This window comes from Hydrogenophaga palleronii, from assembly GCF_031457455.1.
Classification (GTDB): domain Bacteria; phylum Pseudomonadota; class Gammaproteobacteria; order Burkholderiales; family Burkholderiaceae_C; genus Hydrogenophaga; species Hydrogenophaga palleronii_A.
Map to the genome: position 1 here is coordinate 281,628 of NZ_JAVDWU010000003.1, position 56,361 is coordinate 337,988.

At 66.1% G+C, this 56,361-nt stretch carries 51 protein-coding genes and 1 pseudogene (2 of these 52 running past the window's edge); 29 read left to right on the top strand and 23 right to left on the bottom strand.

What is annotated here, in order from left to right; translation table 11 throughout:
- The 8 genes and pseudogenes from J2W49_RS08900 to J2W49_RS08935 form a co-directional block, all read right to left on the bottom strand.
- Positions 1-12 carry the start of an alpha/beta fold hydrolase gene (locus J2W49_RS08900; RefSeq protein ID WP_310314523.1) on the bottom strand. The gene continues 786 nt to the left of window position 1, outside the view, so the window shows 12 of its 798 coding nt (coding positions 1-12); it begins with the start codon at positions 10-12; the stop codon falls past the left edge of the window.
- Positions 13-23: 11 nt separating this feature from the next.
- Positions 24-1,787 carry a dihydrolipoyl dehydrogenase gene (lpdA, locus tag J2W49_RS08905; protein ID WP_310314524.1) on the bottom strand — a complete coding sequence of 588 codons (1,764 nt, stop codon included), beginning with the start codon at positions 1,785-1,787 and terminating at the stop codon, positions 24-26.
- Between the two features lie 16 nt (positions 1,788-1,803).
- Entirely contained in the window at positions 1,804-3,384 is a 1,581-nt protein-coding gene (locus tag J2W49_RS08910; protein WP_310314526.1) for a dihydrolipoyllysine-residue acetyltransferase, read from the bottom strand.
- A gap of 14 nt (positions 3,385-3,398) precedes the next feature.
- Positions 3,399-6,110, bottom strand: coding sequence for a pyruvate dehydrogenase (acetyl-transferring), homodimeric type (gene aceE, locus J2W49_RS08915; protein ID WP_405001004.1), 2,712 nt, complete (start codon positions 6,108-6,110; stop codon positions 3,399-3,401).
- Between the two features lie 55 nt (positions 6,111-6,165).
- Positions 6,166-7,791 carry an SLC13 family permease gene (locus tag J2W49_RS08920; RefSeq protein WP_310314530.1) on the bottom strand — a complete coding sequence of 542 codons (1,626 nt, stop codon included), beginning with the start codon at positions 7,789-7,791 and terminating at the stop codon, positions 6,166-6,168.
- Between the two features lie 734 nt (positions 7,792-8,525).
- The gene (locus tag J2W49_RS08925; RefSeq protein WP_310314532.1) at positions 8,526-9,068 is read right to left on the bottom strand and encodes a GNAT family N-acetyltransferase; all 543 of its coding nucleotides are present in this window, start codon (positions 9,066-9,068) and stop codon (positions 8,526-8,528) included.
- Between the two features lie 103 nt (positions 9,069-9,171).
- A pseudogene (locus J2W49_RS08930) lies at positions 9,172-9,282 on the bottom strand (ArsR family transcriptional regulator); the annotation flags it as partial.
- 31 nt (positions 9,283-9,313) lie between these two features.
- Positions 9,314-10,531, bottom strand: a complete 1,218-nt coding sequence (locus J2W49_RS08935) for a PQQ-dependent sugar dehydrogenase (protein ID WP_310314534.1) — start codon at positions 10,529-10,531, stop codon at positions 9,314-9,316.
- Positions 10,532-10,680: 149 nt separating this feature from the next.
- Between J2W49_RS08935 and J2W49_RS08940 the strand changes: the two genes are divergently transcribed.
- A complete protein-coding gene (locus J2W49_RS08940; protein WP_310314536.1) occupies positions 10,681-11,307 on the top strand; it encodes a class I SAM-dependent methyltransferase in 627 nt (208 codons plus the stop codon).
- Positions 11,308-11,448: 141 nt separating this feature from the next.
- Here the strand turns inward: J2W49_RS08940 and J2W49_RS08945 are convergent, their stop codons facing one another.
- Positions 11,449-11,916: an Lrp/AsnC family transcriptional regulator gene (locus J2W49_RS08945; RefSeq protein WP_310314539.1), complete on the bottom strand. Its 468-nt coding sequence runs from the start codon at positions 11,914-11,916 to the stop codon at positions 11,449-11,451.
- A gap of 103 nt (positions 11,917-12,019) precedes the next feature.
- On the opposite strand from J2W49_RS08945, the gene mdeB reads away from it, so the two are divergent.
- Positions 12,020-14,614: an alpha-ketoglutarate dehydrogenase gene (gene mdeB, locus J2W49_RS08950; RefSeq protein ID WP_310314542.1), complete on the top strand. Its 2,595-nt coding sequence runs from the start codon at positions 12,020-12,022 to the stop codon at positions 14,612-14,614.
- 108 nt (positions 14,615-14,722) lie between these two features.
- On the opposite strand, the gene J2W49_RS08955 is transcribed toward mdeB, so the two are convergent.
- A complete protein-coding gene (locus J2W49_RS08955; protein WP_310314545.1) occupies positions 14,723-16,543 on the bottom strand; it encodes a sigma 54-interacting transcriptional regulator in 1,821 nt (606 codons plus the stop codon).
- Between the two features lie 265 nt (positions 16,544-16,808).
- Between J2W49_RS08955 and J2W49_RS08960 the strand changes: the two genes are divergently transcribed.
- The 11 genes from J2W49_RS08960 (at position 16,809) to J2W49_RS09010 (ending at position 27,989) form a co-directional block, all read left to right on the top strand.
- Entirely contained in the window at positions 16,809-18,284 is a 1,476-nt protein-coding gene (locus tag J2W49_RS08960; RefSeq protein ID WP_310314548.1) for a benzaldehyde dehydrogenase, read from the top strand.
- Between the two features lie 45 nt (positions 18,285-18,329).
- Positions 18,330-19,628 carry an ABC transporter substrate-binding protein gene (locus tag J2W49_RS08965; RefSeq protein WP_310314551.1) on the top strand — a complete coding sequence of 433 codons (1,299 nt, stop codon included), beginning with the start codon at positions 18,330-18,332 and terminating at the stop codon, positions 19,626-19,628.
- Between the two features lie 203 nt (positions 19,629-19,831).
- Positions 19,832-20,554, top strand: a complete 723-nt coding sequence (locus J2W49_RS08970) for an ABC transporter ATP-binding protein (protein ID WP_310314556.1) — start codon at positions 19,832-19,834, stop codon at positions 20,552-20,554.
- A 17-nt stretch (positions 20,555-20,571) separates the two neighbouring features.
- Positions 20,572-21,333, top strand: a complete 762-nt coding sequence (locus J2W49_RS08975) for an ABC transporter ATP-binding protein (protein WP_310314559.1) — start codon at positions 20,572-20,574, stop codon at positions 21,331-21,333.
- Entirely contained in the window at positions 21,330-22,250 is a 921-nt protein-coding gene (locus tag J2W49_RS08980) for a branched-chain amino acid ABC transporter permease (protein ID WP_310314561.1), read from the top strand. Before J2W49_RS08975 ends, J2W49_RS08980 begins: the two co-directional genes overlap by 4 nt.
- A complete protein-coding gene (locus tag J2W49_RS08985) occupies positions 22,247-23,224 on the top strand; it encodes a branched-chain amino acid ABC transporter permease (protein WP_310314564.1) in 978 nt (325 codons plus the stop codon). Before J2W49_RS08980 ends, J2W49_RS08985 begins: the two co-directional genes overlap by 4 nt.
- Entirely contained in the window at positions 23,221-23,988 is a 768-nt protein-coding gene (locus J2W49_RS08990; RefSeq protein ID WP_310314568.1) for a coniferyl-alcohol dehydrogenase, read from the top strand. Before J2W49_RS08985 ends, J2W49_RS08990 begins: the two co-directional genes overlap by 4 nt.
- Before the next feature lie 9 nt (positions 23,989-23,997).
- Positions 23,998-25,185 (top strand): ABC transporter substrate-binding protein, encoded by a 1,188-nt coding sequence (locus J2W49_RS08995; RefSeq protein WP_310314569.1) that lies wholly within the window; start codon positions 23,998-24,000, stop codon positions 25,183-25,185.
- A gap of 38 nt (positions 25,186-25,223) precedes the next feature.
- A complete protein-coding gene (locus J2W49_RS09000; protein WP_310314572.1) occupies positions 25,224-26,114 on the top strand; it encodes a SphA family protein in 891 nt (296 codons plus the stop codon).
- A gap of 14 nt (positions 26,115-26,128) precedes the next feature.
- Positions 26,129-26,980 (top strand): alpha/beta fold hydrolase, encoded by an 852-nt coding sequence (locus tag J2W49_RS09005; RefSeq protein WP_310314574.1) that lies wholly within the window; start codon positions 26,129-26,131, stop codon positions 26,978-26,980.
- A 49-nt stretch (positions 26,981-27,029) separates the two neighbouring features.
- Positions 27,030-27,989, top strand: a complete 960-nt coding sequence (locus J2W49_RS09010) for an alpha/beta hydrolase (RefSeq protein WP_310314576.1) — start codon at positions 27,030-27,032, stop codon at positions 27,987-27,989.
- Positions 27,990-28,064: 75 nt separating this feature from the next.
- On the opposite strand, the gene J2W49_RS09015 is transcribed toward J2W49_RS09010, so the two are convergent.
- Complete coding sequence (locus tag J2W49_RS09015) at positions 28,065-28,460, bottom strand: DUF1304 domain-containing protein (RefSeq protein WP_310314578.1); 396 nt, start codon at positions 28,458-28,460, stop codon at positions 28,065-28,067.
- Positions 28,461-28,625: 165 nt separating this feature from the next.
- Here J2W49_RS09015 and J2W49_RS09020 point away from each other — a divergent pair, with 165 nt between their 5' ends.
- The gene (locus J2W49_RS09020) at positions 28,626-29,339 is read left to right on the top strand and encodes a Crp/Fnr family transcriptional regulator (protein ID WP_310314581.1); all 714 of its coding nucleotides are present in this window, start codon (positions 28,626-28,628) and stop codon (positions 29,337-29,339) included.
- Between the two features lie 3 nt (positions 29,340-29,342).
- Here J2W49_RS09020 and J2W49_RS09025 read toward each other — a convergent pair whose 3' ends face one another.
- The 4 genes from J2W49_RS09025 to fdxA all read right to left on the bottom strand — a co-directional run bounded on the left by J2W49_RS09025 (position 29,343) and on the right by fdxA (position 32,583).
- Positions 29,343-30,530 (bottom strand): amidohydrolase family protein, encoded by a 1,188-nt coding sequence (locus tag J2W49_RS09025; RefSeq protein WP_310314583.1) that lies wholly within the window; start codon positions 30,528-30,530, stop codon positions 29,343-29,345.
- 138 nt (positions 30,531-30,668) lie between these two features.
- Positions 30,669-31,349, bottom strand: a complete 681-nt coding sequence (locus tag J2W49_RS09030) for a TetR/AcrR family transcriptional regulator (RefSeq protein WP_310314586.1) — start codon at positions 31,347-31,349, stop codon at positions 30,669-30,671.
- Positions 31,350-31,403: 54 nt separating this feature from the next.
- Positions 31,404-32,177 (bottom strand): ferredoxin--NADP reductase, encoded by a 774-nt coding sequence (locus tag J2W49_RS09035; protein ID WP_310314589.1) that lies wholly within the window; start codon positions 32,175-32,177, stop codon positions 31,404-31,406.
- Positions 32,178-32,241: 64 nt separating this feature from the next.
- Positions 32,242-32,583: a ferredoxin FdxA gene (gene fdxA, locus J2W49_RS09040; RefSeq protein ID WP_310314590.1), complete on the bottom strand. Its 342-nt coding sequence runs from the start codon at positions 32,581-32,583 to the stop codon at positions 32,242-32,244.
- Between the two features lie 175 nt (positions 32,584-32,758).
- Between fdxA and J2W49_RS09045 the strand changes: the two genes are divergently transcribed.
- The 14 genes from J2W49_RS09045 to J2W49_RS09110 all read left to right on the top strand — a co-directional run bounded on the left by J2W49_RS09045 (position 32,759) and on the right by J2W49_RS09110 (position 51,050).
- Positions 32,759-34,345, top strand: coding sequence for a 6-hydroxynicotinate reductase (locus J2W49_RS09045; RefSeq protein WP_310314593.1), 1,587 nt, complete (start codon positions 32,759-32,761; stop codon positions 34,343-34,345).
- 12 nt (positions 34,346-34,357) lie between these two features.
- Entirely contained in the window at positions 34,358-35,272 is a 915-nt protein-coding gene (locus tag J2W49_RS09050) for a UPF0280 family protein (protein WP_310314596.1), read from the top strand.
- Positions 35,273-35,309: 37 nt separating this feature from the next.
- Positions 35,310-35,951: an amino acid synthesis family protein gene (locus J2W49_RS09055; RefSeq protein WP_310315206.1), complete on the top strand. Its 642-nt coding sequence runs from the start codon at positions 35,310-35,312 to the stop codon at positions 35,949-35,951.
- A gap of 41 nt (positions 35,952-35,992) precedes the next feature.
- A complete protein-coding gene (locus J2W49_RS09060; protein WP_310314599.1) occupies positions 35,993-36,577 on the top strand; it encodes an amino acid synthesis family protein in 585 nt (194 codons plus the stop codon).
- A 95-nt stretch (positions 36,578-36,672) separates the two neighbouring features.
- The gene (locus J2W49_RS09065; protein WP_310314602.1) at positions 36,673-37,878 is read left to right on the top strand and encodes an ABC transporter substrate-binding protein; all 1,206 of its coding nucleotides are present in this window, start codon (positions 36,673-36,675) and stop codon (positions 37,876-37,878) included.
- Positions 37,879-38,131: 253 nt separating this feature from the next.
- Complete coding sequence (locus tag J2W49_RS09070; RefSeq protein WP_310314604.1) at positions 38,132-40,030, top strand: ABC transporter permease; 1,899 nt, start codon at positions 38,132-38,134, stop codon at positions 40,028-40,030.
- A 61-nt stretch (positions 40,031-40,091) separates the two neighbouring features.
- Positions 40,092-40,883, top strand: coding sequence for an ABC transporter ATP-binding protein (locus tag J2W49_RS09075; protein WP_310314606.1), 792 nt, complete (start codon positions 40,092-40,094; stop codon positions 40,881-40,883).
- Positions 40,880-41,659, top strand: a complete 780-nt coding sequence (locus tag J2W49_RS09080) for an ABC transporter ATP-binding protein (protein ID WP_310314609.1) — start codon at positions 40,880-40,882, stop codon at positions 41,657-41,659. Before J2W49_RS09075 ends, J2W49_RS09080 begins: the two co-directional genes overlap by 4 nt.
- A 77-nt stretch (positions 41,660-41,736) precedes the next feature.
- Positions 41,737-42,465 carry a bifunctional nicotinamidase/pyrazinamidase gene (gene pncA / locus J2W49_RS09085; RefSeq protein ID WP_310314612.1) on the top strand — a complete coding sequence of 243 codons (729 nt, stop codon included), beginning with the start codon at positions 41,737-41,739 and terminating at the stop codon, positions 42,463-42,465.
- A 60-nt stretch (positions 42,466-42,525) separates the two neighbouring features.
- Positions 42,526-42,999, top strand: a complete 474-nt coding sequence (locus J2W49_RS09090) for a (2Fe-2S)-binding protein (RefSeq protein WP_310314614.1) — start codon at positions 42,526-42,528, stop codon at positions 42,997-42,999.
- Entirely contained in the window at positions 42,996-46,619 is a 3,624-nt protein-coding gene (locus J2W49_RS09095) for a molybdopterin cofactor-binding domain-containing protein (protein WP_310314617.1), read from the top strand. The genes J2W49_RS09090 and J2W49_RS09095 overlap by 4 nt, the downstream gene beginning before the upstream one ends.
- Positions 46,620-46,879: 260 nt before the next feature.
- On the top strand, positions 46,880-47,710 hold the full coding sequence (locus J2W49_RS09100; protein ID WP_310314620.1) for a carotenoid biosynthesis protein: 831 nt from the start codon (positions 46,880-46,882) through the stop codon (positions 47,708-47,710).
- 62 nt (positions 47,711-47,772) lie between these two features.
- A complete protein-coding gene (locus J2W49_RS09105; protein ID WP_310314623.1) occupies positions 47,773-49,188 on the top strand; it encodes an oxygenase MpaB family protein in 1,416 nt (471 codons plus the stop codon).
- Positions 49,189-49,238: 50 nt separating this feature from the next.
- Positions 49,239-51,050, top strand: coding sequence for a sensor domain-containing diguanylate cyclase (locus J2W49_RS09110; protein WP_310314626.1), 1,812 nt, complete (start codon positions 49,239-49,241; stop codon positions 51,048-51,050).
- A gap of 57 nt (positions 51,051-51,107) precedes the next feature.
- Here the strand turns inward: J2W49_RS09110 and J2W49_RS09115 are convergent, their stop codons facing one another.
- From J2W49_RS09115 to J2W49_RS09140, 6 genes are all read right to left on the bottom strand, one after another.
- Entirely contained in the window at positions 51,108-51,656 is a 549-nt protein-coding gene (locus tag J2W49_RS09115; RefSeq protein ID WP_310314631.1) for a YdeI/OmpD-associated family protein, read from the bottom strand.
- 20 nt (positions 51,657-51,676) lie between these two features.
- Positions 51,677-52,057 (bottom strand): DoxX family protein, encoded by a 381-nt coding sequence (locus J2W49_RS09120; protein WP_310314636.1) that lies wholly within the window; start codon positions 52,055-52,057, stop codon positions 51,677-51,679.
- Positions 52,054-52,479, bottom strand: coding sequence for an SRPBCC family protein (locus tag J2W49_RS09125; RefSeq protein WP_310314639.1), 426 nt, complete (start codon positions 52,477-52,479; stop codon positions 52,054-52,056). The genes J2W49_RS09120 and J2W49_RS09125 overlap by 4 nt, the downstream gene beginning before the upstream one ends.
- Positions 52,476-52,799 carry an ArsR/SmtB family transcription factor gene (locus J2W49_RS09130; RefSeq protein ID WP_310314642.1) on the bottom strand — a complete coding sequence of 108 codons (324 nt, stop codon included), beginning with the start codon at positions 52,797-52,799 and terminating at the stop codon, positions 52,476-52,478. The genes J2W49_RS09125 and J2W49_RS09130 overlap by 4 nt, the downstream gene beginning before the upstream one ends.
- Before the next feature lie 124 nt (positions 52,800-52,923).
- Complete coding sequence (locus J2W49_RS09135; protein ID WP_310314645.1) at positions 52,924-53,490, bottom strand: MOSC domain-containing protein; 567 nt, start codon at positions 53,488-53,490, stop codon at positions 52,924-52,926.
- Positions 53,491-53,511: 21 nt separating this feature from the next.
- Entirely contained in the window at positions 53,512-53,913 is a 402-nt protein-coding gene (locus J2W49_RS09140; RefSeq protein WP_310314648.1) for a VOC family protein, read from the bottom strand.
- A gap of 193 nt (positions 53,914-54,106) precedes the next feature.
- Here J2W49_RS09140 and J2W49_RS09145 point away from each other — a divergent pair, with 193 nt between their 5' ends.
- Positions 54,107-54,982: a plasmid replication/partition related protein gene (locus J2W49_RS09145; RefSeq protein ID WP_310314651.1), complete on the top strand. Its 876-nt coding sequence runs from the start codon at positions 54,107-54,109 to the stop codon at positions 54,980-54,982.
- Positions 54,983-54,992: 10 nt separating this feature from the next.
- Here the strand turns inward: J2W49_RS09145 and J2W49_RS09150 are convergent, their stop codons facing one another.
- A complete protein-coding gene (locus tag J2W49_RS09150; RefSeq protein WP_310314654.1) occupies positions 54,993-55,484 on the bottom strand; it encodes a GNAT family N-acetyltransferase in 492 nt (163 codons plus the stop codon).
- 132 nt (positions 55,485-55,616) lie between these two features.
- Positions 55,617-56,361: the 3' portion of a sulfate/molybdate ABC transporter ATP-binding protein gene (locus tag J2W49_RS09155; RefSeq protein ID WP_310314655.1), read on the bottom strand. Its footprint extends 338 nt past the window's final position; 745 of the gene's 1,083 nt are visible here — the last part of the coding sequence; its start codon lies off the right edge, out of view; the stop codon is at positions 55,617-55,619.

Consider the following 56,361-nt stretch of genomic DNA (forward strand, 5'->3'; position numbering starts at 1 on the left):
CTTGACGGTCATGGCGCAGCTCTTCACTTCTTCTTCTGCGGCGGCAGGTCGGTGCAATGGCCTTCGAAGACCTCGGCGGCCATGCCGATCGATTCGCCCAGAGTCGGGTGCGGGTGGATCGTCTTGCCGATGTCGGCGGGCTCGCAGCCCATCTCGATCGCCAGGCAGACCTCGCTGATCAGGTCACCGGCATGGGTGCCGACGATGCCGCCGCCGATCACGCGGTGCGTGGCTTCGTCGAACAGCAGCTTGGTGAAGCCTTCGTCGCGGCCGTTGGCGATGGCGCGGCCCGACGCGGCCCAGGGGAACACCGCCTTGCCGAACTTGATGCCCTCGGCCTTGCACTGCTCTTCGGTCTTGCCGGTCCAGGCGACCTCGGGGTCGGTGTAGGCCACCGACGGGATCTGCCGCGCATCGAAGAACGAGGCCTGGCCGTTCGCTGCTTCGGCCGCCACATGCGCTTCGTGCACCGCCTTGTGCGCCAGCATGGGCTGACCAACGATGTCGCCGATCGCGAAGATGTGCGGCACGTTGGTGCGCATCTGCTTGTCGACGTTGATGAACCCACGCTCCGTAACGGCGACGCCGGCCTTCTCGGCAGCGATCTTGTTGCCGTTCGGGCTGCGACCGACGGCCACCAGCACCAGGTCGTAGAGCTGGGCTTCCTGGGGTGCCTTCTCGCCTTCGAAGTTGACCTCGATGCCGGCCGGCGTGGCCTTCGCGCCCACCGTCCGCGTCTTCAGCATCACGTGGCCGAAGCGGTGCGTGTTCATCTTTTCCCACACCTTGACCAGATCACGGTCGGCACCTTGCATCAGGCCGTCGAGCATCTCGACCACGTCGACGCGTGTGCCCAGTGTGGAGTAGACGGTGGCCATCTCCAGGCCGATGATGCCGCCGCCAACGACCAGCATGCGCTTGGGGATGCTCCTGAGCAGCAACGCGCCCGTGGAGTCGACGATGCGCTCGTCGTCGGACATGAAGGGCAGCTTCACCGCCTGGCTGCCGGCGGCGATGACGGCGTGGGCGAACTTCACCACCTTCTTGCTGCCATCGGCGGCGACCACTTCGACGTGGTGTGGATCGAGGAAGCTGCCCACCCCGGTGAGCACCTCCACCTTGCGCGCCTTGGCCATGCCGGCCAGGCCACCGGTGAGCTTCTTGATCACGCCGTCCTTGAAGCCTCGCAGCGCGTCAAGGTCCACTTCGGGCGCCGCGTACTTGATGCCGTGGTGACCCAGTGCCTTGACCTCGTCCATCACCGCCGCGGTGTGCAGCAGCGCCTTCGACGGGATGCAGCCGACGTTCAGGCACACACCGCCCAGCGTGGCGTAGCGCTCGACCAGTAGGGTTTTCATGCCCAGGTCGGCGCTGCGGAACGCTGCCGAATAGCCGCCGGGGCCGGCGCCGAGCACGAGCATCTCGCACTCGGCATCGGCCTTGCCGGAGTAGCTGGCCGCGCCGGGCACCGGTGCCGCTGGTGCCGCTGCGGCGGGTGCTTGGGCGGGCGCAGGCGGTGCCGCGGCTGGAACCGCCGCCGAGGCCCCGGTCGCTTCGATGACCAGGATCACCGAGCCTTCGCTGACCTTATCACCGACCCTGACCTTGATCTCCTTGACGGTGCCGGCGTGCGTCGATGGAATTTCCATCGATGCCTTGTCCGACTCGACCATGATCAGCCCGGTTTCGACGGCGATCACCTCGCCGGGCTGGACCATCAGCTCGATGATCGCGACATCCTTGAAGTCGCCGATATCGGGAACCTTGACTTCCACGAGTTGTGCCATGGTGGTGGTTCCTCTCTCAGAACAGGATGCGCCGCATGTCGGCAAGCAGATGGGCGAAGTGCACGTTGAAGCGCGCGGCGGCGGCGCCGTCGATGACGCGGTGGTCCCACGACAGCGACAGCGGCAGGGTCAGGCGCCAGCTCGAACTCTTGCCGTCGCTGGAATGCTGCTTCCAGTAGCTCTTGCACACGCCCATGATCGCGACCTCGGGCGCATTGATGATGGGCGTGAAGTAGATGCCGCCGATGCCACCGAGCGAGCTGATGGTGAAGGTGCCGCCCGACATCTGGTCGGGCTTGAGCTTGCCGTCGCGCGCCAGCTTGGCCAGCTCGCCCATCTCCTTCGCGATCTCGGGAATGCTCTTCTTGTCGACGTCGCGGATCACCGGCACCACCAGCCCATTGGGCGTGTCGGCGGCGAAGCCGATGTGCCAGTAGTTCTTGAGGATCAGCGCGTCGCCGTCCAGGCTGGCGTTGAATTCCGGAAACTTCTTCAGCGTGGCCATCGCTGCCTTCATCATGAAGGGCAGCATGCTGACCTTGACGCCGGACTTCTCCAGTTCCTTGTTCATCTGCACGCGGAACGCTTCGAGCTCGGTGATGTCGGCCTCGTCGTGCGTGGTGACGTGCGGGATGACGACCCAGTTGCGGTGCAGGTTGGCGGCAGAGATCTTCTTGATGCGGCTTTGCTCCTTGCGCTCGATGGGCCCGAACTTCGCGAAGTCGACCTTCGGCCAGGGCAGCAGGTCGATGCCGCCCACGCCCCCGCCGGCTGGCGTCGCCGCCGCCTTGGCAGCCGGGGCTGCCGCGCCGCTGCCGCCCTTGGCGAAGGCCTCGACGTCCTCGCGCACGATACGGCCGTGGTCGCCACTGCCCTTGAGCTTGCCGAGATCGACGCCCAGTTCGCGAGCCAGCTTGCGCACCGCCGGGCCCGCATAGGCGAGGGCGAACGCTGCTTCGTCGACGCCACCCCCGCTCGGCGCCGCTACAGCAGACGCTGAAGCAGCGGTGACCGGTGCGGCAGCAGGCGGCGCGGCCGCAGCAGCACCGCTCCCGGTCGCCAGCGCCATGATGATGCTGCCCTCGCTGACCTTGTCGCCGACCGCGACGCGGATCTCCTTGACGATACCGCCCAGTGGCGCCGGCACGTCCATCGTGGCCTTGTCCGATTCGAGCGAGACCAGGGGGTCCTCAGCCTTCACCGTATCGCCGACCTTGACGAAGATCTCGATCACCGGCACATCCTTGAAGTCGCCGATGTCGGGGACGCGCACCTCGGCCAGACCGGTCGGCGCACTCACGGGCGCGGGCGCTGCGCTGACGCTGGGTTTGGCGGCTTCGGCCGGGGCGGCACTCGCGCCGGCCTCGGACTCGAAGCTCATGATCACGCTGCCTTCGCTGACCTTGTCGCCGACTTGCACGGCGATGGACTTCACCTTGCCGCCGCGCGGCGCCGGCACGTCCATCGTGGCCTTGTCCGACTCCAGCGAGACCAGCGGGTCCTCGGCCTTCACCGTGTCGCCAACCTTGACGAAAATTTCGATCACCGGCACGTCCTTGAAGTCGCCGATGTCGGGTACCTGGATTTGAATGCTCATGCTGTTGCCCCTGCTCAGACCGTCCACGGCGCGGCGCGCTCGGTATCCAGGCCGTACCTGGTGATCGCCTCGGCCACCACCGCTGGCTTGATGACACCGTCATCGGCCAGTGCCTTCAGTGCCGCCACGACGACGTAGTGGCGGTCGACTTCGAAGAAGCGGCGCAGCTTGGCGCGGTAGTCGCTGCGGCCGAAACCGTCGGTGCCCAGCACCACGTAGCGGCGTCCCGCGGCCTGAACGTATTCGCGCACCTGATCGGCGTAGTTGCGCATGTAGTCGGTGGAGGCGACCACCGGGCCCTCGTGGCCTTCCAGGCAGGTCTCGACCCAGCTCCTGCGTCGCGGCTCGGTGGGGTGCAGCAGGTTCCAGCGCTCGGCCGACATGCCGTCGCGGCGCAGTTCGTTGTAGCTGGTGGCGCTCCAGACATCGGCGGTGACGTTGAAGTCGGCCTTCAGCATCTCGGCGGCGGCGATCACCTCGCGCAGGATGGTGCCGCTGCCCATCAGCTGCACGCGCAGACCCTTCTTCGATGCCTTGCCACCATCCTTCAGCTTGTACAGGCCCTTCAGGATGCCCTGTTCTGCGCCTTCGCCGGCTTCGGCCAGACCGGGGTGCGGGTAGTTTTCGTTCATCAGGGTGACGTAGTAGTAGACGTCCTCCTGCTCCTCGTACATGCGGCGCATGCCGTCGCGGATGATCGTCACCACCTCGTAGGCGAAGGTCGGGTCGTAGCTGACACAGTTGGGGATCGTGGCGGCCAGGATGTGGCTGTGGCCGTCCTCGTGCTGCAGGCCTTCCCCATTGAGCGTCGTGCGGCCAGCGGTGCCGCCGAGCAGGAAGCCGCGTGCGCGCATGTCCCCGGCCAGCCAGGCCAGATCGCCCACGCGCTGCAGCCCGAACATCGAGTAGTAGATGTAGAAGGGGATCATCGGCACGTTGTTCGTGCTGTACGAGGTGGCTGCGACGATCCAGCTCGACATCGCGCCGCCTTCGTTGATGCCCTCCTGCAGCACCTGCCCGTCCTTGGACTCGCGGTAGTACATCAGCTGGTCGGCGTCCTGCGGCTTGTACAACTGGCCCACCGACGAATAGATGCCGAGCTGGCGGAACATGCCCTCCATGCCGAAGGTGCGCGATTCGTCGGGCACGATGGGCACGATGTGTTTGCCGATCTGCTTGTCGCGCACCAGCGTGCCCAGCATCTGCACGAAGGCCATGGTGGTGCTGATCTCGCGCTCGCCACTGTTCTCCAGCAGACGCTGGAACGTGGCCATTGGCGGGATCGTCAGCGAAGTGGACTTGCGCCGGCGCTGCGGCAGGTAGCCGCCGAGGGCGGCGCGTCGCTCGCGCAGGTACTTCATCTCCGGGCTGTCCTCGGGCAAGCGGATGAAGGGCACCTTCGCCAGATCGTCGTCGGACACCGGGATCTGGAAGCGGTCGCGGAAGCCGCGCAGGGCATCGGCCGTCATCTTTTTGGCCTGGTGGGAGATCATCTGTCCCTCACCCGACTCGCCCATGCCGTAGCCCTTGACCGTCTTGGGCAGGATCAGCGTCGGCTGCCCGGTGTGTCTGGCCGCAGCGGCATAGGCGGCATAGACCTTTTGCGGGTCGTGACCGCCTCGCGTGAGCTTCCAGATGTCGTCGTCGCTCATGTCCGCGACGAGTGCCTTGGTTTCCTCAAAGCGCCCGAAGAAATGCTCTCGCACGTAGGCGCCGCTCTTGCTCTTGAAGTCCTGGTATTCGCCGTCGACACACTCCTCCATGAGCTGCAGGAGCTTGCCGGTCTTGTCCTTTGCGAACAGGGCATCCCAGCCGCCGCCCCAGAGCACCTTGATGACGTTCCAGCCGGCGCCGCGGAACACGCTCTCCAGTTCCTGAACGATCTTGCCGTTGCCGCGCACCGGGCCATCGAGGCGTTGCAGGTTGCAGTTGATGACAAAGACCAGGTTGTCCAGACGCTCGCGGCCGGCCAGCGAGATCGCGCCCAGCGATTCGGGCTCGTCCATCTCGCCGTCGCCCATGAAGGCCCAGACCTTGCGCTCGGACGTGTCGGCCAGACCCCGGCCCTGCAGGTACTTCAGGAAGCGCGCCTGGTAGATGGCCATCAGCGGGCCCAGGCCCATCGAGACCGTGGGGAACTGCCAGAAGTCGGGCATCAGCCAGGGGTGCGGGTAGGACGACAGACCTTTGCCGCCCGTCTCCTGCCGATAGCCCAGCAGTTGTTCTTCGCTCAGGCGCCCTTCAAGAAAGGCGCGGGCATAGATGCCCGGCGAGCTGTGCCCCTGGATGAACAGCAGGTCGCCACCGTGGGTGTCGGTGGGCGCGTGCCAGAAGTGGCCAAAGCCGATGTCGTACAGCGTGGCCGCCGACTGGAAGCTGGCGATGTGGCCGCCCAGCTCCGACGAGTCCTTGTTGGCGCGCAGGATGATGGCCATTGCGTTCCATCGGATGATGGAGCGCAGCCGGTGTTCGATGGCGCGGTCACCCGGGTTGCGCTCTTCGCGTTCGGGCGGGATCGTGTTGCAGTAGGCTGTGTTCAGCGAGCGCGGCACATAGACGCCATCGCGGCGCCCCTGATCGACGAGCCGGTTGATGATGAAGTTGCTGCGCTCGCCGCCGCGGTGCAGTTGCACCGCGCGCAAGGCATCGGTCCATTCGCCGGTTTCGGTGGGATCGGGATCGCCCATCATGTCCATGCCTGTCTCCTGTGTCTTTGTGGGTGAAATGTTCGAGAAGCGCCGGGTCGCCGCGCGGTGCTTGCCAGCGCGGGTCCGGGGCCCCTCAGGGAATGACCAAACCGAGCGCCCAGGGGCCGAGCAGCACCGTGAAAATGGTGATCAGCACAGCGCCCAGCACGTTGAGCAGCAGCCCGCCGCGCGCCATCTCGTAGATGCTGACGCAGCCGGTGCCGAACACGATCGCGTTCGGCGGCGTGCCCACCGGCAGCATGAAGGCACAGGTCGCCGCCAGCGCCGCCGGGATCAGCAGCGTCATCGGGTCGATGCCGATGCCGATCGCCACCCCGCCAAGGATGGGGATGAAGGTGGCAGCGGTCGCCGTGTTGCTGGTGATCTCGGTCAGGAACAGCACGATCAGGGTGACGGCGCCGATCAAGGCGACGATCGGCAGCACCCCCAGGCCCGTCACCTGCAGGCCGAACCACTTGTCCAGGCCGCTGGCTGCCACCGACGCCGCCAGGGACAGACCGCCGCCGAACAGCAGCAGCACGCCCCAGGGCAGCCCCTCCTCGGCGTCCTTCCAGTCGAGCACGGCGCGCCTGGGTTTTCCGCTGGGCAGCAGGAACAACAGCAGGCCGGCCGACAGTGCGACCACCGTGTCGTTGAACAGGCGCAACCATGGCAGGGTGTTGCCCAGGTCGCCCATGGTGGACAGCAGGCTGGGCACGATCCAGCAGAACGCGGCCAGCAGGAACACGAGGCGCACGCTCTTTTCGCCGCGACTCATCGGGCCCAGTTCGGCGATCTCGTCCTCGATCATCTGTTTGCCGCCCGGCACCTCGTCGAGCTCGAACCGGAAAAGCACGCGCGTGATCAGCAGCCAGGCCAGCGCGAGGAAGATCACGACGATGGGTACACCGAGCATCATCCACTGCGCGAAGCCCACTTCCTTGCCCAGTTCTTTGCTGATGTAGCCGGCGACGATGGCGTTGGGCGGGCTGCCCAGCAAGGTGCCGAGGCCGCCGATCGATGCCGACCATGCAATCGCCAACACCAGTCCGACACCGAAAGTCCGTATGTCCTTGTCATGGATCAAGTCGCTGACCTTGTGTCCGGCGGCCAGACCGGCGCGCACGTCGACTGCTGCGCCCTTGGCGCGGTCGCTGTTCTCGGCCACCAGGGCCAGCACGCTCAGCGCGATGGGCAGCATCATCAAGGTGGTGGCGGTGTTGGACACCCACATCGACAGGAACGCCGTGGAGATCATCATCCCCAGGATGATCTGGCGTGGGTGCGTGCCGACGGCGCGCAGGGTCAGCAAGGCGATGCGCCGATGCAGGTTGACCTTCTGCATGGCGATCGCCAGCAGGAACCCGCCGAGGAACAGAAAGACGATCGGATTGGCGTACGGAGCGGTCGCCTGCGCCACCGTACGATCCGTCATCAGCGGGAACAGGATGATCGGCAGCAATGAGGTGACCGACAGCGGAATGGCCTCTGTCATCCACCAGATCGCCATCAGCGTACCGACCGCGGCCACCACGCGCGCATCGTTTGAAAGTTCTGAGTTGCCCAACAGGGCATACACCAGCAAGGCGGCGCCCAACCCAAGCGCACGCAACAACCAACTGCTCAGGTTCGAGCGCGGAGGTATTCGGTCGTGCGGCTGATTGTCGAACTCGCCCTGCTCGCGCACGATGGCGCCGGCTCCTGTGCTCGTCGATGTCATGGTTGTCTCCGTTGTGTCGTGAGGGGGCATCAGGTGATGCGTCCGCCCCTGTCTTGTGCAACCCTCGTGCCAGGCCTCACAACGCACTGCCGGTGCGCTAAGTCATTGATTTGAAATGGAGTGGTTCGCTGGCCCGGTTTGTCGGACCGCCGAATGTCCGGCGATCGCCGCTGTGCGATGTCCGGGACGCCGGACGGCCGGGTTTGCGTAAACCCTAACTTCAGCGAGAGTGGGTGGCTGCAGTGCCGTTATCAGGTGTACGGATGGGCACGCGGCCGGCACCACGATCTGTCTTGCCCTGATACAACCCATCGGATGCAGGCAACCGATGTGCTGCGGCGCGCGACGGGTGAAACAGCAGATACAGTTGCGGGTCGCTGATCACTGATGTACCCCCCGATTCCTCCCTCTCGGAGCATCCATGGCCCTCAGGTTTGTTCTGCTGCCAAAAAGGTAGGCCTCTATCCGTTTGAGTGGTGGCGAACGTCAAGTTTCAGGGGTAGAGCAGCCCTCCACTCCCACCGAACCCTGAGCGACCGGTCTGGTCACTCTGCAACATTCGACTGACAAATTCGAGTGGCCGCTACCAGCCTTGACCTGAAATTGTCCGCGTCAGTTCGCCGAGAAAGGGCTTCCCAGTGAGTGCTGTGAGCTGACCCGTTGCCGGCAGGTCCATACGCCCGAAGGCCAACTTCATGTAGGCTGAAGAATCAGTCGCTCAAAGGCCCACTACCTCACACCTTGTCACGCCAGACTTCATAGATGACCTCGCCCTGCTCGCCTCCTGCGAGGGGTTCTAGAAAGCTTGGGAAAACCGTCTCGACATAGCGAAAGCCCGCCTTCTCCATCACCCGGCGCGAACCGTGGTTGACCGTCATGGTCTGGGCTCGGACGCGATCAAATCCCAGATTTCCAAGGGCCTCGGCCACCAGAGCGCGGGCACCCTCGGCCCCATAGCCTTTGCCCCAAGCATCACGTCGCAGTCGATAGCCCAGCTCTGCCGTCTTGCACCCCCCGGCCAGGCCATCGCCGAACAGCGCGAACCATCCGACAAATTCGCCTGTCTCGCGTTCATGCGCCACCAAGACCTCGGGTTCCGTACCGCGCGGCGTCAGAAAATCGCCATCGGTGTAGCCTTCTAAGGGAACAGGGCGCCCACCGTTCAAAAAGCGCATGACCTCTGGGTCCGCCTCTAGCGCCACAAGGTCTGCACAGTCGGCAGGCGTGCTTGAGCGAATGACAAGGCGGGCAGTGATGAGGCGAAAGTCAGGTGGCATCTGTTCAGAACATAACAAATCCCACGCGAGCGGTCGTCGCCTACCACCTCGCTGGCCGCAGGCCCCACCCCAGCCCTCCCCTAGAGGGGGAGGGAGCAGCTACTCAAACCGCATGCAGCGGCAACGCCGTCTTGTACCGCACCTGCTTCATCGCAAAGCTGGACCGGATCTTCTCCACCTGCGCAATGGGTGAAATCTGTTCCAGGATGAAGCGAAAACTCTACCCGGCGAGCTGACTTGACGCCTCAGCCGCCGACCCGAAGGATCCCGCCGGAGGGAAGGGTGAGCACGTACAGATAGCCGTCGGTGCCCATGCGCACATCGACGATGCGCTCGTTGCGGTCAGCGAGCAGGCGTTCGCGGCCCACTTCGCGCTTGCCGTCGAACTGTATGCGCCAGAGGCCAGTGCCCTCGCGTGCGCCGACGAACAGGCTGCCTTGCCAGTGCGCCGGTTTGCTGCCGGTGAAGAATGCCATGCCGCTCGGTCCGATGGACGATTTCTGACCACTTGTCCAGGGGCTGCCGTCGCTGGTGTTCCAGACCGCCAGCGGTTGCTCCATGCCCCGCTTGCGGGTGCCCTCGCCAAACGGCGTGGTGGTGCCCGGCACCTGGCCGTGGCTGATCACCGGCCAGCCGTAGTTGCGTCCGGGCAGCGTGAGGTTGATTTCGTCGCCGCCCTGGGGCCCGGCTTCGTGCGTCCACAGTTCGCCGGTGTCCGGGTGGATGGCAGCGCCTTGCGGGTTGCGATGGCCCCAACTCCACAGGCCAGGGAGCCCGTCCGGAATGACTGGGTTGCCCGGCGCGGGTTCGCCTTCGGTGGTGATGCGCACCACCTTGCCATTGCCACTGGACACGTCCTGCGCGAGCTCACGCTGCTCCGGCGTCTCGCGGTCGCCCAGGGTCACGAAGAGATGGCCTTCACGGTCGAACGCCATGCGCCCGCCATAGTGAAAGCCCCCATCGGTCACCTTCGGCTGCCGGTAGATGACTTGGTAAGACGGCACGAGATCTCCGTCGGCTTCGTCGGTCAACTCAGCACGCGCCACCGCCGTGCCCCTGCCCTGAGGACCGTCCGAACCCTCGGCGAGGGTGAAATACACGCGTCGGTTGGTCTCGAACGCCGGGTCGACCGCCACATCGCGAATCCCAAGGTGCTCGTTTCCCACCACCATTCTGCTGAACGCCGCGTGGTTGAGGTAGGTGTAGCTCGATCCGTCGGCCTCATAGAGGCGCAAATAGCGGTCGCTCGTGACGACGATGAAGCGACCGTCGGGCAGAAAGGCCATGGCGGTCGCATTGGAGAAGCCGGCAGGTAGCTGCGTCACGGCAACCGGTTCGGTGGTGGGCGTGAACTTGTCGCGGTCGCCGCCTCCGCACGCGTTGAGCAGGCCCAACGTGATCGCGGATGCGAGCAACAGGCTGGGCAAGAGGCGCAGGGCGGGCATGCGCACGATGGTAGGCACGTGGGCTACAGCGTCTGTGCGGTATCGCGCATTGGCTCATCCGCGTCTGCCGCGCCGACCAAAGGTCGCCACCCACCGTGCGGCTACGCACAAGTTCTTGGGGTGTACGGTGCTCCGGATCAAGACGGTGCTGTATGAAATGATGCGGCATGCCATTGAGTTCCGAAGACCTGCAACAAATCGCCGCGCGCACCCTGGCGCACTACGAACAGCACGCCCAGAGCTACTGGGAAGGTACGCGTGACCACGACGTGAGCCAGAACATTGCGGCGCTGCTGAAGCACATACCCGGGCCACCGCCCTTTGACCTGCTGGATTTCGGCTGCGGGCCCGGGCGGGACCTGCACACCTTCAAGACCCTGGGCCACCGCGCGGTGGGCCTGGAGGGCGCGCCCAGCGTGGCGGCGCTGGCACGTGCGCACAGCGGCTGTGAGGTGCTGGAGCAGAGCTTCCTGCAACTCGACCTGCCCGCAGAGCGTTTCGACGGTGTGTTTGCCAACGCCGTACTGTTCCATGTGCCGCGCCAGGTGCTGCCGCAGGTGCTGAGACAACTGCATGCCTGCCTGCGGCCGGGCGGCGTGCTGTTCAGCTCAAACCCGCGCGGCGATGGCCAGGAGGGCTGGAGCGGTGAGCGCTACGGCGTGTTTCACGACTGGCCCAGCTGGCGCAGCCTGGTGACGGCCGCCGGCTTCGAGGAGCTGGAACACTTCTACCGGCCGTCGGGCTTGCCGATTGAGCAACAGCCCTGGCTGGCGAGTGTGTGGCGCAAGCGCTGAGCCCTGGGCACGATTGCTGTGCGGTTGGCAGTTTTTTGCAGATTTGGCGATTGCAGATAGTTTGCTGTACAGCAAATCAAGAGAAAAGACGACAGGCTCAGGACAGGCCAAGCCTCCCCCAGCGGGGGAGTGAGCCTTTGCTCAAGCCGCATGCAACGGCAACGCCGTCTTGTACCGCACCTGCTTGAGTGCGAAGCTGGAACGGATTTTCTCCAGCCCGGGAATCGGCGAGAGCTGCTCCAGGATGAACCGCTCCAGCGCCCCGATGTCGGCCACGGCCACGCGCAGCAGGTAGTCGCTGTCGCCCGACATCAGGTAGCACTCCATCACCTCATCGTGCTCGGCGATGCGGCGCTCGAATTCGGCCAACGCGGCCTTGGATTGCTCTTTCAGACTGACCGAGATGAAGACGTTAAGCCCCAGCCCCAAGGCCTTGGGATCGGCCAACGCCACATAGCGCTGGATCACACCTTCGTTTTCCAGCGCCTTCACCCGCACCAGGCAGGGCGATGGCGAAAGACTCACCCGCCGCGCCAGCTCCACGTTGCTGAGCGATCCGTCTTCCTGCAGCTCGGACAATATGCGGACATCAGTTGCATCTAAAGCCATAAATACTCTAAAAATTAATTTGTGAAGCAGTTTATGCTGATTTTTCTCAGAACACAGCGCCAATTCAAAAGCACATGTGGTCAACAACCCCTTACAGTAGTTCATGACTGACACCCGCCAAGCCCGTTATCTCAACACCCCAGAAAGCGATACCGACCCCTCCGAAACAGCGGAGTGGCGCGAAGCGTTGACCGCGTTGCTGGCCTCACAAGGGCCCGAGCGCGCACGCTTCATGCTCGACGAGATGGCGCGACTGGCACGGGGCCAGCGCATCGGCTGGCAGCCGGAGTTGAACACGCCCTACATCAACACCATCGCGGTGGAAGACCAGCCCGCCTTCCCCGGCGACCTGGCGGTGGAAGAGCGCCTGGCTTCGCTGATGCGCTGGAACGCGCTGGCCATGGTGGTGCGGGCCAACCAGGCGTATGGCGAGCTGGGCGGGCACATCGCCAGCTACGCGAGCGCGGCCGATCTGTTTGAGACCGGGTTCAACCATTTCTTTCGCGCCGGGCGCCAGGGTGACTTGGTGTTTTTTCAGCCGCACAGCGCGCCGGGTGTGTATGCGCGGGCTTTCCTTGAGGGCCGGCTGAGCGAGGCCGACCTGCTGCACTACCGGCAGGAAATCACCGCCCCCGCCAGCGGCGCGCGCGGCCTTTCCAGCTACCCGCACCCGTGGCTGATGCCGGACTTCTGGCAGTTCCCCACCGGCTCCATGGGCATCGGCCCCATCAGCTCGATCTACCACGCGCGCTTCATGCGCTACCTCACGCACCGGCAGTTGCTCAACTGTGAAGGCCGCAAAGTGTGGGGCGTGTTTGGCGACGGCGAGATGGACGAGCCCGAGAGCATGAGCGCGCTCACGCTGGCCGCGCGCGAGAAGCTGGACAACCTGGTGTGGGTGGTCAACTGCAACCTGCAGCGGCTGGACGGCCCGGTGCGCGGCAACGGCCGCATCATCGACGAGCTGGAAAAGCTGTTTGCCGGTGCGGGCTGGAACGTGATCAAGCTGGTGTGGGGCAGCGACTGGGACGGCCTGTTCGCGCGCGACACCACCGGCGCCCTGGTGCGCGCTTTTGCCAACACGGTGGACGGCCAGATGCAGACCTTCGCCGCCAAGGACGGCCGCTTCAACCGCGACAACTTCTTCGGCCAGAACCCCGAACTGACGGCGCTGGCCCAGGGCATGACGGACGAGCAGATCGACCGCCTGAAGCGCGGCGGCCATGACCTGGTGAAGATCCACGCCGCATACGCTGCTGCAGCGGCCCACACCGGCCAGCCCACGGTGATATTGGCGCAGACCAAGAAGGGCTACGGCATGGGCGCGGCCGGCCAGGGCAAGATGACCACGCACAGCCAGAAGAAATTCGACGAGGGCGACCTGATCGAATTCCGCAACCGCTTCAACCTGCCGTTGACCGATGAACAGGCCAAGGGCCTGGCCTTTTTCAAGCCCGCCGACGACAGCGCCGAGATGCGCTACCTGCGCGAGCACCGTGCGGCGCTGGGTGGTGCCATGCCCAAGCGCGAGACCGCGTGTGAGGAGGTGCCGGTGCCCGCCATTGACGCCTACGCCAGTTTTGCGCTGAAGGCCGACGGCAAGGAGATGAGCACCACCATGGCTTTTGTGCGCATGCTGGGCACGCTGCTGAAAGACCCAGCGCTGGGGCCGCGCATCGTGCCCATCGTGGCCGACGAAGCGCGCACCTTTGGCATGGCCAATTTGTTCAAGCAGGTCGGCATCTACAGCAGCGTGGGCCAGCGCTACGCGCCGGAAGATATTGGCTCCGTGCTCAGCTATCGCGAAGCACTGGAAGGGCAGATTCTGGAAGAAGGCATCAGCGAGGCCGGCGCGCTGGCGAGCTGGACGGCGGCGGCCACAAGCTACAGCGTGCACGGCCTGGCCATGCTGCCGTTCTACATCTACTACTCGATGTTCGGCTTCCAGCGCGTGGGCGACGCCATCTGGGCCGCTGCTGATCAACGTTCGCGCGGCTTCCTGCTGGGCGCCACCTCGGGCCGCACCACGCTGGGCGGCGAAGGCCTGCAACACCAGGACGGCAGCAGCCACCTGGTGGCCGCCACTATCCCCAACTGCAAGGCGTATGACCCGGCGTTTGCGGGTGAGCTGGCAGTGATTGTGGATGCCGGCATGCGCGAGATGCTGGTGGAGCAGCGGGACGTGTTTTATTACGTCACGCTCATGAACGAGAACTACGCCAACCCTGATTTGCATGAAGGGGCGGCTGAGGGGGTGTTGAAGGGTGGTTACCACTTCGGCAGCTATGGGCCGCAGGGTGGCAAGCAGCGCGTCACCTTGCTGGGCTCGGGTGCGATCTTCACTGAAGTGGTGAAGGCTGCGCAGCAACTGGCTGAGCAGGGTGTGGGGGTGGATGTGTTCAGCGTCACCAGCTGGAGTGAGCTGGCGCGGGATGGTGTGGCCAGCGGCGATGGGGTGCCTTACCTCACGCAGTTGCTGGGGCGTGGCGAAGGCCCTGTGATTGCGGCGACCGACTATGTGCGGGCGGTGCCGGAGAGTGTGCGGGCTTTTGTGCCTGAGGGGCGGCGGTTCCACACGCTGGGGACGGATGGGTTTGGGCGCAGTGATACGCGGGTGGCGTTGCGGGCGTTCTTTCAAGTTGATGCGGCGAGTGTTGTGAAGGCGGCGCTTCACTCGCTGGGCCCGCGTCAATCGTGAGCTTGGTGTCTGACTCCCTCGCCCCTGGGGGAGAGAACTGGCGCGCAAAGACCCCTCACCCCAGCCCTCTCCCCAGAGGGGCGAGGGAGTGAAGCCACCTCAAAAGAGTCAAACCACCAACCCAAACTTCTTCGCCCGATAAGCCACCGTCGCCCGGCTCACCCCCAAATCCCGCGCCGCAGCAGACAAATTGCCACCACTGCGCCGAATCGCCTGGCGCAACAACGCCAGTTCGGCCTGCTCCAGCGTGCCACCGGGCGCAGTGGCAGGTGCTTCTCGTTCGTCAGCAACCTGAGCCGCACCACGCAGGTTGAGCGTGACCGGCCCGTCTTCACGCCACGCCAGCGACAACACGTCCTGCGCGAGCGACTCGCCGCTGCTGAACAGATGGTGCACTTCAATCGCCTCGCCGTCGCCCACCAGGATCACGCCGCGCTCCACCAGGTTCTGCAGCTCGCGGATGTTGCCGGGGAAGCCGTAGTTGTACATGGCCTTCACGGCGGCCTGGCTGAAGCCTGCCACGCTGCGGCGGTGGCGCCGGTTGTAGTGCGCCAGGAAATGGCTCATCAGCAGGGGGATGTCGTCGCGCCGGTCGCGCAGGGGTGGCAGGTGGATGGGGAAGACGTTGAGGCGGAAGAACAGGTCTTCGCGGAAGTGGCCGTTGCGCACCGCCTGGCGCAGGTCCACGTTGGTCGCGGCGATCACGCGCACGTCCACCGGAATGGTCTTGCTGCCGCCCACGCGTTCCACTTCGCCCTCTTGCAGCGCGCGCAGCAGCTTGCCTTGGGCCACAAAGCTCAGGGTGCCCACTTCGTCCAGAAACAGGGTGCCACCGTTCGCGCGTTCAAAACGCCCGGCGCGCGAGGTGCCTGCGCCGGTGTAGGCGCCGCGCTCCACGCCAAACAGCTCGGACTCCATCAGCGTTTCAGGAATGGCTGCGCAGTTGATGGCCACAAAGGGTTGCTCGGCTCTGGGGCTGATGCGGTGCAGGGTGCTGGCAAACATCTCCTTGCCCACGCCGGACTCGCCCGTGAACAGCACCGTGGCGGTGGTGGGTGCCACGCGGCGCAGCATGTGACAGGCTGCATTGAAGGAGGACGACGCGCCAACCATGGTCGGGTCCGGGCCCGGGTTGGCGGCGGCGAAGGCGGCCAGGTCGGCAATGGGCGCGGATGCGACATCGCTGGCTGTGCTGCCGACAAAGGACTGGACGTTGAGGTAGCGCAGGTCTTGCTGCACGTCGTCCCAGAGTTCGGCCGACCTGCCGATGACACGGCAATGAGCGTCACCGGACGAGCGGCAGCTCATTTCGCGAAACACGACGAGCCGACCAAACAGCGTGCTCACATAGCCGGTGGCATAGCCCACCTGCATCCAGCACGCGGGGGAACCGCCCACGCCGTAGGCGGCGATGTGCTCGTCGTCTTCAATGGAGTTGTGCCAGAGGAATTCGCCATCGTAGGCGCCTGAGACCGCGTCGTAGCTGGCATGCACCAGCTCCACCCGCACGGAGCCTTCCAGTGCATGCAGGCGCGTGCCGGCCAGTGCGGTGGAGGTGGGGTCGGCGTCGGGCCATTGTTGGCGCACCATTTGCGCATCGCGTGCGCCACTCACATAGCCTGCCCGTGTGAGCAGGCCGCGCGCCTTGTCCAGCCCGATGCTGTCGATCAGCTCGCGGCGCAGCGAGCCCAGGGCATCGGAGTGCAACAACAGCATGCGCTGGTCCTGCAGCCAGATGCGGCCGTCGCCTGGCGAGAAGAACAGGCACTCGCTCAGGTCGGCCACCGTGGGATGACCGGCCTGGCTGCTGTCGCTGACGTCGAAGCCGGTCAGCGGCAAGGGCCTTTGCGGCGCTCCCGCCTCAGCTTCAGCCTGCCGCGCGCTTGCCAAACGGGCCAGCTCGGCCAGGGAAATGCGCTTTTTGGTCATGCGGTGGTGGTGAATACCAGGTGAAAAATTTGATGTCTGGTGAAAATCCAAACATCAAATTTAGTTACCAATCATAAACATATGAGGTGGTTTCGCCCAGTCCCGGCCGTCGTTTTTCACCCTAGGGAAACTCCTGATCTCCGTCTCTGAAAAACGCGGCGTTTCAGGCTCCCGCAACCGCGCCGCATGACGCGGCTGGTATGCCCGTTGCAATTCCTGTGGCACCCACCGTGTGGTGGCGTTCAAGTTCAACAGGAGATGAATCATGGGTGTGAGCGAACAACTGACCTGGCTGGACAGCAGCCTCTGGGAAGGCAAGGCCTTTGACGGCCAGTGGACCACCGCGCTGAGCAGCGTGCGCGACGTGAAAGAACCGGCCACCGGCCAGGTGCTCTCCAAAGTGGGCATCGCCAGTGCGGCTGACATGCGCGCCGCCATTGGCCGTGCACAAGCTGCGCAGGCCGCCTGGGCCGCCACGGGGCCGCGTGAACGCTCCGCCGTGTTCCACCGCGCCGCCGCGCTGTTCCAGCAGCACTTCGGCGAACTCGCCATGGCCATCGCTCGCGAAACCGGCGGCATCGTGCCCAAGGGTCAGCACGAGGTGAACGAGTCCATCACGCTGTGCCACCTGGCCGCAGCCCTGCCCATGCAGGCGCAAGGCCAGGTGCTGCCCGCTGCGGCAGGCCGCCTGTCTTTTGCGCGGCGTGTGCCGCACGGCGTGGTGGGGGTGATTTCGCCCTTCAACTTTCCGCTGATCCTGAGCCTGCGCGCCGTGGCCCCGGCGCTGGCACTGGGCAATGCGGTGGTGCTCAAGCCCGACACGCGCACCCCTGTGAGCGGCGGTTTCATCATTGCCAAAGTGTTCGAAGAAGCCGGCCTGCCGGCCGGTGTGCTGCAGGTGCTGCCGGGCGATGCCGAAGCCGGCGAGGCGCTGGTGACCGACCCGCGCGTGCCCATGATCGCCTTCACCGGCTCGCCCACTGTGGGCCGCCGCATCGGCGCGCTGGCGGGTGAACACCTGAAGAAGGTGTCGCTGGAACTGGGTGGCGCCAACAACCTGATCGTGCTGGAAGACGCCGACCTGGATGCCGCCGCCAGCGCCGCCGCCTTCGGCGCCTGGTTCCACCAGGGCCAGATCTGCATGGCCTCCAACCGCATCCTGGTGCACGAGTCCATTGCCGAAGGCTTCAAGGCGCGCATGGTCGGCAAGGCCACGCACCTGCCGGTGGGCGACGGTGCCAGCGGCCAGGTGGCCCTGGGCCCAATGATCGACGCCAAGCAGCTCAAGCACTTCGACGACGTGATTCAGGACAGCATCAAGCAGGGCGCTGTGCTCGAAGCCGGCGGCACCTACGAGGGCCTTTGCTACAAGCCCACCGTGCTTTCGGGCGTGAAGCCCGGCATCCGCTCGTTCGACGAAGAGCCCTTCGGCCCGGTGGTCAACCTGGTCACGTTCAGCACCGACGACGAAGCCGTGCAGCTGGCCAACACCAGCCAGGGTGGCCTGGCCGCTGCGGTGATCAGCCCCTCGATCGGCCGCGCCATGGCCATTGGCCAGCGCCTGCGCGCCGGCATGGTCCACATCAACGACCAGACCGTTTGCGACGAGTGCACCAACCCCTTTGGTGGCCCCGGCATCGGTGGCAACGGCGGCAGCGTGGGTGGCCCGGCAGACATCGACGAGTACACGCAGTGGCAGTGGATCACGGTGAAGGACGCGCCACCAGCATTCCCCTTCTGATCCGGTCCTGATCTTCGCAATTCACCCCCACTAGAGGAGACAAACATGAACAACACACAAAACCACCTGGGCCGCCGCGATGTGCTTCGCGCCGGTGTCGCCACCGCCGCCGGTGCCGCACTGCCGATGCTGGCATTTGCCCAGAGCGACACACTGCGCATCGGCGTGGTCAGCCCCACCTCCGGCCCGCTGGGCATCTTCGGCGAGGGCGATGGCCATGTGCTGGATCTGGTGCGCAAGACCGTGGCCGGAGGCATCGACGCCGGTGGCAAGCGCCTGAAGCTGGAATTCATCCACAAGGACACGCAGTCCAACCCGGTGCGCGCCGCGCAAGTGGCCAAGGAGCTGATCAACAGCGACAAGGTCGACCTGGTGCTGTCCACCTCCACGCCCGAGACGGTGAACCCGGTGGCCGACGCCTGCGAGGCCGCAGGCATTCCGGCGCTGTCCACCACATCGCCTTGGGAAGCGTTCTACTTCGGTCGCGGCGCCAAGCCGGGCGAGCCTTCGCCGTTCAAGTGGACCTACCACTTCTCGTTCGGTGTGGGCAACTTCGCCAAGCTTTACGCCGACCAGTGGAACCTCGTGCCCACCAACAAGAAGGTGGGCATGCTGCTGCCGGCCGATGCCGACGGCAACGCGATCCGCGGCCTGCTGATCCCTCAGTTGGAGAAAGCCGGCTTCACCGTGGTCGACGCCGGACCGTACCAGAACGGTGTGGCCGACTTCTCGGCACAGATCGCGCTGTTCAGGAAAGAGGGCGTGGAGATCATCAACACCTTCCCCTTCCCGCCCGACTTCGCCGTGTTCTGGCGCCAGGCTGCACAGCGCGGCCTGGCCAAGCAGGTGAAGATCATGCAGATGGCCAAGGCCGGCCTGTTCGCCGCCGAACTGGAGGCACTGGGCGCGCTGGGCCACGGCCTGCATGCCGGGGCCTACTGGCACCGCAGCTATCCGTTCCAGTCGCCGGCCACCGGCCTGTCGTGCGCACAACTGGCCGACAGCTATGAGAAGGCCAGCGGCAAGGTGTGGAACCAGCAGCTGGGCGCCACCGCCTCGCTGTTCGACGCCGCACTGGCGGCCGTGCGCGCCTGCCCCAACCCCAAGGACCGCGCAGCAATGGCGCAGTCGCTGGCCACGCTGAAAACCGAGACCGCGGTGGGCCTGGTGGACTTCACCGCCGGGCCGGTGCCCAACTGCACCCCCACCGGTGTGGTGGGCGTGCAGTGGGTGCGCGCCAAGCCGGGCTCGAAGGCGAAGTTTGATGTCGAGATCGTTTCCAACGTGGACCATCCGCGCGTGCCGACGACCGCAAAGATGACGGCGTACGCGATGGGGGCCTGAAGACTCCGCTCCCCCCCGATGCGCCTGCGGCGCTTCCCCCTCAGGGGGCGGCGCTGGTGGCCCGGCAAAGCCGGTTCCACGGCGCCCTGGGTTGAGACTGCTGCGCTCAACTGCTTTTTCCGCCCGCGCGGTGATCTGAGGGATGGTATGGGGCCGCGCGGGCATTTTTCTCTTCTCTTTCCATTCTTCGACTGAAGGTCATCATGGATCTCTTGAGCGGCACGCGCATCGTGAAGCGCTTTGGCAGCCTGGCTGTGCTGCACGGCGTGGACATTGCCATCCGGCGCGGTGAAGCGCTGGGGGTGGTGGGCCCGAACGGTGCGGGCAAGACCACGCTGTTTGGCGTGCTCGCGGGCACGTTGCCGGCCAGCGAAGGCCAGGTGCATTTTGAAGGCCAGGACATCAGCGCATGGCCTGCGGCCACACGCTGCCGCCACGGCATTGCGCGCACCCACCAGGTGCCACGGCCGTTTCTGGGCATGTCGGTGCTGGAGAACACGCTGGTGGCCGCGCAGCACGGCGCGGGCATGCGCGGCGCCGCAGCACTGAAGCAGGCGCAAGAGGCGCTGGACCGCGTGGGCCTGGGCGCGCTGGCGGCCCGGCCCACCGCCACGCTGGGCCTGCTGGACCGCAAGCGCCTGGAACTCGCGCGCACCCTGGCCACGCAGCCCACCGTGCTGCTGCTCGACGAGATCGGCGGCGGGCTCACCGAAGGCGAACTGCACCAGCTGGTCGACCTCATCGGCACGCTGCGCGACGACGGCCTGACCATCGTCTGGATCGAGCATGTGCTGCACGCGCTGCTGCGCGTGATCGACCGCCTGATCTGCATGGACGCCGGTGCCGTGCTGGCCGAAGGCACGCCCAGTGAGGTGATGGCCGACCCGCGGGTGATGAGCGCTTACCTCGGAGGGATTCCGGCATGAGCGCGGGAGATTCTCAAATGAACGACACCCTGCTTGAAGTACAAGGCCTGCGCGCGGCGCATGGCCAACTGGTCGCCGTGCGCGACCTGGATTTTTCCATCGCACGCGGCGAGGTGGTGGCCCTGATCGGCGCCAACGGCGCGGGCAAGACCACACTGCTGCGCTGCCTGGCCGGCGTGCACCCCAGCGCGGCGGGCAAGGTGCTGCTCGACGGCGCCGACATCACTGCGTTGCTGGCCCACCAGCGCGTGCGCAGCGGCCTGGCCATGGTGCCCGAGGGCCGACGCCTGTTTGACGACATGAGCGTGCGCGAGAACCTGCGCGTGGCCGGCGACAACGGCCGCCCCGGCGACTGGACCCTGCCCCGCGTGCTGGAGGCGCTGCCCGCGCTGCCACCCATCATCGACCGGCCCGCTGGGGCGCTCTCCGGCGGGCAACGCCAGGCCGCAGCGATTGGCCGCGCGCTCATGACCAACCCCGACGTGCTGCTGCTCGACGAGGTGTCGCTGGGCCTGTCGCCGCTGGCGGTGGAAGAGGTCTACCGCAACCTCGCCCATCTGCGCGAAGTCGGCCGCACCAGCCTGCTGCTGGTGGAGCAGGACCTGTCGCGCGCCATGGCCTTTGCCGACCGGGTGTTGTGCCTGCGCGAGGGCCGCATCGTGCTGCAAGGCCCTGCAGAGTCGCTCACCCGCGAAGCCGTCACGGCGGCTTACTTCGGCGTTGAAGCAGGCGTTGAATCAAGCGCCCAGGCCGAACGACCCATGGAGACACAAGCATGACCGAAGCCCTGATCCAGGGCCTGCTGCTGGGGGGCTTCTACGCCATCCTCGCGGCCGGCCTGTCCCTGATGTTTGGCGTGATGCGCATCATCAACCTCGCGCACGGCGACCTGGCCATCGTGGGCGCTTTTGGCGTGATCACGCTGACCGAGCGTTTCGGCATGTCACCCTGGCTGGCGCTGTTGCTGATGCTGCCGGTGATGGCAGTGGTCGGCATCGTGCTGCAGCGCTGGCTGTTCGCGCGCACGCTGCGGGCGGGCATTCTGCTGCCGCTGCTGGTGACCTTTGGCCTGGGCGCGGTGCTGCAGAACGCGCTGTACGGCGCGGTGGGCTCGGAGGCCCGTTCGCTGGGCAGCGCGCTGGGCGACCTGGCCTGGGCCAGTTGGGAACTGCCCGGCGGCATCATCGTGGGTCAGTTGCCGGTGATCGTCTTCTTGCTCGCGGTGGCGGTGCTGAGCGCGTTGCAGCTGGTGCTCAGCCACACGGCCCTGGGCCGCGCCATCCGCGCCGCCGCCAGCGACCCCGAGGCCGCTGCGCTGTGCGGTGTGGACGCGCAGCGCGTGCACCGGGCAGCCGCCGCCATCGCTGTAGCGCTGGCCGGCCTGGCCGGTGCGGCGCTGGCCATGCAGGCCACGGTGGAACCCTATGGCGGGCCCACTTTGCTGATCCAGGCCTTTGAGGCGGTGGTGATCGGCGGCATTGGTTCGCTGTGGGGCACGCTGCTGGGTGGCGTGCTGCTGGGCGTGGCGCAGAGCCTGGGCGCGCTGTGGGCGCCACAGGGCTTCCAGCTCGCCGGCCACCTGCTGTTCCTGGCGGTGCTGGGCGCTCGCCTGTGGCGCCATCACCGCCACCAGCTGGGCCGCCCCGCGTTGCCCGCCTGGCGCCACCCGCGTGCACGAAAGGCGGCACAGGCATGAACACCTCCAAACAACTTTCGCTCGCGCTCGCCGCCGTGCTGCTGCTGGCCTATGTGCCCGCCTTTGCGGGCGCCTCGATGGTGGACAAGCTCACCACGCTGTTCATCTACATGCTGCTGGCCACCACCTGGAACCTCATGGCCGGTTATGCAGGCCTGGTGTCGGTGGGCCAGCAGGCCTTCTTCGGCCTGGGCGGCTACCTGGCGCTGCGCCTGGTGGACGGCGGCCTGCCGGCCTACCCTGCGCTGCTGGCAGGCGCAGTGGGGGCGGCGCTGGTGGCCTGGGTGCTGTCTTTCTATGTGCTGCGCCTAAAGCATGGCGAGTTCGCCATCGGCACCTGGGTGGTGGCCGAGGTGATCCGCATCCTGGTGATGCTGGACCCGCTGATCCAGGGCGAAACCGGCACCTCGCTGATCGCGCTCAACGCGGTGGAGCCGGCGCTGCGCCGCAGCATCGGCTACTGGTTCGCGCTGGCCGCGCTGGCCGGCATGGCGCTGGCCATGGCCGTGCTGCTGCGCAGCCACGTGGGCACCGCCGCCCGGGCCATTGGTGACGACGACGAGGCCGCCGCCTCGCTGGGCGTGCGCGTGCTGCGCACCCGCCAGGCGATCTACGTGCTGGCGGCCTTTGGCGCGGCACTGGCCGGTGTGGCCTGGCTGGCCAGCGCCATCACCTTTCTGCCGCGCACCAACTTCGGCGTGCAGTGGTCGGTGCTGATGCTGTTCATGGTGCTGGTGGGCGGCCTGCGCAGCGGGCCCGGACCCTACATCGGCGCGCTGCTGCTGTTTGCGCTGCAGGAATTTTTGGGCGACTTCGGCGCCTGGTACCTCGCTGGTCTGGGCGCGGCCGCCGCCGGCTGTGCCCTGTTTCTGCCGCAAGGGCTGTGGGGCGCACTGAGCCCCCGCCTGGTGCGGCTCTTTGCCCGCCCTCCTGCTTCACCCGTTTCCATCCCCCAAGAAAGGACTGCTCCATGAACCTCCAAGGCAAAACCATCGTCGTCACGGGCTGCGGCTCGGGCATCGGCTCCGACTTCGCCAAACTCGCCCGCCTGCAAGGTGCGCGCGTGATCGGCGTGGACCGCAACGATCCCATGCTCACGCTGGACGGCTTCGTCAAGATCGACCTGGGCGACCCGGCCGCCATCGACGCCGCCATGGCCCAGTTGCCCGCGCACATCGACGCGCTGGCCAACATCGCCGGCGTGCCCGGCACGGCGCCCGCCGAGCTGGTGGGCAAGGTCAACTACCTGGGTCTGCGCCACTTCACGCAGCGCGTGATGGAGCGCATGGGCGAAGGCGGCTCGGTGGTCAACATCTCGTCCATCCTGGGTGCCGAATGGCCGGCCCGCCTGGAGCTGCACCGCGAACTGGGCGCCACCGCCAGCTTCGAGGCCGGCGCCGCCTGGCTCGCGAAACACCCGGTGCCGCAAGAGACCTGCTATCAGTACTTCAAGGAAGCGCTGATCGTCTGGACCTACACCCAGTCGCAGAAGCAGTTCCTGGAGCGCGGCGTGCGCATGAACTGCGTGGCGCCTGGCCCGGTGTTCACGCCCATCCTGGGCGACTTCGTGCAGATGCTGGGCAACGAGCGCGTGGAAAAAGACGCGCACCGCATGAAGCGCCCCGCTTTCAGCGACGAGGTGGCACCAGTGATCGCCTTCCTGTGCAGCGACGCCTCGCGCTGGGTCAGCGGCATCAACCTGCCGGTGGATGGCGGGCTGGCTTCGACCTACATCTAAGAGCCTGACGTGCTTTCACAGCGACACGGACGACCTGTATGGCGATCGGTGGCCGGTGCGGTGCTGGCCGCTGCCTGTGCCACGGCCGCGTTTGCGCAGAGCGAGCGTCCCATCCGCGTGGGCGCCGTCAGCGCGCTCGCCGGACAGGCCGGCTTTCCTGAATCGTCCTGGGCGGCCGCGAGCTACTTCAATGCCGTCAACGCCGCTGGTGGTGTGAACGGTCGCCGCATCGAATACCTGTCGCTGGACGAAGGCCCGAACCCTCAAACGGCGGCCAGCGCTGCCAGGAAACTGGTGGCCGACCCGGAGGTGGTCGCGCTGGTGGGCGGGTCGGGCCTGTTCGACTGTCCGGTGAATGCCGCCACCTACGCCGCGGCCGGGCTGATGTCGCTGCAGGGCGCGTCGGTGGCACCGGAGTGCTTTGCTTCGTCGCACATCGTGCCCATGAACAACGGGCCTTACCTGGCTCTGGAAAACGCCGTCGCTTTTGCGGCAGAACACCTCAAGCACCAGCGGGTCTGCCTGAGCATTCTGGACCTGCCCGGCATGGGGGCCGGCTACAGACGCTCGCTCGACCGCCTCAAACCTTCATTGAAATCGGCGCTGGCCGATGTGGCCTTCCTGCAGCCGGACGCCGACTTTGCCGATGCCGTGCGTGACCGCCTGGCCCGCACCTGTGGCGCCGTGATCTTCACCGGCCATGAACCCGCCGTGCTGCGCTGGCTGGAAGAGGCGCAGAAGCAGGGCATGGGAAGCATCGACTGGATCTTTCTCACCCCGGCCTACACCGACCAGGTGGCCAAGGCCATCCGCTCGCCACAGGCGCGCGTGTACGTGATGGCGGAATTCGAGCCCTGGCAGAGCGCGTCGCTGGCGATGCTGGACTGGAAGCGCGTCATGCGCCAAGGCGAGCTGCCGCTGAGCGCGCTGGCGCAAGGGGGCTACGTCTCTGCACAAGTCTTCGTTCGCGTGGCACGCCAGATCCAGGGGCCCATCACCCGCGCGACATTCGCCCAGGCTTTGCGCGACATGCCTGAAGCCGAACTCTCTTTCCTGGGCATGCCCTTTCATGTGGGCCAGGCACAGGCCCATGCACCCAACCGCGCCAGCCTGCCCGTGACCTGGCGCAACGGCCACTGGAAGATCGCGGCCCCTGTGTGGATACAGGCGCCGCCACTGACTGCCCCTACCCCCTGATCCATCACCACTTTTTTCAACCACCAAGAGGAGACTTCATGAAAAAAACCAACCTGCTCATGGGCGCTGCAGCCCTGCTCACCGCCGCCTCGGCATCGTTCGCCACCGAGGGGGGCGGATCGACCTACCCCATCGGGGCCGAAAACCACCTGGCGGGCGCCGCGCCGCCACCGGGCGTCTATGTGCTGGAGTACGTCAACGTCTACAGCGCCGATCGGCTCAATGACGCACAGGGCAATGCCATCCCGGTGCCCGGCTTCAAGGTGAATGCCGTGGCGGCCGCCACCCGCATCGCCTGGGTGACGGACAAGCCCGTGCTGGGCGGTCAGCTGGTGGCCCACACCATCCTGCCGCTGGTCAACGTCAAGGTCAGCGTGGCGGGTCAGTCGGCTTCGCGCACCGGCCTGGGCGACGTGACCGTGGGCACAGGCGTGGCCTGGCACCATTCGCCGCAGCTGCACAGCGTGGCGGCGCTGGACCTGGTGCTGCCGGTGGGCAGCTACGACGCGGCCCGACCGGTCAACATCGGCCGCAACTACGCGTCGCTCCAGCCAATCTACCTGGTCTCCTGGATCGATCCGAACGGTTTGAACGCCGATGCCAAGATCGGCCTGAGCCTGAACCGCACCAACAAGGACACCGGCTACCGCTCGGGCAATGAGCTGAACATCGACTATGCCCTGGGCTGGGGACTGGGCAATGGCTGGGTGGTGGGCGTGGGCGGCAACATCTACCAGCAGCTCTCCGATGACAAACTGAATGGGCAGTCTTTGCCGGGCTCCAAGGGACGCGCCTACTCGATCGGCCCGAACCTGAAGTACGACGGCGGCAAGGGCTGGTTCATCACCGCCAAGCTGGCCAAGGAGTCTGGCGTGCGCGCACGCACAGCGGGCACCCAGTTCTGGCTCAAGACCACCATCCCGTTCTGAAAGAAGGAACGACCATGAACGACCCTTTCGTGCAGATCGACGGCGCCAGGATTCGCTATTGGGACAGCGGAGGGTCCGGACCTTCGGTATTGATGACGCACGGCATTGGCGAATCGCTGGAGTTCTGGCACCGGCAGTTCGACGCCCTGGGTCAGTCCTTGCGCCTGATCGCCTGGGACATGCCCGGGCACGGGCTGTCGGATGAGCTGGCCAGCGCCATGAGCCTGGACGGGCAGGCTCGCGTGGCCTGGCAGCTGCTGGACCAACTGGGGATCGAGCAGGCGCACCTGGTGGGCAATTCGCTGGGGGCGGCCATGTCCCTGCGCATGGCCGACCAGAAGCCTGCCCGTGTCGTATCCCTGGTGCTGTGCAACTCGGCGTCCCTGGGCGCCGAGGTGTTCGGCGCCTTCAAGCTGATGACGCTGCCCTGGCTGGGGGAGCTGATGAACAGGCCCGGCCCCATGGCGGTGGCACAACAGATCAAGGCGATCGTGCTGCGGCCCGATGCCATCACGCCGCAGGTGCGCACCGCCATCGAGCGCAACGTGCACAGGCCGGGTGCCTCCGCTCACTTCCTGAAGCTGCTTCGCGGCATGACCACACTGGGCGGCCAGCGCCGGGAAGTGTGGGCCCGTTCCCATCAGGTTCTGGGCAGCCTGGGCATGCCCATGCGGATCGTTCACGGTGAACAGGACGTGGTGCTGCCGATTGCCCACTCCATCGCGGCGCACAGCCTGTGCAGCGGTTCCGAACTGGTGCGGCTGCAGGACTGTGGACACACCCCCCAGCTGGAACAACCCGCCGTTTTCAACGCGCTGCTGCAGAAGTGGTTTCTGCAAAGCGAGTCCATGGCCACATCCATCTGATCCATCTGATCCATCTGATCCATCTGATCCATCTGATTCAGGAGAACCCATGTCCATCCCCACCACACTTCCCCGCGCACCCATGGACCCCGCCCTCGCTGGTTTTCTGGCGCAAGCCGCGGCGCAGGGCAATCCGCCGCTGGAGTCGCTGCCGCCTGAAATCGGGCGCCAGATCTACCGCGACCTCGCTGCCGGCCTGGGCTTGCCGCCACCGGCCGTGACCACGGAAGACCGGCATATCCCCGGCCCTGGCGGACCGCTCAAGCTGCGCATCTACCACCCCGATGCCGTGGGTGAACTGCCCGCGCTGTTCTATGTGCATGGCGGTGGCTACGTGATCGGCGACCTTGAAACCCACGACGCGGTGTGCCGCACCCTGTGCCACGACGTGGGTGCCGTGGTGGTGGCGGTGGACTACCGGCTTGCGCCGGAGCACCCGTTTCCCGCCGCCGTGGACGATGTGATCTGCGTGCTTCAGTGGCTGGCAACGCATGCGCGCGCCATGCGCGTCGATCCGTCACGCGTCGCCGTCGCGGGCGACAGCGCGGGAGCCCAGTTGGCCACCGTCGCGTGCCTGCGCACGGCCGGAACGATCATGCCGCCGCGCGCCCTGGGCCTGATCTATCCGGTGGCGCAGCATCACAGCGAGCCCAGTGCCTCAATGGCTGAGAACGGCGAAGGCAAGTTTCTCACCCTGGGCGTCATGCAATGGTTCATTGACAGCTACCTGGGTGATCGCGACGAACTCAAGCGGCACCCGGATTTCGCCTTGCTGAGCGCCCCCACGCTGGCCAACCTGCCGCCCACCTGGGTCGCCACCATGGGCCACGACCCGCTGCGCGACGAAGGCCATGCGCTCGCGCAACGCATCGAACAATCGGGCGTGGCCACCGAGCACCGCCACTACCCAAGCGCCATCCACGCTTGCATTCATTTCACGGCCGTGTCGCCGGTGGGTGCGGAGGTGGTGGCCGATCTCGCCGGCTGGTTGCGCGGGCGGCTGTCGTGAAACACGACTGGCGCTTCAAAGCAACCGGCGCGCAGGCCTTTCAGGGCATGTTGACAAGGCCGATGCTGTAAGCGCTCAACGGGCGGCGAGCCCTGTGCGCGCCGACCCGGTGGCCGAGCGAGACGAAAGGTACAGCGCCACCAGCGCCAGCACAGCGGGCACGGTCTGTACGAACAAGGCCTTGGCGGTCGAGGTGTAGGCGCCGTACATGCCTGCCACCGCCACGCAGGTCAGCACGAAGGCCAGACTCTGCCTGTGCTTGAAGATCACCGCCCAGAGGATGCCTGCCGCCAGGAATCCGTTGTACAAACCCTGGTTGGCCGCCATGACCACGGTGGCGTTGGCAAACTCCGGCGCCAGGTTGAACGTCTTCATGCCCAGCGGTTTGTTCCAGAAGAACATCTCGATGGCGAGGATGTAGGCATGGATGGCGCAGACCAGCAGGGACAGCGCCAGGGAGATCTTTTTCATTGTGGTTCCATCGGGAAGTAGGGAAGCTGAAAGCGCGCACAGGTTCGGTACCCGCTCGGGCGCACCGCCGTGCCAGGACCGCATACGGGTACGCCGATTCGGCATACTAGGCCCGGCCCTGTATCCTGAATATCAATTGGCCGACAGTTTGTTCATTTGATCCCCATGACCCCGGCATCCCGCGCTGAACAGAACGCCGTCTGGAAACCGACCCTGCTCGGCAACGCCTGGTACGCCAGCTGCCCGGCGGTTCTGCAGGACGCGCTGCTTCTGCACGGTCGCCTGCGCAAGGTGTCTGCGGGAGGCCGGGTGTTCGAGCACGGCGCGACCGACCACGCGCTCTATTGCGTGCTCAGCGGCCAGGTGCAGGCCTACTACCCCGACGCGTCGGGCGCCATGCCCCTGCTGGCCACGCTGGACCCCTCGCACTGGTTCGGCGAGATGTCGTTCATCGACGGCGAGCCTCGCTCACACGTGGCGGTGGCAGAACAGCAGGCCCTGTTGCTGTCGGTCGCCCGCGCCGACTTGATGCCGTTTCTGGACCAGCACGCCTGGTGCTGGCGCGACATCGCCCGCCTGGCCGTGAGCAAGCTGCGCCGGGCCTACCAGCTCATTCCGCTGGACGCGCAATTGCCGGCAAGAAGCCGGCTGATCAAGCGGCTCTGGCTGGTGGCCCATGGCTACGGTTTCAAGGAAGACGCGCCGCGAACCCGCTTGCACCTCTCGCAGGACCAACTGGCCTCCACGCTGGGCATGACCCGGCAGACGGTCAACAAGGTCTTGCGCGAACTGGAACTGCAGGGTCTGGTGAAGCTGCACTATGGGGAGGTGGAGCTGCTGAACCTGCCGGGGTGGCAGCAGATCATGCAGACGGCTTAGGGCCTACAGAACGACCGGGATCTCTGTGGCCGGCGGCGTGTTGCGGCTGCGGCCGCAGCGCACGATGCCGTCGATCATCACCATGCCCACGCCGGGAATGTCACCCAGCGCCACACTTTCCAGCAGGCCTTTGCCGGCCGAATGCTGGGCCTTGTCCATGAACACGAAGTCGGCGGCGCGGCCCACTTCGATCAGGCCGCAGTTCAGGCCCCGGATGCGGGCCGTGTTGCCGGTGGCAAAGCAGAACACCAGTTCGGGCGGGATGTTGCCCAGGCTGGACAACAGCGCCACCATGCGCAGCATGCCCAAGGGCTGAACACCCGAGCCCGCCGGACCGTCGGTGCCCAGGATCACCCGGTGCGGGCACTTGAGCTGCAGTGCCGCCTGTGCGGCGGCAATGGCCACCTTCTCGTTGCCGTTGTGCACGATCTCGATGGCGCGGGACGATTTTTCACAAAGCTCGCACACGTGGGCTTCCGGCAAGGCGGTGTGCCCACCGTTGATGTGGCCAATGATGTCGGCGTCCGCCTCCAGCACCACATCCTTGTCGATCAGGCCTGAGCCGGGAATCGACGGCCCGCCGGTGTGGATGGTGCTCTGGATGCCGTGCTTGCGCGCCCAGGCCACCATCTGCTGTGCTTCGTATCCGGCCTTGACCGAGCCCAGGCCCACTTCGCCCAACAGCTTCACACCAGCGTCGGCCAGGTCCTTGAAGTCCTGCTCGACCATGCCTTTTTCGATCACGGGCGCGCCGGCCAGCACTTTCACGCCGCCCGGGCGAAAGTTGTCGAAGGCGCGCTGTGCGGTGATGGCCAGGGCCTTCAGGCCCACGATGTCCTTGGGCCGCCCGGGCAAATGCACTTCGCCGGCCGAGATCATGGTGGTCACGCCGCCATTCATGGTCGAGTCGATCCAGCCGATCTGGTTCTGGCGTGGCGTCCAGTCGCCGAACACGGGGTGCACATGGCTGTCGATCAGGCCTGGGCACACACAGGTCTGGCGCACATCGATGGTGACATTCGCGCCTTCGGTGTCGCAGTCGGCGGCCTTGCCCACCGCCGTGATGAGCCCGTCCTGCACCACGATGGTGTCTGCATCCAGGATGGGTCGATCGATATCGCCCGAGAGCAAGAGCCCGATGTTCTGGATGACGACCTTGCCTGATGGACCGCCGGCGGCTATCTCTGCCATGTGTGCTGCTCCTGATTGTGTTCGTGGGTTGATGTAGTAAATACTACATTCAATGCGAACCGGTGGCAACGGCGTGCAGGCAAAAAAACGGGCAACCTGGGTTGCCCTGACACATGCGCCTTTTGAAACTTGAAGTGTTCAGATTTTGACCGCACGCAGCACGGCGTCGATCACGAAGCGCTGCCAGTGTTCCTGGGCTTCAGCGCTGTCGAGCTTCTCGCCCAGAAAGGCCGAGAGCGTGAAGCGGTTCGACAGGTAGAAATAGTTCATCGCCGCGATCATCAGGTAGACATCGCGCGCCGAGAGCCCGGTGCGGAACAGTTTCTTTCGCGCCCCGCTGGCCAGCACCTGTTCCAGGATCTGGATCGCGGGTGAGGAGTAGTCACGGGCTCGCAGCGACTTGGCGATGTGCTTGCCACGGTGCAGGTTTTCGTCGTTGAGCAGGGTGATGAATTCGGGGTTGCGCTGGTAGAAGCTCCACATGAAGCTGATCACCGCCGTGAGCGATTCCACCGGCTGGTCGCCACTGAGTTCCAGCGTGGCCTCGGCCTCGTTGAAGCGGCGGTACATCTCTTCGAGCACCTCGATGTAGAGCGCTTCCTTGCTCCCGAAGTAGTAGTAGATCATGCGATCGAACGACTTCGCAGCCTTGGAGATCTCGTCGATACGGCCACCCGAAAAACCGTGCTTGGCGAAGATCTTGGTGGCCGCGCGCAGGATGCTGTCGCGCGTGTCCTGTGCCGCCATGGCCCGCGTGCCGGTACGGCGCGCCACAGGCGTCTTGGCGGCGGCGCTGCGCCGGGGGGGGCTGGTGCTCATGGAGAACCCTCGCTGGGGGGAATGCGGCGGACCTGGTGGGCAGGCCCACCGGATTCATTGCTCGGCAAAGGCCCGTTCGATCACGAAGGCACCTGGCGTGGACGTGTTGCCTTCGGGAAAGCCCTGCTCTTCCAGCATGTGCTTGAGGTCGCGCAGCATCGCCGGGCTGCCGCAGATCATCACACGGTCTTCGGCAGGGTTCAGGGGTGGCAGACCCAGGTCGCTGAACAGCTTGCCCGATTTCATCAGTTCGGTGACACGGCCGGTGTTGCGGTAGGACTCGCGCGTGACCGTGGGGTAGTACCGCAACTGGCTGCTCACCATCTCACCCAGCAGTTCATGCGCCGGCAGGTGTTCGACCAGCACGTCGTGGTAGGCCAGTTCATCGACCTGACGCACACCGTGAATCAGGATGATTTGCTCGTAACGCTCGTAGGTTTCGGGGTCGCGCACGATGCTCATGAACGGTGCCAGTCCGGTGCCGGTGGACACCAGGTACAGGCGCTTGCCGGGCAGCAGGTAGTCGATCAGCAGGGTGCCGGTGGGTTTGCGGCCCACGATGATCTTGTCGCCGACCTGGATGTGCTGCAGGCGCGAGGTGAGCGGGCCGTCCGGCACTTTGATGCTCAGGAACTCCAGATGTTCTTCGTAATTGGCGCTGACGATGCTGTAGGCGCGCAGCAGCGGCTTGTCGTTCACGCGCAGACCGATCATGGTGAAGTGGCCGTTGGAGAAGCGCAGGGACTGGTCACGCGTGGTGGTGAAGGTGAAAAGGCGGTCGGTCCAGTGGTGGACGCTCAGGACGGTTTCTTCGTTGAAGGCACTCATGGTTGGAAGGGGAAACAGAGGTTGAAAAGCGTTGGGCCAAGTATGCCGCGTCGTCTTGGCGGCTTCAGCGTGGGGCGCCGGAGGTTTGCTCCAGGTCAAGGAGCTTATTTTCGCCGTTCTTCCAGCGCTCGGCTTCGGGCAGGGGCGCCTTGCGCGCCGTGATCACGGGCCAGGTGGCCGCCAGACGCTGGTTCAACGCCAGGAAATGCGCCATGTTGGCGGGCAGTTCGGTGTCCGCATGGATGGCGCTGACGGGGCATTCGGGAATGCAGACCGCGCAATCGATGCACTCATCTGGGTCGATCACAAGGAACTCGGGCCCTTCATGAAAGCAGTCCACCGGGCACACATCCACGCAATCCGTGTACTTGCAGCGAATGCAGGGGTCTGCAACAACGTGAGTCATTTTGGTGCTCCCGGTCTGCCCCGAATCGGGGCGAAAAAAATGTGTTGCGCGTCTGAAAACATTGGTTTAAATTGCACTTCATGTAGTGTTCACAACATTTTCATTCAGTGAATGCTACACAAACGAAAGCGATCGGACAAGCGGTTTGACAACCACCTGAAGCCCCACACGGAACATGACAGAACACACCAAAACCGATGGCATGCCCGCGATGGACGGCGTCCCCGATCTGCAGTTCCTGGAGCGCTCGGCCCCGCGCAACGAGCGCATGGCGGGCGACAAGGTGGAATGCAACGCCTGCCCGGTGCTGTGCCAGATCTCGCCGGACAAGACGGGTGCGTGTGACCGCTACGCCAACGCGGCAGGCGTGCTGGTGAGGGTGGACCCGGTGGTGATGCTGCAGCGCACGCTGGCGCAAGACCAGGGGCAGGTGGTGGCGTTTTCTGCACGCGATCCCCAGACGCCCGCCCTGCTGGCGGACGCACCGGCCAACGAACTGTTCGTCACCGGCATCGGCTCATCCACCACTTATCCAGACTACAAGCCTGCGCCGTTCATCGTGGCCTCGCAGGCTGATGGCGTGGATCTGGTGACCGTGGTCACCGAGGGCATCTTCAGCTACTGCAGCCTCAAGGTGAAGATCGACACCGACCGCTGGCTGGGTCCCGAGCAGGCGAACGTGCGCTGCAAGGGCGAAGTGGTGGGGCACATCACCACCGCCGAATACGGCTCGCAGATGCTGTCGCTGGGTGGCGTGCACCACCTCACCGGCGGCAGCAAGAAGGAGGGCCGCATCACCTGCGACATGATGCAGTCGCTGGGCAACAAACAGGCGGTGGCGTTCACCATCGATGGCGGTGCGCAGATCGTGATCCAGGCGGGCAAGGCACCCATCGTCAATGGCGTGGAGGAGCAACGCATGCGCGTGGGCTGTGGCTCGGCCACGGTGGGCATCTTCGCGCGGCAGTTCTTCGGCCATGCCGACGAGGTGGTGGTGGTGGACGACCACATCACCGGTGTGCTGACGCCGCATCAGGCGGGCCGCTGCCTGGGCATGCGGCCTTCGGGCATCCGCATCCGGGGCCGCAAGTCCACGCCCGGGCGCTTCTTTCAGGTGGCCAACCCGGGCAACGGCTGGGGCGGCACCGACATCGCCGATCCGCTGTCCATCATCGAAGGCTGGGATACCGAACTCGCCTGGCCGGGCTTGCGCCTGCTGATGGTCTCCACGACCGGCGAACATGCGGCCTGGTTCGAGCTGGACGAGAACCTGGTGCCGCGTGAGAAGCCCATGCCTGAAGCGGTCGCACACACGGTCGCCCGCATTGGCGAAAACTGCGAACCTTCACTGGCCACCGTGCTGTTCCTTGGCGGCGCCGGTGGCAGCCTGCGGGCCGGCGTCACCGAAAACCCGGTGCAGCTCACACGCGCCATCAAGCAGTCGCTGATCAACGTCACCTGTGGTGGCGCACCGGCCTATGTGTGGCCGGGCGGCGGCATCACTGTGATGGTGGACGTGATGCGCATGCCCGACAACAGCTTCGGCACCGTGCCCACCCCGGCCATCGTGGCGCCGATCGAATTCAGCATGAAGCTCGACGACTACCGCGCCGTCGGCGGCCACATGGGTTACGTGCGATCGCTGGCCGACGCGCTGGCCCACGGCGCCTGGCACAACGACGGTGCCCCCACCGGACGGCGCATGGAAGCGCTGCCGCCTGCCAACACCTGGCCCCTGGGCGAACCGCCCATGCTGGGCTGAACGCGGACGACCATGAGCGCGGAACGACAAACCCTGCCCGGTCAGCGCTGGCATTTCCAGCACGGTCCCATCGACATCGTGATCGGTGCCGATGGCGAGACATCCGCCGTGCAGGCGGCGCATGAAGCGGCCTGGCTGCGATTTGCCACCGTGCTGGACGAGCTGGTGTGCGAACTGCCTGCGCTGCGCCAGCCGGTGGGCGATCGTTGCGAGCTGACCGGATCGGTGGCGCGCCGCATGTGGCAGGCCTGCCAGCCCTACCGCGCGGGCTTCGTCACGCCCATGGCGGCGGTGGCGGGTTCGGTGGCGCAGGAACTGATCGAGCATTACGCGCGCCCCGGGATTCAGCGGGCCTGGGTGAACAACGGCGGCGACGTGGCGCTGCACCTGGCACCCGGCGAGTCGATCCGTGTGGGCCTGTTCGCCGACCTCGCGCGTTTTGACGCCGCGGCCGCCATGTTGCCGCTGCAGACCGACGGCCACATGACGGTGCACGCCACGCTGCCGGTGCGCGGCGTGGCCACCAGCGGCTGGCGCGGGCGCAGTTTTTCCCTCGGCATTGCCGACAGCGTCACCGTGCTCGCGCGTACCGCCGCACAGGCCGACGTGGCCGCCACCCTGATCGCGAATGCGGTCAATGTGCCTGACGCGCGCATCGAGCGCCGCCCGGCGAACGAACTGCGCCACGACACCGACCTGGGAGACAGGCCCGTGACCTTTCATGTGCCGCCACTGGACCAGGCCACCGTGCTGCGCGCGGTGCGCGCCGGCCAGCGCATGGCCCGGGAATTGCAGGCGTCCGACCTGATCTGGTCGGCCGTCATCGTGTGCCAGGGCTGGAGCGCCACAGCCGGCGGCGAGCCTGGACATACCGGCAATGCCTGGGCGCTGGAACACGACGTTCGAACCTCTTTTGCAAGTGCATGACCCTGCATTCACCATCCCCATGACCACCCCTGCCAGCCTGATCGAGATCCGCCGCGTGTTCACCCACGTGGAAGACATCCACCACGAGTTCGGACCGCCTGCGGCCACACCGCTGCGCCGCGGTGCCATAGCGGTGCTGCTGCGCAACCCATTTGCAGGCCGTTTTGAGCCCGACATCCTGCCCATGATGGATCAGCTGCAGGCGGTGGGCGTGAACATGGCACAGCGCCTGCGCGTGGCCATGGACGTGCCAGTGGAAGCCATCCAGGGCTACGGCAAGGGATCCATCGTGGGTGCGGCGGGCGAGCTGGAGCACGGCGCCCTGTGGCACGTGCCCGGTGGCTACGCCATGCGCGAACTGCTGGGCTGGAAGGGCGACGCCACCGCCTACGCGCAAGGGCGCGCCGATGGCCCCAAGGGCCAACCAGCCAATGCGCTGGCCATTGTGCCGTCGACCAAGAAGGTGGGGCCGCCGGGGGCCGCGCTGGATGTGCCGCTCACCCACATCAACGCCGCCTACGTGCGCAGCCATTTCGACGCCATGGAAGTGCGCATGCCCGGCGCACCGCTGGCCGACGAGATCGTGTTCATCCTGGCCATGAGCACCGGCGCCCGCGTGCACGCCCGGGTGGGCGGCCTGCACGCCAACGACATCAGCCGCTGGGACGGCCTGCGCTGAGGCGCAGCCTCGTTCCACACACCAGCCAACAAGGAAATCACATGAAAAGCCAGATACGCAAAGTCGTGGTGCAGGTGGATGAAGTCCACATCGAAATGGGGCAACCGGTGTCCCCGCCGACGCGCAGGGCGCTGGCCATGGCGGTGATCCACAACCCCTACGCGGGCCGCTACAGTGAGAACCTTGATGAGCTGATCGCCATCGGTGAAGAACTGGGCGGCATGCTGGGTGAGCGTTGTGTGCGGGCCCTGGGCATTGAGCCCGCGCAGGCACAGAGCTACGGCAAGGCCGCCATCGTGGGTGAAGGCGGCGAGCTCGAGCATGCCGCGGCCATCCTGCATCCCAAGCTGGGCGCGCCGCTGCGTAAGGCGGTGGAAAAAGGCGCCGCCCTGGTGCCATCGAGCAAGAAGCATGGCGGGCTGGGCACAGCCATCGACGTGCCGTTGGGCCACAAGGACGCCGCCTTCGTGCGCAGCCATTTCGACGCCATGGAGGCGCGCGTGTCCGACGCGCCGCGCGCCAACGAGATCGTGGTGGCGGTCGTTGTCACCGACAGCGGCCGCCCGCTGCCACGTGTGGGCGGTCTGCAGGCCCACGAAATTCAGGGAGAGGACGGCCTGCGCTGAGCGCTCAGGACCGGTCCCGACACATCACCGTTCGCATCGACGTTCACTTCGCCCAACCCGTTCTTCCCCTTCCCTTTCACCCAGGAGTTCGCCCCATGCTTGCACGCCGTCACTTTCTTGCCCTCGCCGCCGCAATCGCCTGCGGCACGGTCGCCTCCACCGCCCATGCCCAGGGCGTGATCAAGATCGGCGAAATCAACAGCTACAAGGCACAGCCTGCCTTCCTGGAGCCCTACAAGAAGGGCATGGAACTGGCGGTGGAAGAGATCAACAAGGCCGGCGGCCTGAACGGTCGCCAGGTGGAACTGGTGGTGCGCGACGACAACGCCAACCCGGGCGACGCCGTACGCGTGGCCGAAGAACTGGTCTCGCGCGAGAAGGTTGACGTGCTGGCCGGCTCGTTCCTTTCGCACATCGGCCTGGCACTCACCGACTTCGCCAAGCAGAAAAAATTCTTCTTTCTGGCCGGCGAGCCGCTGACCGACAAGATCGTGTGGGACAACGGCAACCGCTACACCTTCCGCCTGCGCCCGTCCACCTACATGCAGGTGGCCATGCTGGTGCCTGAAGCGTCCAAGATGAAGAAGAAGCGCTGGGCGCTGGTGTACCCCAACTACGAGTACGGGCAGTCGGCCGCCGCCACCTTCAAGAAGCTGATGAAAGAGGCACAGCCCGACATCGAGTTCGTGACCGAACAGGCTTCGCCGCTGGGCCGGGTGGACGCCGGCAGCGTGACGCAGGCCCTGGCCGACGCCAAGCCCGACGCGATCTTCAACGTGCTCTTTGGTGCCGACCTGGCGCGCTTTGTCCGCGAAGGCAACACGCGTGGCCTGTTCAAGGACCGCGAAGTGGTGAGCCTGCTCACCGGCGAGCCGGAGTACATGGACCCGCTGAAGGACGAAGCCCCCAATGGCTGGCTGGTCACCGGCTACCCCTGGTACGGCATCGACACCCCCGAGCACAAGGCCTTCCAGAGCGCCTACCAGGCCAAGTTCAACGACTACCCGCGCCTGGGTTCGGTGGTGGGCTACAGCACCATCAAATCGCTGGGTGAGGGCATCAAGAAGGCCGGCTCCACCGACACGGAAAAACTCATCACCGCGTTCCGTGGCCTGCAGGTGAGCACACCGTTCGGGCCCATCACCTACCGGCCTGAAGACCACCAGTCGACCATGGGTGGCTACGTGGGCCGCACCAAGAACGAAGGTGGCAAGGGTGTGATGGTGGATTACCGGTATCTGGACGGTGCGGCTTACCTGCCGCCTGCGGCCGAAGCGAAGAAACTGCGTCCGGCGGAATGAGGGGCACCCCCCTGCGCCGCTGACGCGGCTTCCCCCCTCTCTGGCGCGCCTTCGGCGCTGGGAGGGGGGACGGCAGCTTGGGCCGGCGGAGCCGGACCCTCGTTGCCCCTGGATGGGGGCACCTCAGGCGTTGCGTTTGTTGATCCAAAGCTGCGCCTCTCTTCTCACTTAAGGAAGCATTCATGAACTTGCACGCGTTCACTTGCTGCGGCTCACGCCGGTCACTGCAACACCCACTGCCTGAGGTGTGTTCATGAATTTTTCGGGTTTTGTGGTTCAGTTGCTCAACGGGCTGGCTGGGGCTTCTTCGCTGTTTCTGGTGGCGGCGGGCTTGTCGCTGATTTTTGGTGTGACGCGCATCGTGAACTTCGCGCACGGGTCGTTCTACATGATCGGCATTTACGTGGCCTATTCCATGGTGGGCTGGCTGGGCACCGGGCTGGGGTTCTGGCCGGCGCTGCTGCTGGCGGCCCTGGCGGTGGGTGTGCTGGGGGCGGTGGTGGAGATGGTGCTGCTGCGCCGCATCTACCGCGCGCCCGAACTGTTCCAGTTGCTGGCCACATTTGCACTGGTGCTGGTGCTGCGCGATGGCGTGCTGTGGCTGTGGGGCGCCGAAGAACTGCTGGGGCCGCGGGCGCCAGGGCTTTCAGGCTCGGTGATGATTCTGGGCCGACAGTTCCCCACTTATGACCTGTTCCTGATCGTGGTGGGGCCGGCGGTGCTGGGCCTGCTGTGGTTGCTGCTCACCCGCACTCGCTGGGGCACGCTGGTGCGCGCCGCCACGCAGGACCGCGAGATGGTGAGTGCGCTGGGCGTGAACCAGGCCTGGCTGTTCACCGCCGTGTTCGCGCTGGGTGCGATGCTGGCGGGCCTGGGCGGTGCGCTGCAATTGCCGCGCGAGCCGGCCAACTTGGAGATGGACCTGCACACCATCGGCGCTGCCTTCGTGGTGGTGGTGGTGGGTGGCATGGGGTCGATCCCGGGTGCCTATGTGGCGGCCCTGCTGATTGCAGAACTCAAGGCCATCTGCATCTGGCTAGGACTCGTGGATGTGTTTGGTATTCCGGTGAGTTTTTCCAAGCTCACCCTGGTGGTGGAATTCCTGGTGATGGCCGCGGTGCTGGTGCTGCGCCCCTGGGGCCTGATGGGCAAGCCACAGGGTGCCAGCCGCCACGCGGGCGCAGCCGAAGCACCGCTGCGACCACCGGGCCTGCCCTTCATGGTCGGCAGTGCGGTGCTGATCCTGTTGCTGGTGGCCATGCCGCCGCTGACCACCGCCTCGCCCTACATCACGGTGCTGATGATCGACTTGATGATCGCCGCGCTGTTCGCCGCCAGCCTGCACTTCATCATGGGCCCGGCAGGCATGCACTCCTTCGGTCATGCGGCCTACTTCGGCCTCGGTGCCTACGCCGCCGCGCTGCTCATGCGCACACTGAACCTGCCCATGGAAGCGGCCCTGCTGGCCGCGCCGCTGGCCGCTGGCCTGGGGGCGCTGCTGTTCGGCTGGTTCGCGGTGCGCCTCTCGGGGGTGTATCTGGCCATGCTCACGCTGGCCTTCGCGCAGATCACCTGGGCGGTGGTGTACCAGTGGGACGACTTCACCGGTGGCAGCAACGGCCTGACCGGGGTGTGGCCGTCCGCGTGGCTGGCGGACAAGACCACCTACTACTACCTCACGCTGGCCCTGGTGGTGGTCGGCGTGATCGCGCTGCGTCGCATGCTGTTCTCCCCCTTTGGCTACGCCATGCGTGCCGGGCGCGACTCGGTGCTGCGGGCCGACGCCATCGGCATCGACGTGAAGCGGGTGCAATGGATGGCGTTCGTGATTGCGGGTGTGTTCGCCGGCCTGGCCGGTGCGCTGTTCGCGTTTTCCAAAGGCAGCATTTCGCCCGAGGCCATTGCCGTGGGCAAGTCGGTTGATGGCCTGGTGATGGTGCTGCTGGGTGGCCTGCAGACCCTGGCCGGCCCGGTGGTGGGCGCGGTCACCTTCACCTGGCTGCACGACACGGTGGCGCGCAGCACCGACTACTGGCGCGCGCTGCTGGGCGCCATCATTCTGTTGCTGGTGCTTTTGTTCCCGCAGGGCATCGCGGGCTTCTTCCGCCAGATCTTTGACCGCCGCCGCGACGCGGGCGAGGTGCGCTCATGAGCGCCGCCCGGCCGCTCCGAAGGCGCTCAGCCCCGCAGTGCACAGCACGGAGGATTGTTCTATGAGCTTATTGACTGTTCAAGGACTCGGCAAATCGTTCGGCGGCGTCAAGGCTGTCGATGGCATCAGCTTCGAGGTGGCGCCGGGCGAACTGCTGGCACTGATCGGCCCCAATGGGGCGGGCAAGTCCACCACCTTCAACATGGTCAACGGCCAGATCAAACCCAACACCGGCTCAATCACACTGGGTGGGCGCGAACTCACCGACCTGAAGCCGCGCGAGATCTGGCGCCTGGGGGTGGGACGCACCTTCCAGATCGCCGAGACCTTTTCTTCGCTCACCGTGGTGGAGAACGTGCAGATGGCGCTGATCTCGGCCGACGGCCGCCTGTTTTCCCTGTGGCGCAAAGCGGCCGAGCACAAACGCGCCGAGGCGCTCGCCCTGCTGAACCAGGTGGGCATGGCCGCCCAGGCTGACAGACCCTGCAGCGTGCTGGCCTATGGCGATGTGAAGCGGGTGGAGCTGGCGATTGCCATGGCCAACGACCCGAAGCTGCTGCTGATGGACGAACCCACTGCCGGCATGGCGCCCAAGGAACGCAACGAGCTGATGGCCCTGACCAAGCGCCTGGTGGTGGAGCGCGGCATGGCCGTGCTGTTCACCGAACACAGCATGGACGTGGTGTTCGCCTATGCCGACCGAATGATCGTGCTGGCGCGCGGTCGCCTGATTGCCGAGGGCCAGCCGGCCGAAATCCGCGACCACCCCAAGGTGCAGGAGGTGTACTTCGGCAGTGGCAAGACTTTCGAGAAGAAGACCCCTGGAACCCCGTCCCTGCAGGAGGCCGCATGACGCTGCTGGATCAACACGATGCCCCTGCGGCCTTTGCCGACACGGCACCCAGGGAGGTTCTGCTGGACGTGAAAGGCATGTCGGCCTGGTATGGCGCGGCGCAGATCCTGTTTGGCGTGGACCTGCAGGTGTGCCGGGGCGAAGTGGTGGCGCTGATGGGCCGCAATGGCGCGGGCAAGTCCACCACGCTCAAGACCATCATGGGCATGGTGCCCAAGCGGCGCGGCAGCACCAGCTTCATGGGGCAAGACGTGTCGCGAAGCGAGGCCCACGCCATCGCTGCGCGCGGCCTGGGCTTTGTGCCGGAGGACCGGCGCATCTTCACCGACCTGAGCGTGATGGAGAACCTGGAAGTGGGCCGCCAGCCGCCGCGGCGATGGCCCGACGGCAGCGCCGCACCAGTGTGGACGCCCGAGGCCTTGTTCCAGCTGTTTCCCAACCTGGGCGAGATGCCGAACCGCCCGGGAGGCCGCATGAGCGGTGGCGAGCAGCAGATGCTCACCGTGGCGCGCACCCTCATGGGCAACCCCTACCTGGTGCTGCTGGACGAACCGTCCGAGGGCGTGGCACCGGTGATCGTGGAGCAAATGGTGCAGATGATCCTGGCGCTGAAGGCGCAGGGCGTGAGCATCCTGCTGTCCGAGCAGAACATGCACTTCGCCGAACTGGTGTCGGACCGTGCTTATGTGCTGGAAAAAGGCGAGATCCGCTACGCCGGCGCCATGGCCGAACTGGCCGAGGACGAAGCCGTGCGGCGTGCCTATCTGAGCGTCTAGGGATCGCCGCACATGGGCACGCATCGTGCTCGTGTGTAGATCTTTCCGCTTCCGTCCTTTTACCGAAAGAGGTCACCATGAAACCGATGCATCGCCGAAACCTGCTGCGTGGCGCCACCCTGAGCCTGGTGGCCGGCGCTGGCTGGCCCCTCACCTCCCTGGCCACTGGCGCGATCAAGCCCGATGCGGCGTCTGCCCTGATCGTGGTGGACGTGCAGAACTGCTTCGTGCCAGGCGGCACGCTGCCGGTGGACAAGGGCGACGAGGTGGTGCCGGTGATCAACCGGCTAGCCAAGGGCTTCAAGAACGTGGTGCTCACGCAGGACTGGCACACCGAAGACCACGCCTCGTTCGCCAGCACCCACCCGGGCAAGAAACCGTTCGAGACCATCGACCTGTCCTACGGCACGCAGGTGCTGTGGCCGGACCATTGCGTGCAAGGCACGAAGGACGCCGAGCTGCATCCGGCGCTGTCCATTCCGCACGCACAGGCCATCATCCGCAAGGGCTTTCATGCGCAGGTGGACAGCTATTCCGCGCTGCAGGAAGCCGACCGCAAGACCCTCACCGGCCTGGCGGGCTACCTCAAGGAACGCGGCATCAGCAAGCTGTATGTGTGCGGGCTGGCCACCGACTTCTGCGTGGCCTGGACGGCGCTGGACTCGCAGGGCATGGGCTTTCAGACCTTCGTGATCGAAGACGCCTCGCGCGGCATCGACCTCAACGGCTCGCTGGCCGCCGCCTGGAAACAGATGACCGCCAAGGGCGTGAAGCGCATCCAGTCGGCCGACATCGCCCTGGGCTGAAGCCTGGAGCAACGCTGCGCTACAGTGCCCTCACCCCACGGATCGGACCGCGCTCACCGGATGCTCACCCTGACCGTCAACGGAGAACCCCGCGAAGTGGCCGCACAGGCCAGCGCCCCCTTGCTGGACGTGCTGCGCAACGACTGTGGCCTCAACGGCCCCAAGTACGGCTGCGGGCTGGGCCAGTGCGGCGCCTGCACCGTGCTGGTCGACGGCGTGGCCGCACGGGCCTGCGTGATCCCGGCCGGGGGCGTGAAGGGGCGCGCCATCACCACATTGGAGGGACTGGGCAGCCGGGATGCGCCACACCCTGTGCAACAGGCCTTCATTGACGAACAGGCGGCGCAATGTGGCTACTGCCTCAACGGCATGATCATGATGGCCACCGCCCTGCTGACCGAGAACCCGCAGCCCACCGAGACCGAGGTGCGCCAGGCGCTCTCCGGCAATCTGTGTCGTTGCGGCACGCACGTGGAGATCGTGCGGGCCGTGCTCATGGCGGCGGACCGCATGGCGGGGAGCAGAGCAGCATGAGTGCATCCGATCGCCTGGCCACCCTGCGCACGCGCAGTGACTTCCTGCAGGCCAGCGGTGTGTTGCTGATCACCCGCGACCCGCCGCCGCCCCCACCGCCCACGCCCGGCCAACCTGCGGCCGTGCCCGGCAACCCAGCCGAGGGGGTGGAGGTTCTGCTCTCCGTGTGGGACGACGGTGAGGTGGTGGCGCTGCACGGCCATGTGGACCTGGGCACCGGCATCCAGACCGCGCTGGCGCAGATCGTGGCCGAAGAACTCGACGTGGGCATGGCCCGGGTGCGCATGGTGCTGGGCGACACTGCGCGGGCACCCAACCAGGGTGCCACCATTGCCAGCGCCTCGATCCAGATCCACGCCGTGCCGCTGCGCCTGGCCGCCGCGCAAGCCCGTGCCTTCCTGGTGGCGCGCGCGGCGCAGCACCTGCAATGCGAGGCGGCGGCGCTGGTGGTGAACGACGGCGTGGTGCAGGTGGCAGGCGATGCCAGTCGCCGCGTGAGCTACGGTGATCTGCTCAACACACAGCGCTTCGAACTGACGCTCGATACAAGCACGCCACTGAAGCCACCCAGCGACTACCGCATCGTGGGCACCTCCACGGCGCGCGTGGACATTCCGGCCAAGGCCACCGGCGAACTCAGCTTCGTGCACGACATGCGCGTGCCCGGCATGCTGCACGGTCGCGTGGTGCGTCCGCCCTATGCCGGTGCCGACCACGGTGACTTCATCGGCAATACGCTGGAATCGGTGGACGAAAGCTCCATCGCCCACATTCCCGGTGTACGGGCCGTGGTGGTGATCCGCGACTTCGTGGGCGTGGTGGCCGAGCGCGAGGAACACGCCGATCAGGCGGCGCGCGAACTGCGCGTGGTGTGGAAGGACTGGCCCGGCCTGCCCCGCACCGACGACATCGAACAGGCCCTGCGCGCCAACCCGTCCACCCGACGCGTGCTGGTGGACGAAGGCGACGTGGAGGCCGCCACCGCCAGTGTCGAACAACGCCTGTCACGCACTTACCTGTGGCCCTACCAGATGCACGCGTCCATCGGGCCTTCGTGCGCGCTGGCCGACTGGCAAGGCGAGCGCCTCACCGTGTGGGCCGGCACACAGAACCCGCATGTGCTGCGGCTCGACTTGTCGCGCCTGACCGGCCTGGCCGACGTGGCCATTGAGGTGGTGCGCATGGAAGCCGCCGGCTGCTACGGCCGCAACGGCGCCGACGACGTGGCGGCCGATGCGGCATTGTTGTCGCGCGCGGTGGGCGCGCCGGTGCGGGTGCAGCTCACACGCGAACAGGAACACCTGTGGGAACCCAAGGGCGCCGCGCAGTGGATGACCGTGGATGGAGGCCTGCAGGCCGATGGCAGCGCGGCTTACGACTTCACCACCAGCTACCCGTCCAACGGCGCGCCCACGCTGGCCCTGCTGCTCACGCGCACCATCGAACCCACCGCGCAGGCCTATGAAATGGGCGACCGCACCGCGCGCCCGCCTTACGACTACCCGGCGCTGCGCGTGGCCATCCACGACATGCCGCCCATCCTGCGCGCGTCGTGGCTGCGCGGTGTGTCGGCCCTGCCCAATTCGTTCGCGCACGAGTCGTATGTGGACGAGCTGGCCACCGCGGCAGGAGAAGACCCGGTGGCTTTCCGGCTGCGCCTGCTCAAGGACCCGCGCGCACACGAATTGCTGGAAGCCACCGCGCGCCGCGCCGGCTGGCGGCCGCACACCGAACCCCAGCAGCAGGGCCGCACCGGCGACATCCTGCACGGCCAGGGCGTGGCCTATGCGCGCTATGTGCACAGCAAGTGGCCGGGCTTCGGTGCCGCCTGGGCCGCCTGGGTGGCCGATGTGGATGTGAACCAGAAGACGGGCGAAGTGCATGTGAAGCGCGTGGTTGTGGGACACGACGCAGGGCTGATGATCAACCCCGCTGGCGTGCAGCACCAGATCCACGGCAACGTGATCCAGACCACCAGCCGCGCGCTGAAAGAGCGCGTGAGCACCGAACCCGCCAGGAACACGGTGGCCAATGCGGAATGGGGCAGCTACCCCATCCTGAATTTCCGCGAGGTGCCGGTGATCGACGTGATGATGATGCCGCGCCCGGACCAGCCGCCGCTGGGCGCGGGCGAGTCGTCTTCGGTGCCCGGCACGGCGGCCATTGCCAACGCCATCTTCGACGCCACCGGCGTGCGCTTCCGCCAGCCCCCGTTCACGCCCGAGGTGGTGCGCGCCGCCCTCAACCCCTTGCCTGCACCGCAGCAGGCAGCGCCTGCACCCGCACCGGAACGCCAGGTGCCCGCCAGCGCGCCCTGGCCGCGCCGCCGTTCCGGCTGGGCGCGTGTGCTGGCGCTGGCCGCAGGCTCGCTGGGCGTGGGCGCCGCGCTGCTCGGCTGGCGTCCGGCCATTGCGCCGGTCGCACCCGCCAGCGCGTCGGTCTACACCGCCGCCACCATCGAACGCGGCCGCGTGCTGGCCGCAGCGGGTGACTGTGTGGTGTGCCACACGACACCGGGCGGTGTGCCCAACGCGGGCGGACGCGGCATGGCCACACCGTTCGGCACCATCTACACCACCAACCTCACACCCGATCCTGACACCGGCATCGGCCGGTGGTCGTTCAGCGCCTTCCAGCGTGCCATGCGCGAAGGCGTCTCGCGCGACGGCCGCCATCTGTACCCGGCATTCCCGTACACCGCCTTTGCCCGCCTGAGCGACGACGACCTCACCGCCCTCTACGCCTACCTGATGAGCCAGCCAGCGGTGGCGGCCGCGCCGCCATCCACCGATCTGGCCTTCCCGTTCAACCAGCGCGCCCTCATGGCCGGCTGGAACGCGCTGTTCCACGACCCCAGGCCCTACCAGCCCGACCCCAGCCAAACCGTGGAATGGAACCGGGGCGCCTACCTGGTCAACGGCGTGGGCCACTGCGGCGCCTGCCACACGCCGCGCAACGGCCTGGGCGCCGAACAGGGCGGCCGCGCCTACCTGAGCGGCGCGGTGGTCGACGGCTGGGAGGCCCCGGCGCTCACCGCATTGAACAAGGCGCCGGTTCCCTGGAGCATCGACGCGCTGTACCGCTACCTGCGCAGCGGCCATTCTCGCCACCACGGCATGGCCACCGGACCCATGGCACCGGTGGTGCAGCAGCTCGCCGCGCTGCCGGATGACGACATCCGCGCCATGGCTACCTACCTGGGCGCGTTCCAGGCGCCCGTGAACGACGAGGCCGCCGAAGCACAGGCCGTGGTGGCCCGGGCGGCTGCACAGGCACCCTCCCTGCTTGGCAACGGCCAGCGCATGTTCGACGGCGCCTGCGCCGCCTGCCACCACGACGGCGACGGCCCCCGCCTGCTGGGCACGCAGTCACCGCTGGCGCTCAACACCAACCTGCACAGCGAGCGGCCCGACAACGTGCTGCGCGCCATCCTGGAAGGTGTGCGCGACCCGGCCGGGCCTGAACTCGGCTTCATGCCGGCGTTCCGCCACGCGCTGAGCGATGCGCAGATCGCCGAGCTGGCCAGCTACATGCGCCAGCGTTTCGCGCCCGGGCAGCCACCCTGGCAAGGCCTGGCGCAAGCCGTTGCGCGCGTGCGCGCCACACCATCGGATCCCTGAGGCCCCTGCCGCTCGGCAGACCCAAAGGCCCGGCTGTCGGCACAACGGCCGGATCGCGCGCGGCCTCACGCACTTGTTACAAAGTGTTCACCTAGAATGAGCCCGGCATGCCATGTGCGCGTCAGCGACACCGGCAGGCCACCCCCACACCACGACAAGACGGCCGCAACGCCCGAGTTCGCCGGGCATCTGCACCGGACGACGGGAGCCTTGAAGCGCCGCGCAAGCAGGGAACGTTGTCCAACCCGGAGGAGAGATTTGTGGGTTCACCGCGCATTCGCACGCCCGAGTTCCTGGCACTGACTGCCCTGCTGGCGGGGCTGCTGCTGTTCACCGCCTTCAGGTACCCGTTGCAGACGCTGGCGCTCAATGCCGCATCGGTGGTGATGTTCCTGGTGAGCCTGTGGGCGGCGCACGTGCTGCTGGGCCGTGTGCGGGCCAACGGGTTTGCCGCGCTGGCACTGGCCGTGGGCTGGTTCGCCGAGCAGATGGGCTCGTCGCGCGGCTGGTTCTTCGGTCACTACACCTACACCGACGTGCTCGGCGTCACCCTGGGCGATGTGCCGCTGGTGATTCCCATGATGTGGTTTGCGCTCACATTGCTGGGCTACGTGATGGCCTGCCTGATCCTGTGGCGCCGGCCGGTGCTGGCCGCGCCCGGCTGGATCACCGGCGGACTCACCGCCTGGCTGGCCGCCCTGATCGTGACCGCCTTCGACCTGGGCGCCGACCCCTACTTTGTGTTCGTGCTCAAGGCTTGGATCATGGAAAAGAAGGACGGTGGCTGGTTCGGTGAAACCCTGCAGGGCTTCGTGGGCTGGATGATCATCGGCTTCGCCATTGTGGCCAGCTTCCAGTGGCGGGCACGCCCGGTGGCGCCCTCGCTGACCGACCCGTTGGTGAGCCGCGCCGTGCTGGTGCCGCTGCTCATCTATGCAAGCGGCCTGGTGTTCCAGATGATCTGGGGCCACCCGATCGAGGTGCGCGCCATCGCCTTCTTCGCCATGGGCATCCCGCTGTTCATCGCGGGGGTGGCCTGGTTCCAGTGGATTCAACCGAACGGCCCTTTTGTCAAGGGTGTGACGCCATGAACACCGTACAGGGCTTATCCCACGTCAGCTCACAACCTGGCTCTCCGAGCGGAAGCTCACCCGTGATTGCCGTGGCTTCCATGGCAGCCATGGAACACGTGGGCGACCCGCTGGCCGACGACACCGTCTCCCGTCTGGTGGGCGAGCGCCCCTTGCCCAGCTCCACACTCACCATGGATGGGCCGAACGCCACCGCACGCCTGAACGAGGCCACCCGCCTCATGGCCGGGTGGACGCACAACGGCACGCTGCTGAAGTGGCCGGCGGTGCGCCCCGTGTCCAGCCCGGGCGAAGAAGCCTCCGTCACGGAGGTGTTGCACGACTACCTGCAGAGTGCCGCCCACCTGCCCCACTGGGCCGACGCGACCAAAGTGGCCCGCGCTGAAAACCTTTTTATGTCGCACGGCGCCATGTCGTGCACGCTGCTGTTCTGCGCCAGCCTGCCGGAATGTTATGTGCTGCCGCAATTGGCCGGGGTGCTGCACATCGCCGGCCAGCTCGAAGCGCACACCGAACACCGCATCCGCCAGACCGCGGCCATGGTGTTCCCCGTGATGATGCGCGGCGGCCTGATGAGCCCCGGTGGCACGGGCGTGGCGCAGGTGCTCAAGGTGCGCCTGATCCACGCCACCATCCGCCACCTGATCCTGCGCGGCAACCCGGCCCAGGTGCGCGGTCTCGTGCCGCGCCGCCAGATGGGCGAGCCCGCAGGCATGCACCAGGCCATGTCGGACCACGGCTGGGACGTGGACGCCCAGGGCGTGCCCTGCAACCAGATCGAACTGGCCTACACCTTGCTGACCTTCAGCTACGTGTTCCTCAATGGCATGCGCAAGCTGGGGCAACGCCTGTCGCACGAAGACGAAGAGGCCTACCTGCACGCCTGGAACGTGGTGGGCCATGTGCTGGGCATCCGAAGCGAATGGATGGCGCACACCATGGAGGAAGCGGCGACGCTGTTCGATCGGATCCAGGCGCGCGCTCGAACGGTGGTCGTCACCCCCGACGCGCGCCCCGCCCTGGGCCGTGCGCTCATGAACACCATGGCGAACAGCATCCATGTGCCGGTGCTGCGACATGTTCCGGTGCCGCTCACGCAATGGCTGATCGGACGACAGACCGCGCGCGACATTGGTGTGGACGAACACGTGCCGCTGCTCTCGCGGCTGCTGTTCCGTCTGGGGCTGGTGCTGGTGCGTGCGGTCGATGCGGTGGTGCGGCTGATCTCGTCGCGCTTCTCCATCGTGCGGCTGTTCACGCGCACCATCGGCTATCACATGCTCACGCGATTTCTGCTGGACCAGACCCGGCCGCTGACCCTGCCCGACCAGGTGTTGAACCCGATGATGGACACCGTGGCCGAGTGGAGCGACGACCCCAAGGCCAGCGCGTGGATCAACCGGCTGGAAGACCGCCTGACCACCGCCGGCACCTGGCGGCCTTCTGCTGCAAAACAGCAACAGAACCAGCGCGCCTGACACGGTTTTTCAGGCAATAAGTCCGACAACCGACCCTTTGTGCGTTCCCCATGAACAACACCAGCGGCTACGATGCTTCCATGACACGTCTTAGCGCCAAGGCTTCGTTGGCCCGCTGGGCGGCCCTGCTGTTGCTGGCCAGTTTCTGCTGGACCACCCTGGCCATGGCCCAGCCCCTTACCGATCCTGGTATCCAGGACAACAACACCACCCTGCGCGACATCACGATGCAGGGGCGCATCCTGCTCGACCCCACCGCTGAACAGACCATCGAGGAGGTGGTTGCGAAGGGGGCCGACTTCGAACCACTGACCTCCCCCCGCGGCTTCCAGCTCAAGGGCGCGGCACTGTGGATGCGGTTTGAATTGCCGGAACTCGACCCCGCCCAGCGCTGGTACCTGATGCTCGACGGCGGCGCCTTCACGGACCGCGTGAACTTTCACCAGGGCGATCCCGCCCAAGGCTGGAAGGAGCAGGTGGCCGGCGACCATGTGCCCGTGGCCGAATGGTCCGTCCCGGACCGCTCACCCGTGTTTGCCATCGACACCGCACAACTGCCCGGCCCGGTATGGCTGCGCCTGACCAACGAGCCATCGCCGCTGAGCCCGCGGGTCTATCTGATCGCCGAAGACGAGCTGCAAAACAAGCGCGTCTGGACCTACCTGATGATCGGCGGCTACCTGGGTTTTGGCCTGCTGGTGATGTTCCTGGGCTGGGTGCATGCCCGCCTCTACGCGGACCGTTCGTTCGTGGCCTACGTGATCTACGTGGCCTGCATGCTGGGCTTCCAGGTGGCGTTCACCGGCATGGGCGGTTTCTTCTTCTGGCCGAACGCGGCCTGGTGGAACAACGCGGCCGCACCCATCTTCATGCTGTGGCTCACCGCGTCGGGCATCTGGTTCGTGCGCGAGGTGTGCGCCGTCTCGCGCTACCACCGCAAGGTGGACAGGGCGGTGCTGGCCTGGTCAGCCTTCGGCTTTCTGTTCCCCATTCCTTACCTGCTCCTCAACACCCCGCCCATGTTCACCATCCTGAACATCTATGGCCTGCTCTCGGTGCTGCTGAGCTTCAGTCTGTGCATCTGGACCTGGCGCCTGGGTGAAAAGTACGCCGGCTGGATGGCGCTGGGTTTCCTGCCGGTGCACCTGGGTTATCCCTTCCCGGCCCTGCGCGCCGCCGGTGTGCTGCCCGACAGCTGGGCCACACAGTACGCGGTGCTGATCGGCTCGGCGATCGAGATTCCACTGCTGCTGTACATCCTGCACCGCCGTGCCAAGGAATACAACGAGAACCGCGCCCGCATGCGCGCGCTCGACAGCGCCGACCCCCTCACTGGCCTGACGATTGCACCCGTGCTCTACCTGCGCATGCGCGACGCTGTGCGCCGCGCCCGGCGTTACGGCCACCACTGCGGTGTGTTCCTGGTGGAGCTGTCCAACCACGGCGAGATCGTGGCCAAGGAAGGCCGCGAAACCGGCGACCGCGCGCTGGTGGTGGCGGCCTCGCGGCTGTCGCGCGTGGTGCGCGAGGTCGACACCGTGTGCCGCATCTCCAACACGCGCTTTGCCGTGCTGGTGGAAGGGCCGCTGCGCCAGGCCACGCTCAAGGTGATTGCCCAGCACATCGTTGCCAAGGGTCTGGAACAAGGCCCCACCCTGCCCGCCGATCTGCCCCTGCGCTTCCGCATGGTCTCGGCCTTGCTGCCGTCTGAAGAGATTCCGTTCGCCGAAGACGAAGACCGCGATGAGCGCCGCTTCCTGGGACACCTTCACAAGGAGCTGGACAGGCTGGCCGAGGACCCGAAGAAGAACGTGCTGCACCTGCCGTTCGTGCCATCGATGCCGCCGGCGAGCATGGCTTGAAGGGAAGCAGCGGCTGCTGCGGCGGGGCAACGCTGCGCTCACCGCGGGCACCAAGCCCTACTCGGCAACCTCAGGCGCTCGGAAGGCTTTGCTGTAATAGCCCGAAGGGTCAAAGCAGCAAACCCGGCGCTTGCCCGAGGCGAGCATGTCGCAGGCATCGGCAACACGTTTGGCGCGGGTCTTGGCTTGCTTCGCCGAGGTGATCCAATGAATCCAGTCCAGGCGGGCGATGTTCGTGGTTTCTTCCCAGACCGCGCCGGCCTCGGGCGCTCCGGCGAGGGCTTCCAGCAGGTCTGAAGGCGCCTCAGGGTCGGGCTCATCGGCCAGCGCGGCGATCTCCAGCGTGGCCACCTCGCCCACGTTGACGCCAGCATGCGCAAGCAACGCCTGTTCAAGTCGGAGCCAGTGACTCAACTGCCCGTCGGGTTCCAGCGTTGCCTGGAAACCGTGGCCGTTGATACTTCCTGCCACGGTCGTTCGCCCGCGTCTGGGAAGCTTGGCGCTGGCGTCCTTGGGAAGCACGACAAAGGCCCAGGGCGCGCCGTCGTCCGATTTTTTGGGACGAAGCAGCTTGGCCTTGAAGCGGGATCTTGTGGTGTCCGGCATGGGTTTCCAACCTTGCGTGATCAGGCGTTTTTGCTCTGCAGGGGCTTGAGCGCGAGCCGGCCGTAAGCCACGAACGCACACACGGAAGCCACGACCAGCCAATAGATCAGCTGCCCGTGGTTCGGATCGCCTGAATACAAGTGCAAAGCGCAGTAGAGGAGCATGACCGCCGCAATGCAGATGGCGGCCAAGGGCGCCAGAAGGGCGGCCGGTCTGTACAGCGCCGGCAGTACCAGGGCCAGCCCCAGGAACAGCTCAAACACACCCAGCCCCTGCCAGACACCGTTGGGAATCAGTTGCAGAGAAGGCACGGTTTGCACGGGATTAAAAAACTTCCAGACCGCGCCGGCCGCCGTATGCAAGGCAAGCAGGACTTGCAGCACCCACAACAAGGCATTCATGGCACATCTCCTTCGTCGACACTTTCCAGCACCAGTTCGAGGGCAGAAATGAACCGGGGCCAACCCGCCGAAGCGCCCACGTAGTAGCGAGACTGATCTGATGGGAAACCCACTTGCTCCATGCGCAGCAGCGTTCCGGTCGGCGTGGGTGTGAGGGTCCAGGTCACCACACTGTCCAGCTCACCCGACGTCCATGTGTAGGACAGCCGCTGGCAAGGCTCCACTTCCAGCACCTGGCCATCCACGGCGCCCCAGTCGAAGTGCAGTTGGAAGCCATGACCCACCACCGGGCTGAAATCACTGTGTGACAGCCACGCCTCCATCAGGTGGGGCTGTGTGAGCGCTCGCCAGACTTTTTCCGGCGGGTGCGCGAGCACTCGATCAACGCGCACGGACTGTGCTTCTTTTGCTTCGTCGTTCATTGGTCCATTTCCTTCAGCAGGATTTCCAGGTCGTCAAACCGGCCGTGCCAGAACGCGGTCATCTGATGCGTCCATTTCACCAGGGGCTTCAGGGCACCGGGCCTTGCGCGGTAGTGGGTCTGGCGTCCCTGGTGCTGGTCGCTCACCAAGCCCGCCAACTTCAGTACCCCAAGGTGCTTTGAAACAGCCGGCTGCGAGATGCCGGCATGTGCCGTCAGCGCTCCGACCGTCGTCGCACCTTCATGACACAAACGCTCAAAAATGGCTCGGCGTGTGGGGTCGGCCAAGGCTTTGAAAAGAACGTCTTGAGCATGTGTCATGGTGAAATATATAACCCGTCAGCTATGTAATAAATCATAGCCACAAGGTTATGCTTTGGTCAAGCATGCTTTGACTCCCCTGGCGATCACCGGGCCGGCCAGCTCAGGGCGTGGCGTGCTGCTGCTACACAGGCTGCAGCGGACGAAGCCGTTCCGGAACATGATCGATCGCCACCGTGTCACCCGCCCGGACCACACCGCCGACGAGCACGACACACATCACGCCGGCCTTCCGTACCAGGGCACCCTCTTCGTCTCGTTCAAGAACCGCTTGCAGCAAGCCGGGCCGGAACGCCTCGATCTGGGCACAGGGGTTTCGCAAGCCCGTCACCTCCAGCACCACCGCCGGCCCCAGCTTCAGCCGGGTGCCGGTGGCCAGCGCAAGCAGGTCGATGCCGCAGGTGGTGACGTTTTCACCCATGTCGCCTGGGCCCACCTCCAGGCCGATGCGCCCCACCTCATGCAACAGCTCTTGCTGAAGCAGATGGACCTGGCGCAGGTTCGGCTGGGTGGGGTCCCTGGCCACCCGCGAACGGTGCTGCACGGTGGCGCCGAAGTGCGCATCGCCCCGCACGCCAAGGCCTTCCACCACTTCAATGAAGGGGGAGGTCGACTTCGAGAACACATGCCCGGCACTGAGGTGCACGGCAACGACGCGGCCTGGCATGGGCTCAGGTGTCGGTTGGGCCATTTCAGACACCGGCCTTGACGTTCACGCCCCCGGCTTGGGACGGTGGATAGCGCAGAGCTTGTTGCCGTCCGGATCACGGACATAAGCCAGGTACATGTCCCCCATCGCGCCGACACGCAGCCCCGGCGGATCCTGAATGGAAGTGCCGCCGTGCGTCACCGCGGTGTCGTGAAAGAGCTTGACCTGTTCGGGCGAATGGCATTTGAAGCCGATGGTGCCGCCATTGGCAAAGGTCGCGGGTTCGCCATCGATGGGTTCGCTGATGCAGAAGGTGCTGCCGTCGTGGCGGTAGAAGAGCCGCGTGTGACCGGTGCCGGCCTGGTTGCGATGCGGCTCACCGGCCCCGAGCGTGCCCAGCACCGCGTCGTAGAAACGCTTGGATCGCTCGATGTCGTTGCTGCCGACCATGATGTGGTTGAACATGTGAGGTGTCTCCATTGCCGCGGCGCAACGCCGCGATTGACCGAGGGCAAACAGGGTCGATGTTAGAAGATTTGTCCGCAGTGACCTTCGCCGACGCTCTAGGGCCGGCAAAGGAGGCAGCCACGGCCTCGTCCCATCATGCCCGCGACCGAAGCCCTCTACAATCGCGCCCTTTTGCCCCGCAAAGCGCGACATGAACATCACCGTCAACGAAGACCTGAAGGCCTACATCGAACCTCTCACCGCCGACGAACACGAGGCACTGGAGCGCAGCCTATTGGCCGAAGGCTGCCGCGATGCGCTGGTGCTGTGGGGCGATGTGCTGGTGGACGGGCACAACCGCTATGGCATCTGCCAGAAGCACGGCCTGCCATTCAACACGGTTCAGAACCCGAGACTGAAGACGCTGGAAGATGTGCACCTGTGGATGATCGACCAGCATCTGGGGCGGCGCAGCGTGTCGGACTACCAGCGCGGCGTGCTGGCCCTGCGCAAGCGCGAGATCGTGGCCGAGCGCCGGGCGCGGGCGCAAGCGCTGGCCAATGAAGCACGGCCGGCGGATGACGCGACCCATGCCGAAGAAGACGACGCCTCACTGGAAGCTGCAGCGAAGGCTGCGGTGCTGGAGCCCAAGCCGCTGCAGAGCCGGGAAGACATTGCGCGTGCTGCGCGCCTGAGCAGCAGCCAGGTGGGCATGATCGAAAAAATCCAGAAGCAGGCTGCCCCTGAAGTGGTGGCGGCCTTGAAGGCGGGTGAGTTATCGCTGAACGCGGCGGCGGTGGTGGCCAGCCTGCCGGTGGCCGAACAGCAGGCGGCGGCGCAATCGGGCAAGGACGGCCTGAAGCAGGTGGCCAAACAGGTGCGCGAGTCGCGCCGCAAACCCAGGGCCGCCGCAGCCGACGGCAGCGATACCGACGAAGGCAGAACTTCAGACCCCGTGGCCGGCGGGGCCGGTGCAGGTGCGGCCAGCGATGAAGTGCAGGCGCTGCGCGCGCGCGTGGCGCAGCTGGAGGCAGAAAACGCCGAACTGCGCCAGCAGGTTCAGGCCTTGAGCGCGCAACTGGTCTGATCGCGTCTGATCAGGCCAGTGTCTGCTGCATCACGGTGGCGTCGCGGCCGTAGCAGGCAGAGGCTTTCAGGCCAGGCACCGCCTCAAAGCCCAGTTTCTGCCAGAACGCACCAGAGCCCTGCACAGCCACCAGGCGGATGTGCCGGTACCCCAGCTTGCCTGCCGTTTCCAGCAACTGCTTGACCAGTTGGGTGCCTGCACCCACACCCGTCAGCTTCCTGGAGACCGCAATGTCGTGCAGGAACAGGCCCTGGCCCTGGCTTTCGGCCGGCAGCGGCTGGTGAAGTTTGGGAGGATGGATGCTGTCCCAGGCATGGGCCAGCAGGTAGGCGAGCACCTCGTCACCCTTGCGCATGGCGAAGCAGCAGGCAGGTGAATGCAGCCATTTGCTGCGGAGAATCTCGGTGCTCTCGGGTTCGACGTCCAGGTACACCTCGGATTGAACCCGCTGGATCCCGTTCCACATGGTCTCTTCGATCGGTTCAATGGTCAGGCTGGTCACGCAGGCATCCACAGGTAGAGGCGAAAAGCCGCGATTATCCCACCCGGTATCTCGCTTCCCGGTCTTGGCATCTCACATGTGGTGGCGAGCAGCGATGTTGCCCGTCACTCGAACGTGTGGCTGACGAAGCCGTCACACCGGCTGCAAGAACACCCGCGCCTTCTTCGGCGACACCACCAACTTGTCGCCGTCCTTGAAACCCAGTTCGCGGAAACGCTCGGCGGAGATTTGTGCTTCGATCAGAGGATCGTGCCCGTCTGGCGACTGGGCATCCACCGGCAGCAGTTCCAGCCGTGCGATCGGACCCACCACGATGGCGCGCTGCAGCTCGGCGACGATGCCGCTCAGGCCCGGCTGGTAGCGCTGCACGTCGAGGTCGTGCGGGCGCACGTAGGCAAAGGCCTTGGCGTCCTGCACTTGCGCGTGTTCGGGTGCGTCCACCGACACGCCGTCCAGATGCAGCAGGCCCTCGTGGGCGCGTCCATGGAACAGGTTCACGTCGCCCAGGAAGCCGTACACAAACGGGCTGGCGGGGTGGTCCCACACGTCTTGCGGTGTGCCCACCTGTTCCACCTGACCCTGGTTCATCAGCACCACGCGGTCAGACACCTCCAGCGCCTCTTCCTGGTCGTGCGTGACGAAGATGCTGGTGACATGCAGCTCGTCGTGCAGGCGGCGCAGCCAGCGGCGCAGCTCCTTGCGCACTTTGGCATCGAGCGCGCCAAAGGGTTCATCGAGCAGCAGCACCTTGGGCTCCACCGCGAGGGCGCGTGCCAGGGCAATGCGCTGGCGCTGGCCGCCTGAAAGCTGCGAAGGGTAGCGGTCGGCCAGCCAGTCGAGCTGCACCAGGCCCAGCAGGTCGTGCACCTTTTTCCTG

Bases quoted from the DNA above. Each gene is read 5' to 3' on its own strand.
- lpdA (WP_310314524.1), bottom strand. From the start codon at position 1,787: ATGGCACAACTCGTGGAAGTCAAGGTTCCCGATATCGGCGACTTCAAG.
- J2W49_RS08910 (WP_310314526.1), bottom strand. From the start codon at position 3,384: ATGAGCATTCAAATCCAGGTACCCGACATCGGCGACTTCAAGGACGTG.
- J2W49_RS08920 (WP_310314530.1), bottom strand. From the start codon at position 7,791: ATGACATCGACGAGCACAGGAGCCGGCGCCATCGTGCGCGAGCAGGGC.
- J2W49_RS08925 (WP_310314532.1), bottom strand. From the start codon at position 9,068: ATGCCACCTGACTTTCGCCTCATCACTGCCCGCCTTGTCATTCGCTCA.
- J2W49_RS08940 (WP_310314536.1), top strand. From the start codon at position 10,681: ATGCCATTGAGTTCCGAAGACCTGCAACAAATCGCCGCGCGCACCCTG.
- J2W49_RS08945 (WP_310314539.1), bottom strand. From the start codon at position 11,916: ATGGCTTTAGATGCAACTGATGTCCGCATATTGTCCGAGCTGCAGGAA.
- mdeB (WP_310314542.1), top strand. From the start codon at position 12,020: ATGACTGACACCCGCCAAGCCCGTTATCTCAACACCCCAGAAAGCGAT.
- J2W49_RS08955 (WP_310314545.1), bottom strand. From the start codon at position 16,543: ATGACCAAAAAGCGCATTTCCCTGGCCGAGCTGGCCCGTTTGGCAAGC.
- J2W49_RS08960 (WP_310314548.1), top strand. From the start codon at position 16,809: ATGGGTGTGAGCGAACAACTGACCTGGCTGGACAGCAGCCTCTGGGAA.
- J2W49_RS08965 (WP_310314551.1), top strand. From the start codon at position 18,330: ATGAACAACACACAAAACCACCTGGGCCGCCGCGATGTGCTTCGCGCC.
- J2W49_RS08970 (WP_310314556.1), top strand. From the start codon at position 19,832: ATGGATCTCTTGAGCGGCACGCGCATCGTGAAGCGCTTTGGCAGCCTG.
- J2W49_RS08975 (WP_310314559.1), top strand. From the start codon at position 20,572: ATGAACGACACCCTGCTTGAAGTACAAGGCCTGCGCGCGGCGCATGGC.
- J2W49_RS08980 (WP_310314561.1), top strand. From the start codon at position 21,330: ATGACCGAAGCCCTGATCCAGGGCCTGCTGCTGGGGGGCTTCTACGCC.
- J2W49_RS08985 (WP_310314564.1), top strand. From the start codon at position 22,247: ATGAACACCTCCAAACAACTTTCGCTCGCGCTCGCCGCCGTGCTGCTG.
- J2W49_RS08990 (WP_310314568.1), top strand. From the start codon at position 23,221: ATGAACCTCCAAGGCAAAACCATCGTCGTCACGGGCTGCGGCTCGGGC.
- J2W49_RS09000 (WP_310314572.1), top strand. From the start codon at position 25,224: ATGAAAAAAACCAACCTGCTCATGGGCGCTGCAGCCCTGCTCACCGCC.
- J2W49_RS09005 (WP_310314574.1), top strand. From the start codon at position 26,129: ATGAACGACCCTTTCGTGCAGATCGACGGCGCCAGGATTCGCTATTGG.
- J2W49_RS09010 (WP_310314576.1), top strand. From the start codon at position 27,030: ATGTCCATCCCCACCACACTTCCCCGCGCACCCATGGACCCCGCCCTC.
- J2W49_RS09015 (WP_310314578.1), bottom strand. From the start codon at position 28,460: ATGAAAAAGATCTCCCTGGCGCTGTCCCTGCTGGTCTGCGCCATCCAT.
- J2W49_RS09020 (WP_310314581.1), top strand. From the start codon at position 28,626: ATGACCCCGGCATCCCGCGCTGAACAGAACGCCGTCTGGAAACCGACC.
- J2W49_RS09025 (WP_310314583.1), bottom strand. From the start codon at position 30,530: ATGGCAGAGATAGCCGCCGGCGGTCCATCAGGCAAGGTCGTCATCCAG.
- J2W49_RS09030 (WP_310314586.1), bottom strand. From the start codon at position 31,349: ATGAGCACCAGCCCCCCCCGGCGCAGCGCCGCCGCCAAGACGCCTGTG.
- J2W49_RS09035 (WP_310314589.1), bottom strand. From the start codon at position 32,177: ATGAGTGCCTTCAACGAAGAAACCGTCCTGAGCGTCCACCACTGGACC.
- fdxA (WP_310314590.1), bottom strand. From the start codon at position 32,583: ATGACTCACGTTGTTGCAGACCCCTGCATTCGCTGCAAGTACACGGAT.
- J2W49_RS09045 (WP_310314593.1), top strand. From the start codon at position 32,759: ATGACAGAACACACCAAAACCGATGGCATGCCCGCGATGGACGGCGTC.
- J2W49_RS09050 (WP_310314596.1), top strand. From the start codon at position 34,358: ATGAGCGCGGAACGACAAACCCTGCCCGGTCAGCGCTGGCATTTCCAG.
- J2W49_RS09060 (WP_310314599.1), top strand. From the start codon at position 35,993: ATGAAAAGCCAGATACGCAAAGTCGTGGTGCAGGTGGATGAAGTCCAC.
- J2W49_RS09065 (WP_310314602.1), top strand. From the start codon at position 36,673: ATGCTTGCACGCCGTCACTTTCTTGCCCTCGCCGCCGCAATCGCCTGC.
- J2W49_RS09070 (WP_310314604.1), top strand. From the start codon at position 38,132: ATGAATTTTTCGGGTTTTGTGGTTCAGTTGCTCAACGGGCTGGCTGGG.
- J2W49_RS09075 (WP_310314606.1), top strand. From the start codon at position 40,092: ATGAGCTTATTGACTGTTCAAGGACTCGGCAAATCGTTCGGCGGCGTC.
- J2W49_RS09080 (WP_310314609.1), top strand. From the start codon at position 40,880: ATGACGCTGCTGGATCAACACGATGCCCCTGCGGCCTTTGCCGACACG.
- pncA (WP_310314612.1), top strand. From the start codon at position 41,737: ATGAAACCGATGCATCGCCGAAACCTGCTGCGTGGCGCCACCCTGAGC.
- J2W49_RS09090 (WP_310314614.1), top strand. From the start codon at position 42,526: ATGCTCACCCTGACCGTCAACGGAGAACCCCGCGAAGTGGCCGCACAG.
- J2W49_RS09095 (WP_310314617.1), top strand. From the start codon at position 42,996: ATGAGTGCATCCGATCGCCTGGCCACCCTGCGCACGCGCAGTGACTTC.
- J2W49_RS09110 (WP_310314626.1), top strand. From the start codon at position 49,239: ATGAACAACACCAGCGGCTACGATGCTTCCATGACACGTCTTAGCGCC.
- J2W49_RS09115 (WP_310314631.1), bottom strand. From the start codon at position 51,656: ATGCCGGACACCACAAGATCCCGCTTCAAGGCCAAGCTGCTTCGTCCC.
- J2W49_RS09120 (WP_310314636.1), bottom strand. From the start codon at position 52,057: ATGAATGCCTTGTTGTGGGTGCTGCAAGTCCTGCTTGCCTTGCATACG.
- J2W49_RS09125 (WP_310314639.1), bottom strand. From the start codon at position 52,479: ATGAACGACGAAGCAAAAGAAGCACAGTCCGTGCGCGTTGATCGAGTG.
- J2W49_RS09130 (WP_310314642.1), bottom strand. From the start codon at position 52,799: ATGACACATGCTCAAGACGTTCTTTTCAAAGCCTTGGCCGACCCCACA.
- J2W49_RS09135 (WP_310314645.1), bottom strand. From the start codon at position 53,490: ATGGCCCAACCGACACCTGAGCCCATGCCAGGCCGCGTCGTTGCCGTG.
- J2W49_RS09140 (WP_310314648.1), bottom strand. From the start codon at position 53,913: ATGTTCAACCACATCATGGTCGGCAGCAACGACATCGAGCGATCCAAG.
- J2W49_RS09145 (WP_310314651.1), top strand. From the start codon at position 54,107: ATGAACATCACCGTCAACGAAGACCTGAAGGCCTACATCGAACCTCTC.